The 55,290-nt window shown below is 71.4% G+C and carries 51 protein-coding genes and 9 pseudogenes (2 of these 60 cut by a window edge); 28 read left to right on the top strand and 32 right to left on the bottom strand.

All coding sequences use genetic code 11. The features are described 5' to 3' along the window. Positions 1 to 1,102 carry the 3' portion of a hypothetical protein gene (locus ACZ56L_RS10890; protein WP_471063214.1) on the top strand. The gene continues 161 nt to the left of window position 1, outside the view, so the window shows 1,102 of its 1,263 coding nt (coding positions 162-1,263); its start codon lies off the left edge, out of view; it ends in the stop codon at positions 1,100 to 1,102. 174 nt (positions 1,103 to 1,276) lie between these two features. Here the strand turns inward: ACZ56L_RS10890 and ACZ56L_RS10885 are convergent, their stop codons facing one another. From ACZ56L_RS10885 to ACZ56L_RS10875, 3 genes are all read right to left on the bottom strand, one after another. Further along, positions 1,277 to 2,359, bottom strand: a complete 1,083-nt coding sequence (locus ACZ56L_RS10885) for a chitinase (protein WP_471063213.1) — start codon at positions 2,357 to 2,359, stop codon at positions 1,277 to 1,279. Positions 2,360 to 2,579: 220 nt separating this feature from the next. Beyond that, positions 2,580 to 3,320, bottom strand: a complete 741-nt coding sequence (locus ACZ56L_RS10880; protein WP_471063211.1) for a hypothetical protein — start codon at positions 3,318 to 3,320, stop codon at positions 2,580 to 2,582. A 231-nt stretch (positions 3,321 to 3,551) separates the two neighbouring features. Further along, entirely contained in the window at positions 3,552 to 4,394 is an 843-nt protein-coding gene (locus tag ACZ56L_RS10875) for a MerR family transcriptional regulator (protein ID WP_471063209.1), read from the bottom strand. 128 nt (positions 4,395 to 4,522) lie between these two features. On the opposite strand from ACZ56L_RS10875, the gene ACZ56L_RS10870 reads away from it, so the two are divergent. Both ACZ56L_RS10870 and ACZ56L_RS10865 read left to right on the top strand, forming a co-directional pair. Next, positions 4,523 to 5,791 (top strand): erythromycin esterase family protein, encoded by a 1,269-nt coding sequence (locus tag ACZ56L_RS10870; RefSeq protein WP_471063207.1) that lies wholly within the window; start codon positions 4,523 to 4,525, stop codon positions 5,789 to 5,791. Between the two features lie 7 nt (positions 5,792 to 5,798). Further along, positions 5,799 to 6,155 (top strand): DUF427 domain-containing protein, encoded by a 357-nt coding sequence (locus tag ACZ56L_RS10865; RefSeq protein ID WP_468685633.1) that lies wholly within the window; start codon positions 5,799 to 5,801, stop codon positions 6,153 to 6,155. Positions 6,156 to 6,228: 73 nt separating this feature from the next. Here ACZ56L_RS10865 and ACZ56L_RS10860 read toward each other — a convergent pair whose 3' ends face one another. The 3 genes from ACZ56L_RS10860 to ACZ56L_RS10850 are packed head-to-tail and all read right to left on the bottom strand — an operon-like array spanning position 6,229 to position 9,524. Continuing rightward, positions 6,229 to 7,806: a sensor histidine kinase gene (locus tag ACZ56L_RS10860; protein WP_471063206.1), complete on the bottom strand. Its 1,578-nt coding sequence runs from the start codon at positions 7,804 to 7,806 to the stop codon at positions 6,229 to 6,231. Between the two features lie 33 nt (positions 7,807 to 7,839). Further along, positions 7,840 to 8,598, bottom strand: coding sequence for an ABC transporter permease (locus ACZ56L_RS10855; RefSeq protein WP_471063821.1), 759 nt, complete (start codon positions 8,596 to 8,598; stop codon positions 7,840 to 7,842). A gap of 5 nt (positions 8,599 to 8,603) precedes the next feature. Next, positions 8,604 to 9,524, bottom strand: a complete 921-nt coding sequence (locus ACZ56L_RS10850) for an ATP-binding cassette domain-containing protein (RefSeq protein WP_471063205.1) — start codon at positions 9,522 to 9,524, stop codon at positions 8,604 to 8,606. 140 nt (positions 9,525 to 9,664) lie between these two features. Between ACZ56L_RS10850 and ACZ56L_RS10845 the strand changes: the two genes are divergently transcribed. The 4 genes from ACZ56L_RS10845 to ACZ56L_RS10830 all read left to right on the top strand — a co-directional run bounded on the left by ACZ56L_RS10845 (position 9,665) and on the right by ACZ56L_RS10830 (position 13,371). Next, a complete protein-coding gene (locus ACZ56L_RS10845; RefSeq protein WP_471063204.1) occupies positions 9,665 to 10,318 on the top strand; it encodes a response regulator in 654 nt (217 codons plus the stop codon). A 158-nt stretch (positions 10,319 to 10,476) separates the two neighbouring features. Further along, positions 10,477 to 11,460: a D-alanyl-D-alanine carboxypeptidase family protein gene (locus ACZ56L_RS10840; RefSeq protein ID WP_471063202.1), complete on the top strand. Its 984-nt coding sequence runs from the start codon at positions 10,477 to 10,479 to the stop codon at positions 11,458 to 11,460. A gap of 121 nt (positions 11,461 to 11,581) precedes the next feature. After that, a complete protein-coding gene (locus ACZ56L_RS10835; protein WP_471063200.1) occupies positions 11,582 to 12,550 on the top strand; it encodes a pirin family protein in 969 nt (322 codons plus the stop codon). Positions 12,551 to 12,984: 434 nt separating this feature from the next. After that, the gene (locus ACZ56L_RS10830) at positions 12,985 to 13,371 is read left to right on the top strand and encodes a hypothetical protein (RefSeq protein ID WP_345220068.1); all 387 of its coding nucleotides are present in this window, start codon (positions 12,985 to 12,987) and stop codon (positions 13,369 to 13,371) included. On the opposite strand, the pseudogene ACZ56L_RS10825 reads toward ACZ56L_RS10830, so the two are convergent. After that, a pseudogene (locus tag ACZ56L_RS10825) lies at positions 13,320 to 13,682 on the bottom strand (transposase); the annotation flags it as partial. The gene ACZ56L_RS10830 and the pseudogene ACZ56L_RS10825 overlap by 52 nt on opposite strands. A gap of 20 nt (positions 13,683 to 13,702) precedes the next feature. Between ACZ56L_RS10825 and ACZ56L_RS10820 the strand changes: the two are divergent. Continuing rightward, a pseudogene (locus tag ACZ56L_RS10820) lies at positions 13,703 to 13,894 on the top strand (respiratory nitrate reductase subunit gamma); the annotation flags it as partial. 60 nt (positions 13,895 to 13,954) lie between these two features. Continuing rightward, positions 13,955 to 14,140 carry a hypothetical protein gene (locus ACZ56L_RS10815; RefSeq protein ID WP_345220031.1) on the top strand — a complete coding sequence of 62 codons (186 nt, stop codon included), beginning with the start codon at positions 13,955 to 13,957 and terminating at the stop codon, positions 14,138 to 14,140. Between the two features lie 93 nt (positions 14,141 to 14,233). On the opposite strand, the gene ACZ56L_RS10810 is transcribed toward ACZ56L_RS10815, so the two are convergent. The 4 genes from ACZ56L_RS10810 to efeO form a co-directional block, all read right to left on the bottom strand. Then, on the bottom strand, positions 14,234 to 15,148 hold the full coding sequence (locus tag ACZ56L_RS10810; protein WP_471063198.1) for a hypothetical protein: 915 nt from the start codon (positions 15,146 to 15,148) through the stop codon (positions 14,234 to 14,236). Positions 15,149 to 15,599: 451 nt separating this feature from the next. Continuing rightward, positions 15,600 to 16,529 (bottom strand): iron uptake transporter permease EfeU, encoded by a 930-nt coding sequence (gene efeU, locus ACZ56L_RS10805; protein ID WP_471063196.1) that lies wholly within the window; start codon positions 16,527 to 16,529, stop codon positions 15,600 to 15,602. A 16-nt stretch (positions 16,530 to 16,545) separates the two neighbouring features. After that, positions 16,546 to 17,805 carry an iron uptake transporter deferrochelatase/peroxidase subunit gene (gene efeB / locus ACZ56L_RS10800; protein WP_468685613.1) on the bottom strand — a complete coding sequence of 420 codons (1,260 nt, stop codon included), beginning with the start codon at positions 17,803 to 17,805 and terminating at the stop codon, positions 16,546 to 16,548. 22 nt (positions 17,806 to 17,827) lie between these two features. Beyond that, the gene (efeO, locus tag ACZ56L_RS10795) at positions 17,828 to 18,988 is read right to left on the bottom strand and encodes an iron uptake system protein EfeO (protein ID WP_345220027.1); all 1,161 of its coding nucleotides are present in this window, start codon (positions 18,986 to 18,988) and stop codon (positions 17,828 to 17,830) included. A 702-nt stretch (positions 18,989 to 19,690) separates the two neighbouring features. Here efeO and ACZ56L_RS10790 point away from each other — a divergent pair. Then, positions 19,691 to 20,398 (top strand): hypothetical protein, encoded by a 708-nt coding sequence (locus ACZ56L_RS10790; protein WP_471063193.1) that lies wholly within the window; start codon positions 19,691 to 19,693, stop codon positions 20,396 to 20,398. A gap of 142 nt (positions 20,399 to 20,540) precedes the next feature. On the opposite strand, the gene ACZ56L_RS10785 is transcribed toward ACZ56L_RS10790, so the two are convergent. Next, positions 20,541 to 20,675, bottom strand: a complete 135-nt coding sequence (locus ACZ56L_RS10785) for a hypothetical protein (protein ID WP_401764066.1) — start codon at positions 20,673 to 20,675, stop codon at positions 20,541 to 20,543. Positions 20,676 to 20,811: 136 nt separating this feature from the next. Between ACZ56L_RS10785 and ACZ56L_RS10780 the strand changes: the two genes are divergently transcribed. Beyond that, positions 20,812 to 20,934: a hypothetical protein gene (locus ACZ56L_RS10780; protein ID WP_401764069.1), complete on the top strand. Its 123-nt coding sequence runs from the start codon at positions 20,812 to 20,814 to the stop codon at positions 20,932 to 20,934. 64 nt (positions 20,935 to 20,998) lie between these two features. Here ACZ56L_RS10780 and ACZ56L_RS10775 read toward each other — a convergent pair whose 3' ends face one another. Further along, complete coding sequence (locus ACZ56L_RS10775; RefSeq protein ID WP_401764072.1) at positions 20,999 to 21,550, bottom strand: DUF1203 domain-containing protein; 552 nt, start codon at positions 21,548 to 21,550, stop codon at positions 20,999 to 21,001. Positions 21,551 to 22,115: 565 nt separating this feature from the next. Between ACZ56L_RS10775 and ACZ56L_RS10770 the strand changes: the two genes are divergently transcribed. From ACZ56L_RS10770 to ACZ56L_RS10750, 5 genes are all read left to right on the top strand, one after another. After that, positions 22,116 to 22,421, top strand: a complete 306-nt coding sequence (locus ACZ56L_RS10770) for a hypothetical protein (RefSeq protein ID WP_471063190.1) — start codon at positions 22,116 to 22,118, stop codon at positions 22,419 to 22,421. Between the two features lie 8 nt (positions 22,422 to 22,429). Continuing rightward, on the top strand, positions 22,430 to 22,771 hold the full coding sequence (locus ACZ56L_RS10765) for an ArsR/SmtB family transcription factor (protein ID WP_471063188.1): 342 nt from the start codon (positions 22,430 to 22,432) through the stop codon (positions 22,769 to 22,771). A gap of 3 nt (positions 22,772 to 22,774) precedes the next feature. Then, positions 22,775 to 23,284, top strand: coding sequence for an SRPBCC family protein (locus ACZ56L_RS10760; RefSeq protein WP_471063186.1), 510 nt, complete (start codon positions 22,775 to 22,777; stop codon positions 23,282 to 23,284). Beyond that, complete coding sequence (locus tag ACZ56L_RS10755) at positions 23,284 to 23,904, top strand: dihydrofolate reductase family protein (RefSeq protein ID WP_471063184.1); 621 nt, start codon at positions 23,284 to 23,286, stop codon at positions 23,902 to 23,904. Before ACZ56L_RS10760 ends, ACZ56L_RS10755 begins: the two co-directional genes overlap by 1 nt. A gap of 158 nt (positions 23,905 to 24,062) precedes the next feature. Continuing rightward, a complete protein-coding gene (locus ACZ56L_RS10750) occupies positions 24,063 to 24,629 on the top strand; it encodes a GNAT family N-acetyltransferase (protein WP_471063182.1) in 567 nt (188 codons plus the stop codon). Between the two features lie 327 nt (positions 24,630 to 24,956). Here ACZ56L_RS10750 and ACZ56L_RS10745 read toward each other — a convergent pair whose 3' ends face one another. Continuing rightward, positions 24,957 to 25,829 carry an LLM class flavin-dependent oxidoreductase gene (locus ACZ56L_RS10745; RefSeq protein ID WP_471063181.1) on the bottom strand — a complete coding sequence of 291 codons (873 nt, stop codon included), beginning with the start codon at positions 25,827 to 25,829 and terminating at the stop codon, positions 24,957 to 24,959. Positions 25,830 to 25,912: 83 nt separating this feature from the next. Between ACZ56L_RS10745 and ACZ56L_RS10740 the strand changes: the two are divergent. The 4 genes and pseudogenes from ACZ56L_RS10740 to ACZ56L_RS10725 all read left to right on the top strand — a co-directional run. Beyond that, positions 25,913 to 26,029 (top strand): annotated as a pseudogene (locus ACZ56L_RS10740) (HU family DNA-binding protein); the annotation flags it as partial. Continuing rightward, the gene (locus ACZ56L_RS10735; RefSeq protein ID WP_468685600.1) at positions 26,028 to 26,483 is read left to right on the top strand and encodes a SidA/IucD/PvdA family monooxygenase; all 456 of its coding nucleotides are present in this window, start codon (positions 26,028 to 26,030) and stop codon (positions 26,481 to 26,483) included. The pseudogene ACZ56L_RS10740 and the gene ACZ56L_RS10735, both read left to right, overlap by 2 nt. Positions 26,484 to 26,572: 89 nt before the next feature. Further along, on the top strand, positions 26,573 to 26,953 hold the full coding sequence (locus tag ACZ56L_RS10730) for a BlaI/MecI/CopY family transcriptional regulator (RefSeq protein WP_345220017.1): 381 nt from the start codon (positions 26,573 to 26,575) through the stop codon (positions 26,951 to 26,953). A gap of 7 nt (positions 26,954 to 26,960) precedes the next feature. After that, positions 26,961 to 27,896: a M56 family metallopeptidase gene (locus ACZ56L_RS10725; protein ID WP_401762961.1), complete on the top strand. Its 936-nt coding sequence runs from the start codon at positions 26,961 to 26,963 to the stop codon at positions 27,894 to 27,896. A 70-nt stretch (positions 27,897 to 27,966) separates the two neighbouring features. Here ACZ56L_RS10725 and ACZ56L_RS10720 read toward each other — a convergent pair. From ACZ56L_RS10720 to ACZ56L_RS10705, 4 genes and pseudogenes are all read right to left on the bottom strand, one after another. Further along, positions 27,967 to 28,262 (bottom strand): annotated as a pseudogene (locus tag ACZ56L_RS10720) (hypothetical protein); the annotation flags it as partial. Positions 28,263 to 28,316: 54 nt separating this feature from the next. Beyond that, positions 28,317 to 28,772 carry a tellurite resistance TerB family protein gene (locus ACZ56L_RS10715; protein ID WP_345220015.1) on the bottom strand — a complete coding sequence of 152 codons (456 nt, stop codon included), beginning with the start codon at positions 28,770 to 28,772 and terminating at the stop codon, positions 28,317 to 28,319. Positions 28,773 to 28,839: 67 nt separating this feature from the next. Continuing rightward, the gene (locus tag ACZ56L_RS10710; RefSeq protein ID WP_471063178.1) at positions 28,840 to 29,838 is read right to left on the bottom strand and encodes a sporulation protein; all 999 of its coding nucleotides are present in this window, start codon (positions 29,836 to 29,838) and stop codon (positions 28,840 to 28,842) included. 97 nt (positions 29,839 to 29,935) lie between these two features. Next, a complete protein-coding gene (locus ACZ56L_RS10705; protein ID WP_471063177.1) occupies positions 29,936 to 30,154 on the bottom strand; it encodes a hypothetical protein in 219 nt (72 codons plus the stop codon). Between the two features lie 288 nt (positions 30,155 to 30,442). On the opposite strand from ACZ56L_RS10705, the pseudogene ACZ56L_RS10700 reads away from it, so the two are divergent. Then, a pseudogene (locus ACZ56L_RS10700) lies at positions 30,443 to 30,582 on the top strand (CBS domain-containing protein); the annotation flags it as partial. A gap of 282 nt (positions 30,583 to 30,864) precedes the next feature. Here ACZ56L_RS10700 and ACZ56L_RS10695 read toward each other — a convergent pair. Continuing rightward, positions 30,865 to 31,560: a GntR family transcriptional regulator gene (locus ACZ56L_RS10695; protein WP_471063175.1), complete on the bottom strand. Its 696-nt coding sequence runs from the start codon at positions 31,558 to 31,560 to the stop codon at positions 30,865 to 30,867. A 67-nt stretch (positions 31,561 to 31,627) separates the two neighbouring features. On the opposite strand from ACZ56L_RS10695, the pseudogene ACZ56L_RS10690 reads away from it, so the two are divergent. Together ACZ56L_RS10690 and ACZ56L_RS10685 are read left to right on the top strand one after the other, a co-directional pair. Next, a pseudogene (locus tag ACZ56L_RS10690) lies at positions 31,628 to 32,137 on the top strand (transposase family protein); the annotation flags it as partial. A 539-nt stretch (positions 32,138 to 32,676) separates the two neighbouring features. Beyond that, entirely contained in the window at positions 32,677 to 33,174 is a 498-nt protein-coding gene (locus ACZ56L_RS10685; protein ID WP_468685587.1) for a hypothetical protein, read from the top strand. A 130-nt stretch (positions 33,175 to 33,304) separates the two neighbouring features. Here the strand turns inward: ACZ56L_RS10685 and ACZ56L_RS10680 are convergent, their stop codons facing one another. Together ACZ56L_RS10680 and ACZ56L_RS10675 are read right to left on the bottom strand one after the other, a co-directional pair. Continuing rightward, positions 33,305 to 33,526: a hypothetical protein gene (locus ACZ56L_RS10680; protein WP_401763007.1), complete on the bottom strand. Its 222-nt coding sequence runs from the start codon at positions 33,524 to 33,526 to the stop codon at positions 33,305 to 33,307. A gap of 61 nt (positions 33,527 to 33,587) precedes the next feature. After that, positions 33,588 to 33,935, bottom strand: a pseudogene (locus tag ACZ56L_RS10675) (transposase family protein); the annotation flags it as partial. Here ACZ56L_RS10675 and ACZ56L_RS10670 point away from each other — a divergent pair. Next, a pseudogene (locus ACZ56L_RS10670) lies at positions 33,936 to 34,115 on the top strand (hypothetical protein); the annotation flags it as partial. On the opposite strand, the pseudogene ACZ56L_RS10665 reads toward ACZ56L_RS10670, so the two are convergent. The 11 genes and pseudogenes from ACZ56L_RS10665 to ACZ56L_RS10615 all read right to left on the bottom strand — a co-directional run. After that, positions 34,070 to 34,284 (bottom strand): annotated as a pseudogene (locus tag ACZ56L_RS10665) (aldehyde dehydrogenase (NADP(+))); the annotation flags it as partial. The pseudogenes ACZ56L_RS10670 and ACZ56L_RS10665 overlap by 46 nt on opposite strands. A gap of 48 nt (positions 34,285 to 34,332) precedes the next feature. Continuing rightward, positions 34,333 to 35,148, bottom strand: coding sequence for a hypothetical protein (locus tag ACZ56L_RS10660; RefSeq protein WP_471063174.1), 816 nt, complete (start codon positions 35,146 to 35,148; stop codon positions 34,333 to 34,335). Then, positions 35,145 to 35,675, bottom strand: coding sequence for a SigE family RNA polymerase sigma factor (locus tag ACZ56L_RS10655; protein WP_345220008.1), 531 nt, complete (start codon positions 35,673 to 35,675; stop codon positions 35,145 to 35,147). Before ACZ56L_RS10655 ends, ACZ56L_RS10660 begins: the two co-directional genes overlap by 4 nt. Positions 35,676 to 35,810: 135 nt before the next feature. Beyond that, positions 35,811 to 36,809: an expansin EXLX1 family cellulose-binding protein gene (locus ACZ56L_RS10650; RefSeq protein ID WP_471063172.1), complete on the bottom strand. Its 999-nt coding sequence runs from the start codon at positions 36,807 to 36,809 to the stop codon at positions 35,811 to 35,813. A 209-nt stretch (positions 36,810 to 37,018) separates the two neighbouring features. Beyond that, on the bottom strand, positions 37,019 to 39,661 hold the full coding sequence (locus ACZ56L_RS10645) for an RICIN domain-containing protein (protein WP_471063819.1): 2,643 nt from the start codon (positions 39,659 to 39,661) through the stop codon (positions 37,019 to 37,021). 85 nt (positions 39,662 to 39,746) lie between these two features. Continuing rightward, positions 39,747 to 41,867: a beta-galactosidase gene (locus tag ACZ56L_RS10640; RefSeq protein ID WP_471063170.1), complete on the bottom strand. Its 2,121-nt coding sequence runs from the start codon at positions 41,865 to 41,867 to the stop codon at positions 39,747 to 39,749. 86 nt (positions 41,868 to 41,953) lie between these two features. Beyond that, entirely contained in the window at positions 41,954 to 43,708 is a 1,755-nt protein-coding gene (locus ACZ56L_RS10635) for a cellulase family glycosylhydrolase (protein WP_471063168.1), read from the bottom strand. Positions 43,709 to 43,758: 50 nt separating this feature from the next. Further along, entirely contained in the window at positions 43,759 to 45,279 is a 1,521-nt protein-coding gene (locus ACZ56L_RS10630; protein WP_471063166.1) for a glycoside hydrolase family 43 protein, read from the bottom strand. Positions 45,280 to 45,415: 136 nt separating this feature from the next. After that, entirely contained in the window at positions 45,416 to 46,381 is a 966-nt protein-coding gene (locus ACZ56L_RS10625; RefSeq protein ID WP_468685566.1) for a carbohydrate ABC transporter permease, read from the bottom strand. Next, positions 46,378 to 47,409, bottom strand: a complete 1,032-nt coding sequence (locus ACZ56L_RS10620) for an ABC transporter permease (RefSeq protein ID WP_471063163.1) — start codon at positions 47,407 to 47,409, stop codon at positions 46,378 to 46,380. The genes ACZ56L_RS10625 and ACZ56L_RS10620 overlap by 4 nt, the downstream gene beginning before the upstream one ends. Beyond that, a complete protein-coding gene (locus ACZ56L_RS10615; protein ID WP_471063161.1) occupies positions 47,406 to 49,082 on the bottom strand; it encodes an ABC transporter substrate-binding protein in 1,677 nt (558 codons plus the stop codon). Before ACZ56L_RS10615 ends, ACZ56L_RS10620 begins: the two co-directional genes overlap by 4 nt. 163 nt (positions 49,083 to 49,245) lie before the next feature. On the opposite strand from ACZ56L_RS10615, the gene ACZ56L_RS10610 reads away from it, so the two are divergent. From ACZ56L_RS10610 to yicI, 4 genes are all read left to right on the top strand, one after another. Further along, the gene (locus ACZ56L_RS10610; protein ID WP_471063159.1) at positions 49,246 to 52,134 is read left to right on the top strand and encodes a glycoside hydrolase family 3 C-terminal domain-containing protein; all 2,889 of its coding nucleotides are present in this window, start codon (positions 49,246 to 49,248) and stop codon (positions 52,132 to 52,134) included. Between the two features lie 162 nt (positions 52,135 to 52,296). Then, positions 52,297 to 53,280, top strand: coding sequence for an acetylxylan esterase (locus ACZ56L_RS10605; protein ID WP_345220001.1), 984 nt, complete (start codon positions 52,297 to 52,299; stop codon positions 53,278 to 53,280). A gap of 118 nt (positions 53,281 to 53,398) precedes the next feature. Further along, positions 53,399 to 54,823: a GH1 family beta-glucosidase gene (locus ACZ56L_RS10600; protein ID WP_468685549.1), complete on the top strand. Its 1,425-nt coding sequence runs from the start codon at positions 53,399 to 53,401 to the stop codon at positions 54,821 to 54,823. Beyond that, positions 54,820 to 55,290, top strand: the 5' end (the start) of a protein-coding gene (yicI, locus tag ACZ56L_RS10595; protein ID WP_471063156.1) for an alpha-xylosidase. Its footprint extends 1,812 nt past the window's final position; only the first 471 of its 2,283 coding nucleotides appear in the window; it begins with the start codon at positions 54,820 to 54,822; its stop codon lies beyond the right edge, outside the window. The genes ACZ56L_RS10600 and yicI overlap by 4 nt, the downstream gene beginning before the upstream one ends.

Genomic DNA, 55,290 nt, shown 5'->3' with positions numbered 1-55,290 from the left:
GGCGGCACGCGGCGCGGTGGTGTCCGCGACCCCCGTACTGGACCTGGACGCCGCCGAGGTCGTGGCCCGCCTGACGGCGAAGGGAATCGACGCGGGGCAGGTGCGCCACGGCGTGCGCGCCCACCGGATCGTGTACCGCACCGTCGACACCCGGGGCAGGCCCACCACCGCCAGTGAACTGGTGGCCCTGCCGAAGAGCGGCAAGCGCATCCTTCGGGTCGTGTCCTGGCTGCACGGCACCCAGGTGTACCGGGGAGAGGTGGCCTCGATGAACGACGCGGCCACCGACCGCTCCACGGCACTGCTCTTCGCCTCCACCGGCCGCGCGGTGTCCGCGCCGGACTACCTCGGGCTCGGCGAGGGCCCCGGCTTCCATCCGTACGGGCACCCGGAGGCCACCGTCAGCGCCTCGGTGGACGCGCTGCGGGCGGCGCGCGCGTTCACCCGCCGGGACGGCCGCGACCTCGACCGGCGCGTCCTCGTCAGCGGGTTCTCGCAGGGCGGGCCCGCCACCATGATGGTCGGGCGGGCCCTGCAACGGGGCGTCGACCCGTACTTCCGCCCGGGCGCCCTGGCCCCGATCGCCGGCCCGTTCGACCTGAGCGCCTTCGAGGCCGCGGCGGCCAACGACGAGGTCGAGAAGTCCTCGCTCTACCTGGCCTACTTCGCGACCGCCTGGAACCGCATGTACGGCCTGTACGACACACCGTCCCGGGCGTTCCGCGCACCGTACGACGAGCGGGTGGAATCGCTTTTCGACGGTCACCACCAGGTGGGGCAGATAGCGGCCGAGCTGCCGGCGACGTCGAAGGAACTCTTCACCGAGGAGTTCCTCCAGCAGGTGCGCCGGCCCACGGGTGTCCTGCGGCGCGGACTCACGGCACTGGACACCACCTGCGACTGGCGGCCCGACGTCCCGGTGCACCTCTTCCACGCCAAGGGCGACAAGGACGTCGCGTACGCGAACGCCCTGCACTGTCGAGGCCAGCTGATCGCCAACGGAGCCGACCACCGGCTCAGCGACGTCGGCGACGTCGACCACTCCACGACGGTTCTGAAGGCGTTGCCGCAGGTGGTACGCGAGTTCGACGCCGCCCGCTGAACCCGGGCCGGGTCCGGCCCCGTTTACCGGCTGTGCCCGAAACGCTCACCCCGCACGGGTGCGCACGGCGTCCCGCCGGACTGCGCCCGCCCCCATCCGGCCACGGGGCTGCGAAACGGGCCCGCCCCGGAGGGGGCGGACCCGTGTGACCTGCTGGTTTGACCATCCGGGCGATCAGCGGGATTGCAGCGCCTTGACGTTGTCGCCGAAGGTCCAGTTCCGGGAGCCGTCCCAGTTGAGGGACCAGGTCATCAGACCCTTGAGCTGGTTGTTGTAGGTGCGCCAGGCCTGGGAGACCAGCGAGGGGCTCATGTAGCCGCCGCCCGCGCCGGGTTGGGCGGGCAGGCCCGGGACCTGCTTGTCGTAGGGGACCTTGATGGTGGTGCCCTGGATGACCAGGCCCTTGTTCAGGCAGTCGGTCTGCTTGGTGAAGCCCTGGACGGTCCCGGCGGAGTAGGAGTCGCCGGAGCAGCCGTACATGTTGCCGTTGTAGTACTGCTGGTTGAGCCACCAGAGGCGGCCGTTGTCAGCGTACTTCTTGATGATCGGCAGGTACGCGCCCCAGATGGAGCCGTACGTGACGCTGCCGCCCGTGACGTAGGCGGTCTCCGGGGCCATCGTGAGGCCGAAGTTCGGGGGCATCTGGGCGAGGACGCCGTCGATGATGCGCACGAGGTTGGACTGGGAGGCGGAGAGCTTGGTGATCTGGCCGCTGCCCGTGAGGCCCGTCTCGATGTCGATGTCGATGCCGTCGAAGTTGTAGCGCTTGAGGATCGGGACGATCGTCGCGACGAACTTGTCCGCGACGGCCGAGGAGTTGAGGTCGATGCCCGCCGTCGCGCCGCCGATCGACATGAGCAGGGTCAGGCCGTTCGCCTTGGCCTGGCACATCTCGGCGGGGGTGGCCACCTTCACCGTCGAGTCCATGCCGTCCTCCCAGAGGACGGTTCCGTCGTTGCGGATCACGGGGAACGCGGCGTTGATGACGTTGTAGCCGTGCTGGGGTATCCGGGGGTCGGTGATCGGGGTCCAGCCGAAGGGCGGATGCACCCCGTTGGCCGCGCCGTCCCAGTTCTCCCAGTAACCCTGGAGGACCTTTCCGGCCGGCTTCGACTTCACCGGACAGGTGTCGGCGGCGGGCAGGGCGGGCGCGGTGGGGGCGGCCGGGGCCGGGGCGCCGGTGAGCGGGACGAGCGCGGCGGCTGCCAGGGCGGCCGTCAGCAGACGGCGGAGGGCGGTGCGGGCGCGGGGGGACATGCTGGACCTCCTGGGTGGGGACCGGGAGACGCAAGGGGGCCGAGGGGCGGCCTCTGGGGGGTGTGGTGCGCCCACACGCTAGGTAGGTCCAGACCAATCGTCAAGAGGTCTGGACCAGATTGGTACGGGGGCCGGTGCGGGCCCGCCGGGCCGGTGGGACGGGGGAGTTCCCCGGCGCGACGCCCCGTCGCGCCGAAGATCTCTCCCGTACTACGCCGAATCAGTGACGGTCCGCCGTTCCGGCCACCAGGTGGCCTGCCTGCGCGGACGCCCCGGGGAGGCCGGCCTGCGCACCCGAGCCCGGGAGGCTCTGTGCTCCCCGCGCCGCTCCCGCGCCCGGGAGGGCCGGGGCCTTCGGCAGCGGTGCCGGGCCGAGCACCGGCGTCGGCGGCACGACGTCCTTCACCGCCCCGACGCCCACCTCCAGGAAGACGGCCGTGGCCAGTTGGCCCAAGTGGACGACGAGCGTCCCGCCCACCTTCGTGTATCCGGCCGCGTCCCCCTTCAGCGCGGCCTCGACCAGTGCCTTCGTGTCGGCCTTGATCAGCTCCACCGCAGCCCTCATCGCCTCGCGCGACGCGGCCGCGGCCGCCGCCCGCTCCTGCGGGGTCGCCGCGCGGCCCGCGAAGTTGGCGGGCGAGCCGCCGGGGATGATCGCCAGCAGGTTGTCGAGGCTCTCGTCGGACTCCTTGTGGGCCTTGTCGAGCTTCTGCTTGTCCTTCTCCCCCTTGACCACCATCCCGGCCAGCTCGCTCGTCTCCTGGGTCGCGTCCCCGAACTTGCCGACCGTCTGGAACGTGGACGCGAGCTTCTCGTCCGGCGGCACGACGGGGGCGGACCCGGTCGACGCCGCTGCCGGTGCCATGCGTGCCTCGGGCGAGGCGACCGCGGCGGGAGCCAGCGTGAGGACCCCGCACAGGGCGACGGTGACGGTGGCGGAGAGGGGGGCGATGTGAACCATGGGGCGGATCCTTCCGGTGGTACGGCCAGGGGGCGGCCGATGCGTGCGTACGACGGGGGTCCGGGACGGGGCGCGGTTCGGGTGCGGCTACGGGTACGGCTCTGGTGCGGCCACGGGTACGGCTCGGGCGCAGTGCCCGGTACGGCTGGGGGTCGCGCCCCGCACCCGGCCCGTCGATCACATTCCGCCACCAGCCCATCGCCCGCAATCGCAGAACCGGCTGTCACCCCATCAGCCGCCCCCCTCCCCGGGGCCCCCGACGAGGTCCAGGTACGCGTCCAGCTCCCGCCCCGCCGCCAGCATCGCCCGGCTGCGGCGGTGCAGCCGGGCGTGCCACTCGGCCAGCACCCCGCCGAGCGCGTCCGCGTCGCCCGCACCGCGCAGCTGCTCGGTGAAGACCCGGATCCGGTCCAGCGGAAAACCGCCCCGCCGCAACTGCCGGGCGACGTACGCGTCCCGTACCGCCTCCGGCGGATAGCGGCGGTGCCCGGTGGCGGGATCGCGGCGCGGGCGCAGGATTCCGGCGGCCTCCCACTTGCGCAACGAGGCCGGATGCAGGCCGAGTTGCCAGGCCAGCGCGCCGACGGCCGGTTCCGCCCCGGTCCCGGCCCCGGCCCCGGTCCCCGTCCCCGTCCTGGCCCCGGCCCCGGGGTACGGCTGCGGCTCGGCCGTCGTCCGGGGGCACGGCTGCGGATCGCTCGTCCTCGCTGGGTACGTCACTGGGTACGCCTGCGGATCGGCCGTCAGCGCGCCCAGTGCGGCGGTCACCTCCGCCAGGGTGTCGCGCTCGCGCAGCAGCTCCGCGTGCGTCCCGTCGATCAGCCGGAAGAGCGTGCCCGTCTCGCCCCGGTGCGCGCACCGCAGGATCTCGGCGGCGACCCCGTGCCCGTACCCGGGACGCAGCGCGAGGAACGCGCGCAGGGCCTGGGCGTGGACGGGGGTGTAGCGCCGGTAACCGGAGGCGGTGCGCTCGGCCGGCGGGAGGATGCCCTCGTCCTCGTAGTTGCGTACGGCCTGGGTGGACAGCCCGTGCTCACGGGCCAGGTCGACGGGGCGCAGGGCGCGCGGGCTCATGATGACCCCCGTTTGAAGGTTTCAGTGGGTTCGGCCTTGCGCGTACCGCGCAAAGTCTCAACCGATACTTCAAGGATACGGTGGAAGGCAGAGCCCGCACCCCCGCCCCCCTCCCGAAGGGAACCTCCATGCCTTCTCCCCTTCACCCCCTCGGCCACCACTTCGACGACGACCCCGCCCAGCTCGCCGCCGCCGCCGACCAGTTGCTCGCCTCCCTGCCGCAGCCGCCCCTCCTCCTCGGGCTCGGCGAGCCCACCCACGGCGCCGAGCAGTTCCTGGAGCTCCGCAACGACCTCTTCCTGCACCTCGTGCGCCACCACGGCTACCGCGCCATCGCCATCGAGAGCGACTGCCTCGCCGCCGCCCTGGTGGACGACCACGTCACCACCGGCGCCGGTGACCTCGACGAGGTCCTGGCCACCGGCATCACCCACCGCTTCGGCGCCTTCGCCGCCAACCGCGATCTCGTCGTCCGCCTGCGCGAGCACAACGCCGGACGCCCGCCCGAGGAGCGGGTGCGCTTCCACGGTTTCGACGCGCCGCTCGACATCGGCGACACCCCCAGCCCCCGTGCCGCCCTCCTCGCCGCCCACGCCCACCTGGCCGCGCACCTCCCCGCCCACCGCGTTCCGCACACCGCCGACTCCCTGTCCGGGCTCCTCGGCGACGACGCCCCCTGGGAAGAGAGCGGAGCCCTGAAGGACCCGGCGCTCTCGATCGGCGGTACGCCCGGGGCCCGCGCCCTGCGGGCCGCCGCTGACGACGTACTCGCGGTGTACGAGACGGAACTCCCGGCCCTGCGACCGCTCGACCCCACCGCCTTCGACCGCGCGCACACCCGGGCCCGCACCGCGCGCGGACTCCTGCGGTACCACGCCGCCATGGCCTCCACCGCCCCCGACCGCATCGCCGTCATGCTCGGCGTCCGCGACGCGATGATGGCCGAGAACCTGCTCGCCCTCGCCGCCGCCCAGCGCAGCCCGAGCCTGGTCTTCGGCCACAACTCCCATCTCCAGCGCACCCGTTGCGGGATGGACTTCCTGGGCGAACAGCGCTGGTGGGGCGCGGGAGCCCTGGTCGCGGCCTCCGCGATCGGTGACCGTTACGCCTTCGTCGCCGCCGACTCCACCCCGGAGGCGGCCGCGGCCTGCGCCCCCTCCTGGGCCGACCCCGCCGACGCCGGACGCCCCGAGGGGGAGACCTTGCAGCACGCCCTCGCGGCCGCCGCCCCGGCCCGTGCCTTCTTCCCCGCCCGCGACCTGGTCCCCCGCGTACCGGCCCGGCGCGCCCCCGGCAGTTGGTGGTACGCCCCGCTCGACCCGGCGGACCTGCCCGCGATGGACGCCGTGGCCTTCGTCGGCCCGCTCCGGGAAGAAAACAGCCTCACCCTCGGCTGACATCCGTATGACGCCACTCACGCCACCCGGACGCAAGGGCCACCGCATCACCGTCGAGCAGGGCACGGCGCACGTCCGTGTCGTACGGGAAGGGCAGGTCCTGGCCGAGAGCCGCCGCCCGCTCCTGCTGCACGAGACGGGCCTGCCCGTCCGCTACTACCTCCCGCCCGAGGACGTCCGCACGGACCTCCTCACCCCGTCCGACACCTCCACCCACTGCCCCTTCAAGGGCGACGCGTCGTACTGGTCGGTGCCGGACGCGGCCGACCTGGTCTGGGCCTACCAGGACCCGAAGCCCGAAGTCGCCGCGATCAAGGGCCACTTGTGCTTCTACGACACGGAAGTCGTCGGCGCCGACGGCTGAGACGGCCGGGCCGGGACACGGGCAGAGGGTCCCCGATGCTTTCGGGGTCCCTTACGGGTACGGAGGCGCCCCCTCACGCCCGCCCCGGCAGGACGTCCTTGGCCACCAGCCGTGGACCCGCGAAGCAGAGCCGGTACACGTCGACCCGGTCCAGGACGTTGCCGTTCGAACGGTAGTACTCACAGCGCGTCGCGGGCGGCCGCGGCACCGCCCGCACACCGTCCGGCACGTACGCGTACTCCTGGTCGGGCAGCCGCCCGGCGAAGGAGTCGCGCGGCTGCCCCGTCCGCAGCTCCGCGAAGTCCGCGGGCCGCAGCACGCAGCCGGTGAGCTGGAGGGCGAGGGCCACGGCCGAGACCAGCGCGACGAGTCCGAGTGCGGCCGGCGCCGCCAACGCCAGGGCGAAGCGCCGCCGAGTGACCCGGCGGGCGGCGACCAGACCTGCCGCCGCCCCGGGCGGCTCGGGCTCGGGCCGCGGCTGCGGGCCGACGTCGTCGGGGAGCGTGGCCAGCACCTCGTAGTCCCCGCCCCCGGGCCCGGCGCGGAAGGTGCCGCCGACCAGCCGGACCCGCTCGCGCAGCCCGGTGAGGCCGTGGCCGCCGGGGAAGGGCGGTGCGGCGGGGGAGGGGACCGGGTTGCTCACCCGTACCGACGTACGGGACCGCCGGTGCTCGACGGATATCCGGACGGGGCTGCCCGGCGCGTGCTTGAGGGCGTTGGTCAGGGCCTCCTGGACGACCCGGTGCACCGTGCGGTCGACCACGGGCGCGAGGCCCGCCCCCGATCCGGTGCGGCGCAGCTCGACCGGCGCGCCGGACTCCTGTGCCCGGGCGACGAGTTGCTCGACGGACTCCGGCGGCGCGGCCTGGGACCGTACCGCGTGCGCATCCGGTTCGCGCAGCACGCCGATGGTGTCCCGCAGGTGATCGACCGCGTCGGCGACGGCCGCCCGCAGCTCGGCGAGGTCCGCGCGGTCGGCGCCGGTGAGCGTGGGGGACAGCTCCAGGGCCCCGGCACGCAGGGCGACGAGGCTGAGCTGGTGGCCCAGGGAGTCGTGCATGTCGGCGGCGATGCGGTTCCGCTCCCGCAGCCGGGCCTGCTCGGCGACCGCGCGCTGCCGCTCCTCCAGCGCCCTCGCCCGGTCCCAGCCGTCCCGCACCAGCGCCGCCCTGGCCCGCCGGTAGCGCCCGGTCAGCCACGGCAGCAGCAGGGCCGCGGGCACCATCGAGACGGTGTAGAACCAGTACACCGCGTCCACCCGCAGCACCGCGCACACCGCCAGGTCGAGGGCCAGGCAGCCCCCGAGCGCGGTCAGCGCCCGCCCGGCGGGAGTCGTCCCGGTGCCCAGGCGGAAGGCCACGACGGCCAGCGCCAACAGGTACGGGCTGCCCGCCGGGACCGGAGCGGCGAGCCCGAGCGCGCACACCGCGCCGACGAGGAGCACGGCGGTACGGGGACGGCTGCGGCTCACGGGCACCGCCACCGCGAGCACCAGCAGCGGCAGCGCGAGGTCCCGCACGGGGGAGGGCGCGGCGGCCCGCTCCCCGTACGCGAAGATCCCCGCGCCCGCGAGGACGGCCCAGAGGGCGGTGTCCAGGAGGAGCGCCTTCCGGCGGACGACGGGCCGCTGCCGCTTCAGTCGATCGAACACGGGATCAGTCTCGGCCATCGGCCCGCCGCTCCGTCAGGCGTCCCGGCGGCGCAGTACCGTCCGCCCCGCCAGGTGGGCCGCGACCGCCCAGCCGGCCACGATCAGCAGGCCGACCGGTGCGGGGTAGGGGGTGCCGCCGCCGCGCATGAAGTACGTTCCGGCGGTCTGCGGCAGCAGGTCGTTCACCGCCAGCAGGAACGGTCCGCCCAGCCCGGTGCACAGCACCGGAAGACCCGCGACCAGCACCACCAGCACGCTCATCGCCGCGGCGGCCGTCCGCAGCGCGAAGGCCACGCCCACGGCCAGCACCGCCAGCAGCGCGCAGTACATCCCCATGGCCAGGACCTGTCCCGCCGACTGCGCCGCGTCGAAGGTCGCCCGGCCGCCGAACGGCTGCCACGCGACGGCCAGGCCCACCACCCCGAAGACGATCCCGGCGGCGAGGGCCACCGCGGCGGCCACGGCCGACTTGGCGAGGTGCAGCCGGGCCCGCACCGGCACCCACAGCAGCGAGGCGCGGGCGCTGCCGGTGGCGTACTCGCTCGTCACGGTGGCCGCGGCGAGGATCAGGAGCGCGAACTGTCCCAGGGCGAGGGAGGAGACCGGCGCGTTGCCGAGTGGCTGGAGGGGGTGGGCGTTGATGCGGGCGATGGAGCCGTAGTAGAAGGTGAAGACGCCGGTGAGCACGAGTCCGGCGAGCAGGCAGGCCGCCGCCGTGCGGACGGACCACAGCTTGGCCCACTCGGAGCCGGCTGCCTGCGCCAGGGGGGCGACGCGTGGTGTGCCCGTCATCGTGTTCACGCTCCCGCCTTCGGCTCGCCGGTCGTCCCGTACTCCAGGCTCTGCGCGGTCAGTTCCATGTACACCTGCTCCAACGAGGGGATAAGGGTGCGAAGTTCGTGGACGCGTACGCCGAGGCGGTGGGCCAGGTCGCCGACGGCGGACGCGGTCGTGCCCCGTGCGACGAGCGCGGTGTCACCGGTCACGTCGGCGTCCCGCAACGCGCCTGCCAGACGCTGGAGTTCATCGGAGTCCGCCGTCCTCACGTGCACCGATGCGGAGGCCCCGCGGGCGAGGAGGGCGGCCATCGGGAGGTCCGCCAGCAGCCGCCCCCTGCCGATGACGACGAGCCGGTCGGCTGTCAGCTGCATCTCACTCATGAGATGACTGGAGAGGAACACGGTGCGTCCCTGGCCCGCCTGCTTCCTCACCAACTCCCTTACCCAGCGCACTCCTTCGGGGTCGAGACCGTTGACTGGTTCGTCCAGCACCAGCACTCTCGGGTCGCCGAGCAGCGCCCCCGCGATGCCGAGCCGCTGGTGCATGCCCAGCGAGAACGCCCCGACCCGCTTCCGTGCCACCGCGGCCAGGCCCACCGTCTCCAGCACCTCGTCCACGCGGCGGACGGGAATGCCGTTGCTGCGGGCCTGCGCGACCAGGTGGCCGCGTGCCGAACGCGCCGGATGCAGGGCCTTCGCGTCGAGCAGCGCGCCCACCTCGCGCAGGGGGTGGCGGAGCCGGGCGTACGGTCTGCCGTCGATCAGCGCGGTTCCGGCGGTGGGATGGTCCAGGCCGAGGATCATGCGCATGGTGGTGGACTTCCCCGCGCCGTTCGGGCCGAGGAACCCGGTCACGCGGCCCTCCTCGACGTCCAGCGTCAGATCGTCCACGGCGACGGTCCCGCCATGTCGTTTGGTCAGCCCTCGCAGGGTGATCACTGGGGTTCCTCCGGTGTCGTCGGTACTGCTTCGACGCTAGGTCCCGTACGGTCGCGACCGCATCGCCCTCAGGTCGGTGACCAGGACCTTTACTTTCGTCAGGGGTGCCGGGCGAAAGTGCCCGGGGCTACGATGCGCCGATGGTTGACGTACTGATCGCGGACGACGAGGCGATGGTCCGGGCCGGGGTCCGGGCGATCCTGGCCAGGGACCCGCTGATCGAGGTCGTCGCCGAGGCCGCCGACGGGGCCGGCGCCGTCGAGGCGGTGCGCGCGCACCGGCCGGCCGTGGCCCTGCTCGACATCCAGATGCCCGGCCTCGACGGAATCGCGGCGGCGGCCCGGATCCATCGCGAACGGCCCGGCACCGCGGTGATCATGCTGACGACCTTCGGCGAGGACGACTACATCGCCCGCGCCCTGCGCGGGGGCGCGGACGGCTTCCTGCTCAAGGCGGACGACCCGCGCGAACTCCTGCGGGGCGTGCACGCGGTGGCGGCGGGCGGCGCCTACCTCTCCCCGAGGGTCGCGGCCCGCGTCGTGGCGGGACTCCGCTCCGGCCGCCCCGCCCCGGCCCCGGGCTGCGCGCCGCCGGGCCTCACCGCCCGGGAGCGCGACGTCCTGGCCCTGGTCGGCGCCGGCCGCTCCAACGCGGAGATCGCCGCCCAACTCCACCTGGTGGAGGGCACGGTGAAGGCGCACGTGAGCGCCGTCCTCGCCAAGCTGGGCGTCCGCAACCGGGTGGAGGCGGCGATCGTCGCGTACGAGGCGGGCTGGACGGCAGGCCGGCAGTGACGGAACGTCGGCCAGAGAGCCGAATGCCCGCGGGAAGCGATCTGACCAGGGGAAACAGGATTCCGCCGTGGTGTGTCGGCCAGGGGCTTTCGGTCTCCCTCGCCCACATGGCGCAATCCAGGTCGGCCCGTACGACCGGTGTTCCCTACCGTGGCTGAATGACCGTCACCTCACTGGCTCCGCCCGCGTCCTGTCGGTTCGTCAGCCGCGCCGTCGTCGGCGGAGCCGCACTGCTGCTCCTGTCCGCGCAGACGGGATTACTGACAGCGTCGGCGTCGTCCACGACCGTTCCCGCGACCTCTTCGCGTGCCGTGCTGGCGAAGAAGGTGTCCGCCCGGGCCTGGATCGTCGCGGACGCCCGCACCGGTCAGGTGATCGCCGCCCACAACCCGCACGCGAAGCTGCCCCCGGCCAGCACCCTGAAGACCCTGTTCGCCCTGACCGCACTGCCCCGCGTGCCCGGCTCGGCCGTGCGCAAGGTCAGCAAGAAGGACCTGGCGGGGATGGGCAGGGGCAGCAGCGTGGTCGGCGTGAAGGCGGGGCGCACCTACCGCGCGGCGGACCTGTGGCGGGGCGCCTTCCTGCGCTCGGGCAACGACGCCGTGCACGTCCTGGCCGCGATGAACGGCGGCTGGAAGTCGAGCATCACCCAGATGCAGGCCAAGGCACGCGCCCTGGGCGCCCGTAACACGAAGGTCGTCACGGCCGACGGCTACGACGCGCCGGGCCAGTACTCGACGGCGTACGACCTGGCGCTCTTCGGCCGCGCCGGGCTGAGGAACAAGTCCTTCGCCGGGTTTGCCGCGACCGCGCGCGCCCGTTTCCCGGACAAGACCCGCGCGGACGGCAGCCACATCTCCTCGTACGCCATCCAGAACACCAACCGCCTGCTGACCGGAGCGAACGGCGTCGGCCGCTACCGGGGCATCGTGGGCATCAAGAACGGCTATACGAGCAAGGCCGGCAACACCCTGATCGCAGCCGCCACCCGCGGCAAGCACACCTTGATCGTCACCGTGCTCAATCCGCAGCAGGGCAACGGCCTCACCGTCTACCGCGAAGCCCGCGCGCTCCTGGACTGGGGCTTCGGGGCGGTGGGACGGGTGCGACCGCTGGGCAGCCTCAACCAGCCGGCGCGGTAGCGCGGCGACGGGCGGGGCGGGGCGGGGCCCGGGGCCCGGGGGCCGGGGCGTCCCGGGAGGACGGCCCCGTACCATCACCATCTCACCCGCCTGTCCACCGAAGGCCACCGAAGGGCACGTCATGAGCAACGTCGAGAAGGACCCCACGGAGATCGTGTGCGAGCCGGGGCCCGACGGCGCGGTCCCGAAGGTCGAGGTGCTGACCCCGCGGGACGTGCCCCTCGGAGGACCGCGGGCGATGACGGTGCGCCGGACCCTCCCGCAGCGCGCCCGTTCGCTCATCGGCGCGTGGTGCTTCGCCGACCACTACGGCCCCGACGACGTGGCCACGACCGGCGGCATGGACGTGGCGCCCCACCCCCACACCGGCCTCCAGACCGTCTCCTGGCTCTTCACCGGCGAGATCGAACACCGCGACAGCCTGGGCACGCACGCCTACGTGCGCCCCGGTGAGCTCAACCTCATGACGAGCGGCCGCGGCATCAGCCACTCCGAGGTCTCCACCCCGGCGACGACCACCCTGCACGGCGTCCAGCTCTGGGTGGCCCTCCCGGAGTCCGCCCGCGACACGGCCCCCGCCTTCCAGCACTACGCGCCCTCGCCGGTCCACGTCTCCGGGGCGGAGATCCGCGTGTTCCTGGGCACGCTGGCGGGCTCCACCTCGCCCGTCCCGACCTTCACCCCGCTGCTGGGCGCGGAGATCCTCCTCCCCCCGCGCGCCACCCTCGCGCTCCCCCTGGACCCGGCCTTCGAACACGGCCTCCTGGTCGACCGGGGCCCGGTCCGCCTCGCCGACACCCTCCTCGCCCCCGCGGCCCTCGGCCACCTCGCACAGGGCGCGACCACCCTGACCCTGACCAACGAGTCCGACACCACGGCCCGCACGATCCTGCTGGGCGGGACGCCGTTCGGCGAGCAGATCCTGATGTGGTGGAACTTCGTGGGCCGCACGACGGAGGACGTCGCACGGGCCCGCGCCGACTGGACGAACGGTGACAGGTTCGGCGAGGTGAAAGGCTACGACGGCCCCTCCCTGCCGGCTCCGGAACTGCCGAACATCCCGCTGAAACCGCGTGGGAACGTACGCTGACGTGCGCGAATGCGCTACCTGGTAGGAAGGCAGACAGGGATGACCCCGATGCCAGCAGCGACTGCTGGAGCCCAGGCGTCGGCTCGGCACCGACGGTCCCGAAGGGTCGGCTCTCGTGTCAGGGTGCCGCCTTGCGGGGGAGGGTCCAGCAGTCTGGATGCCGATCCAATGCCGACCTTTCTGGCGCGGGGTCAGGTCGTGATCGTGCAGGTCCAGCGCGATGCTGTACCGGCCTCTTGCGCCACCTGACAAAGCACTGCTGGGGCATGTCTGACAATGATCACGTCGGGGGGATTTCCCGGTGGAGCCAGCTGGCTGTCTGTGGGAGGGTCCTGCATGTGATCAGTCGGAATGGTGCCTGGGCCCGCGAGCTCGTACTCGCGGACGGAGTTCGCCCTGCGGACATTGTGCGTGTTCATCGCGAAGCACTTCACGTGCTGCGTTCGAGCATCGATGCAGCCCACATCGATGCGTACAGCGATGACGCCTGGCCGTCCGAAGTCCTGGACTCGTACGAGCGTGCCCTGTCACTGGCTCGGGAGGAGGTCGTGAGCGGTGCCCGCTCCAGGCGCTCCGATCCCGGGACGGGGATCGACCTTGATGTCCGAGACGACGGGCACTTCAAGATGCTGTCGGACCTGGCTCCCTACACGATCCACGCGGAAGGCTGGCGGGACGGTCGGCAGGTTTTCAGCGCCAGCGACTCGGGAACGTCCCTGTGGGTCGAGGTGACTCAGGAACAGGAAGCAGCCCTTCTGTCCCGATTGAGTCAGCTGGGAATCCCATCGGGTGTGCTGACCGTTCCGGTTCCTGGGCGCTGAGCGTCTGCCGACGCGGGTCCGCGGAGCCGGAGGATCAGCGGGGCGGGACGGAGTCCGGCCTGGCAGCGGTCCGCGAGCTCGTCGAAGCGGGTTGCTGTCGCGCGGAACTGCTTGAGTCGGCTGAAGCACCTTTCGGCGACGTTGCGGTGCTTGTGCGCTTCCGCGTCGAAGACGGGTGGTCGGCCGCCTCGGGAACCCCGACGGAGCCGGTTGACGACCTGGTCAGAGCGTTCAGGGATCGTAACGGCGATGCCGCGACGCCTGCACCAGGTGCGGATCGCCCGGGACGAATGCGCCTTGTCGCCGAGGACCCGTCGGCCGCCCCGAGCAGGCCCTGCTGGGCATGGCACTGTTCGCACTGTGGCCCTTCAGCCGGCTCGTCCACGCGTTCACCGCACCGGTCGGCTATCTGGTCCGCTCGTACATCGTCTACCGCTCGCGCGGCAGGCGGCCCCCCTTCCCGGCCGCCTCCCCACGGCCCCGAAAGCGCCCGGCGCCACCTCGCACCGGCTCGCGACGGTGAGGCGGCCGACGTCGTGGGAGGTCGTCGCGGGCAGCCCGGGACGCGCAGAACAGTCCGTCCATGCCCCGCGGTCCCCCCGGCACCGACCTGGAGAACCGCGTCCAGGACCTCACCGGGAACGGCGTCGCCGCGCTGCTGGACGCGGCCTGCGCCCATAGCCTCAAGACGGTGCTGCCTGCCTGTGGTCGGGCTGCTGCCGTCCACCGGCTCACCACCCCCACACCGCCCCAGGAGAGCGCTCGATGAAGGGTCCGGCTCGCCTCCTCCTCGTAAGTACTCACCACAGGGCTCGACACCCTGGTCGACCGGCTGGATCGGTTCGGCGACCTCGTCCCGGGTTCACAGCCCTCCGAGTCCTGGTGGATCGAGGCTGATGATGCGCTGGGGCTCTTCGTCCCGGTCGGCAGTGCGGGGCGAGACAGGGGGCGGTGGATGCTGCGGAGGCCTGGCGAACGGGTGCCAGTGGGGCAGCGCGCTCAGGCCACCCAGCGCAACGGTCACGAGCGCCTGGGCTTCCTCCGAAGCGGTTGCTGCTGCGCGGGCGGTGCGCGCTGCGGTCCTGCCCGCCTCGGTGACCGTCACAGCCGGGGGGCGGACGACGGGCCTGTTGAACGCAGGCAGGGCCGACAGAAGGGCGATGTAGAGCACGAGCAGCAGCCAGAGCTCGGACAAGAGGGCCGCCACGGCTCCCGCAGTCAGGGCCCCGGCCAGCAGGCGGCGCCTCCGGCGGTAGGCCCTTGCGCGTGCGTTCCTCCAGGCGGATGCATGCGGCGAGTCGGCGGAGATGCCCTCGGGAAGACCCCGTTCACGCAGCAGGCCGTCTGCGATCAGGCGCTCGTGCAGTGCCCGCCATGGCGGGACGGAGAGGTCATAGGGGCCGAAGGAGGTGGAGAGCCATCCGCGCCCCTTGCCCAGCAGGTCGAGCAGTACGACTTCCACCTCGTCACGCGGTTCCGGGTCGTCTACCCGGAACCTGTACCCGTCGTAACTCCTGCCCAGGAATGTCAGGCGCTGCTCGGCATGCATCCGCACCAAGGCCACGCCCAGGACATTGCCGGGGCCGAAACGATTTTCCATATAGGCGAGCTCGTACAAAGACAACCGTTGTGTCAACGGCCGGCCCGGACCCGCGCTTGCGGCCAGCGCACGCCACTCGCGTTCCTCGGCCGACCAGAAGCTCACCATCACGACCGCTGACAACACCGCCACACAGATCCCGGTTGCCACGCCGACCCACATATCGACCACGGCCACCTCGACCCCACCCCCGTCTCACTCCCCGGACGAAGCCCTCGTTCGGGGGCCAAGGATGAACTGCCCACTTCCGGCACCTCCCACGCTGCGACCCGTCGGTTCGGTCGGGAGCGGCCCGGTGGTGCCGCTCCCGGAGCGCTCTGGACACCGGGCCTGACCCGCACACCCATGTCGGCACGGACCGTCTGGGACGCTAGACCGGGCCGGGCGCGCGCGTGCCGGGATCTGGTGAGGCGCAGCCTGGCGTGACCCCTGTGGCCGATGTACGAGAGGCTGTTCTCGACGGTGTCAGGCGAGGCTGGAGATCTTCCAGTGGCTGACCTGTCGCACCGCCCGCAGGCGGCACAGCGCCCTCGGCCACCTCTCGCCCGCTGAGCTCGAACAGCAGCACCGACAAGAACGTGGAATCACGCTCGCCGCGAACCCCTGTGTCCACACTCCGGGGGACGCCTCACCGACGCCTGCGCCCGTCAGCGCGGTCACCGCCGCCAGAGCGGCCGGCAGCCGCCGACGTCCGTGCGTGCGCCTGGTCGTCCGTTGCCCTCTGCGTCCCCGTCGTCGCTGCCGTCACCGACGACCGGAACCCTGCCGGGGCGAAGAACAGCACGAGCATCGGGACCAGGTACAGCGCCCACACCGCGACCTGGAGGACCGTCGGGTCCGGCTGGAAGTTGAAGACGCCCTTCAGCAGGGTGCCGTACCAGCTGTCCGGCGGGACCTGCTCGCTGACGTCGAAGGCCTTGTCGGACAGGCCGCCGAGGAAGCGGGCCTCCTGGAGGTCGTGCACTCCGTACGCCAGCACGCCCGCCGCGACGACCAGCAGCATCGCGCCGGTCCAGGTGAAGAACTTCGCCAGGTCGATCCGTACCGCGCCCTTGTAGAACAGCCAGCCCAGCGCCACCGCCGTCGCCAGCCCGAGGGCCACGCCGATCACCGGGCCGTGGGTGCCGTCGCTCAGCGCCCGCACCGACGACCACACGAACAGCGCGGTCTCCAGCCCCTCCCGGCCCACCGCCAGGAACGCGGTCGCCACCAGGGCGCCCGTGCCCATGCGCAGGGCGGCGTCCAGTCTGCCGGTCAGCTCCGCCTTCAGGTGCCGGGCGGTGCGCCGCATCCAGAACACCATCCACGACACCAGGCCCACCGCGACGATCGACAGCGAACCGCCGAGCGCCTCCTGCGCCTCGAAGGTCAGCTCCTGCGACCCGTAGGTGAGGGCCGCGCCGAAGCCCAGCGCGAGCAGCACCGCGATGCCGATGCCGGTCCACACCGGCTTCAGGGCATCCCTGCGGCCGGTCTTCACCAGATAGGCGACCAGGATGCAGACGACGAGACTGGCTTCGAGCCCCTCGCGCAGGCCGGTCAGATAGTTCGCGAACACGTCGGTTCCCGTCCTCTCAGGATTCTCGGGGCTGCGTGAACAGCGCCCGGCCCCACCAGTCGTCCGCGTCCCGGACGCCCGGCGGGACGGCGAAGTGCGCCGAACCCACGTGCTGGATGTATTCGTTGAGCGCGTCGGAGCGCGCCAGAGTGCGCTGTACGGGAATGAAGGCGTCCCGCGCGTCGCGCTGGTAGGCGAGGAAGAACAGCCCCGCGTCCAGGCGGCCGAGCCCGTCCGTGCCGTCGGTGAAGGAGTAACCCCGGCGCAGCATCCGGGCTCCGGAGTGGGAGTCCGGGTGGGCGAGGCGCACGTGCGAGGTCGGCAGCATCGCCTTCAGCAGCGGCTCCTCGTGCTCCGTGGACCTGCCGACCGCGGCCCCCTCCCCCTTGTCGCGGCCGAATACGTCCTCCTGCTCCTGAAGGGAGGTGCGGTCCCAGGTCTCGATGTTCATCCGGATGCGGCGCGCGACCAGGTAGGAGCCGCCCGCCATCCATGTGCACCCGTCCTTGGCCGACGCCCACACGTGCTGGTCGAGCGAGGCGGCGTCGGTGCCCGCGACGTTGCGGGTGCCGTCCTTGAAGCCGAAGAGGTTGCGGGGGGTCTGCGTGTCCGGCGTCGTCGAGGACGTCTTGCCGAAGCCGAGCTGGGACCAGCGCACGGCGACCTTCCCGAAGCCGATCCTGGCGAGGTTGCGGATGGCGTGCACCGCGACCTGGGGGTCGTCGGAGCAGGCCTGCACGCACAGGTCGCCGCCGCTGCGCGCGGGATCGAGGTTGTCGCCGGGGAATGTGGGCAGGTCGACCAGGGCTGCCGGGCGCCGGTCCTTCAGCCCGAAGCGGCCGTCGAAGAGGGAGGGCCCGAAGCCGACCGTCAGCGTGAGCCGGGACGGCTTGAGGCCCAGGGCCTCGCCCGTGTCGTCCGGCGGGGCCTCCGGCAGACCGCCGTACGCCCCCTCGCCGACCGCGCGGCCCGCCGTCAGCCGGGCCGCCGCCGCCGTCCAGTCCTTCAGCAACTGGACGAGCTCCGCCCGGTCCCCGGTGGTCACGTCGAACGCGGCGAAGTGCAGCCGGTCGGGGACGGCGGTCGCGATGCCCGCTTGGTGCGGGCCGTGGAAGGGCACGGCCGCGCCGCCGGACGCGGCGGGCTCCGGGTCCTCGTCACGGCCGAGCACCACGGCTGCCCCGCCCGCCGCCGCGGCACCGAGCGCGAGCCCGGCCCCGCCCCAACCCAGTACCGAACGCCGGGACGGAGAGGGGGAGTTCACTTCGTCAGACACGGGGCCGCCCTCTTCTCCGGGGTTACTTGGTGACCGCTGCGGCGAGCTTCGACAGCGGCTCCGCGAGCGCGTTCACGCCGTCGGACAGCTCCTTGCGGTCCGCCTTCCCGACCTTGTCGTACGAGGTGAACTCGTACGAGGAGGCGTCCGGGCGGTGCTTGTCGAGCAGCTTGTTCAGCGCGGCGAACTGCTTGTCCAGGGTGTCCGTCAGCTTCGGGTCGCCCTTGGCGGAGATCGGCCGCAGCAGCGTGTACGCCTTCTGCGCGCCCTCTACGTTCGCCTTGAAGTCCACCAGGTCGGTGTGGCTGTACCGCTCCTCCTCGCCCGTCACCTTGCCGGTGGCGACCTCGTCCAGGAGTTCCTTGGCACCGTTGGCCATGGAGGAGGGGGTGATCTCGGCGGTGCCGACCTTCTTCACCCAGGTGTCCAGGTCCCTCATCAGGGTGTCGGCGAGCTGCTTCTCCTCGTCGCCGATCTTCTTGTCCTGCCACAGCGCTTTCTCCAGGCGGTGCCAGCCCGTCCACGGCTTGCCCGACTCCTCGACGCCGTCCTCGCGCAGGTCGACCATCGGGTCGATGTCGCCGAACGACTCCGCGACCGGCTCGGTGCGCTCCCAGCCGATGCGCGAGGGCGCGTACGCCTTCTTCGCGGCCTCCAGGTCGCCCGCCTTCACCGCGTCCGCGAACACCCGCGCCTTGGGGAGGGTCTGCTCGGCCTGCTCACGCACATAGGTGCGGTACGCGGCGACAGCGGTGTCCTTCTCGGGGCTGCGCCGGGCGGCCGTGGCGCCATCGCCGCCGCTGGCGGTGACCTTCTGCCGGATTCCGTCGCCCTTCATGCCCGGCTTGCAGGCGATCTCGTACGCACCGGCCTTGATCTCGGCGGTGAGGTCGGCCTTGGTGCCCGGGCCGATGTTCTCGCGTTCGGTGACGATGCGGTCGTCGGGGAACAGGACGTAGACCTCGGTGACCTTGGAGCCCTTGTTCTCCACGGCCAGCTCGACCTTCCCGGCGGGGAACTCCTTCTTCGACACCTCGCACGAGTCGTCCTTGGCGACGACCCGGATCACGCCGTCGCCTTCCCCGCCGCCTTCGGCGCCCTTGCTCTTCTGAGTGCAGCCGGTCGCGGCGAGGACGGTCGCGGCGGCGGCCACGGCCAGGAGGGAGAGACGTACGGGACGCATAACGGGACTCCACGCGGGGTGAAAGGTCTACGAGGCCCACAGGTCTACTGAGGCTCACCTAAGTTACGCTCCCCTTACTCCGGACATCACCACCCAGGCAGTGATTCAGCTCTCACTCCCGGCCCGCGAATACGGGACGGTCACGGGAGCCCCATGGGCCTCCCGGTGCGTGGTCAAGAAAGAGTCAAGCGGCGCGTGCGGCCCTCCGCCGCCCGAGAACGCGACGGCCCCGACGGCCCGCCGCGAGCCGTGCCCCGGCCCGCGGTGCGGCTCCAGCCCCGACCCGGCTCCGGCGGGAACCGCGCCGCACACCCTCCGCCCGCCCTCCGCTCGTCCTTCGCCCGCCCTCGGCCCATGAGCGGTCACGGCGCATCCAGCCCACCGCCGACGGACGCGTCCTGGTGGGCCGCATGTCGAATGCCACCGCAGCACCCGGGCGGTGGCATTTCCCCGGCGAATCCGTCGAACTGGTGGTGCGGCGCGACGGACGTGAGCCGACGGGCCCGGGCGCGGCGATCGGCGTGCTGGTCACCGCGCGGGCCTGGGAGCTCCCGGCCGCCGGCGCTTCCCTGCGCGAGCGCTGGGCGGCGGCCGCTCCCGATCCCCTCAACCACGACCTGGGCTGGTCGGCGCGTTTCCATCCCGAGCACGGGCGCACCGTGCTGCTGATGCACGACAACGACATCTCCCCCTGCACAGCCAGTGGGGGATGCCGAACTGCTGTTCCGGGCGGGCGGCTACTGGCGGGACGGCACCGCCTGGTACCGGCCGGCCCAGATCTGGGACCCGGTCGCGCAGCGGCACGAACGGCACCGGGCTCGCGCGGCTGCCACCGTCACCGCCGCCGACATGCTCGGCGGCCGCGCCGATGCCTCCCGCGCGTACGTCGGCAAGGTCACCGCCTTTGACCCCGAGGCCCCGGCACCGGACAACTGGCTCGACCACCTGGCCCTGGGGGCCGAGCGCCGCCAGGAGCGGGACGAGGCGCAGCCCGACGGGGCCGCCGCCCCTGGAGCGGTGCGTGGTCGACGTCTCCAGCATCGAGCTGACCGGAGCCCAGTTGCTGGGGGGCCGAAGATGGCGGAGCTCGGCGGCAACACCGCCTCGACGCTGCGCGCCTGCATCTCGCGCGGCAACAGTGAAGTCCCCCAGCCGCAGACCGCCGTCGGCGGCCGCGACCAGTGGTCGCGCGCGGTCGCCGAGGACTGGGTCGAGGCCCGCCAACGCTCCCACGAGGGCATCAGGGCAACCATGTCCGCCGGCGACCGTGACAACCTCTCGCCCGGCGCGGCCGAGGTGCGCGACCGGTTCGCCGCCGATTCGCTCGCCCGGGACGTCGCCGTCAGTCTCGACCGGATCCCGCCCACCGACGTCCTCGGGCCCGGCGTCGAGGGCACGGTCCCTGAGTGACTCCACCGAGGCCATCGGCCTGCACGCGCGCGTCGAGGCCCGGATGAAGGGGGAGCGGGGCAGCGACTGGTGGCACCTGGGCCTCACCGTCCCGGTGGCGAAGATGCTCGACTTGTCCGTCGAGTGCCATAGGTACAGGCGGTCAGCCATGCAGGGTCTTCCGTTCCCGGCCGGCACCGGCCTGCACGACGCGCGCCCAGTCGGCGAGTCGGGTGGCCAGGCGGTGGGTGTCGCCTGTTGTTGAACGGTTCGGACCCTGGCACCATGTCGTGGTCATGGCGAGAAGACTTCCTTTTCCGGTCCCGGTCCTCACCGTCGACACCCCCCTGCGGACAGACCGCCCCGTAACTTCCAGCTGGGTCGTTTGGGGCGACGAGCAGGTTTTCCCCGGCGAAGCGTTCTCTTCTCTGAGCGTGAACGCGAACGAGGTCGGGGCCGACGAGGTCGTCGGCGCACGTCTGACAACCTTCCAGAAAGGGAGGGATCCTGGCTCCTTCTACCTGGTGGCCTACGGAACCGCGATCTCGTACGGGTAGGTCAAGTAGGCGGACAAGGCGATGGAGGTCAGGACCGGGGCATGGAGTTCGGGAAGAGCTACGACTACCGGGCGGCGTTCTTCTGCTGGCTGCTGCCGGACCGCTCCTCGGCGGAGGGCCGTCGCAGCTCGAAGTGGAAGCATCCGTATTCCAGTGCCCTGACGTGTACGAGCACCACCTCCGGATCGTTGAACGCATCGTCGAAGGCTGCATCGAAGCCAGTCGTGGCGTCGGTGGGGATCTCCAGAAGGCGGCCACCTGCGATGTGGCCCCGGGCGTCATAGCGGCGCACGGTACGCAGGGCGCCCGGCCGGGCAAAGGGGTAGTCCTCGCCGGGGATGAACCCGCCGCAGTCATCGGCGTGGATGAAGACGGGGCCCTGTTCGTCGTACGCACCCGGATCTGCACCCTTCGCGGCGGCCCAGCGACGCAATGGAGCGTACGAGACGAGGGCGATCCGCTCACCGAGCGTGATGGGGCGCAGGCAGCAGCGCAGCGGGGAGCCCACGTCGTCGCCGGTCGCGGTGTACGGGGCGCAGGGACGGCCCGCATCGTCGACAACCCGCAGTTCCTTCATGACAGCTGGGTCAACGGGGAGCACGGTGTATTTGGTCATGTGCCCATGCTGGATCGACGGATGGGCGGTTGCTGGCAGGAAACCGACGTCACGTTGGTGCGCGCCCACGCAGACGGCGGGCCGCAAACGTCACACCCGCTGAACGCAGTTCGCCTACGATCGCCAATCCCTTGGAATCGATCACCTGGGCCGCGGCTTACGCCGACTACTTCCCTGGGGCATCCTCTGCGGCGGGCCGGCGCTCCGAAGGGGGACGCCTCCGGCCGCAGCGAGCGCCGCCGCAGGCGTGGGGTGTCGGGTATGCCGGCTGACGGCCCTCCCCGGCCGGGTCAGCGGGCTCGGCAAGGCGACGGGACACGGGCAAAGAGGGCCTCTGACGGTTTATGCCCGGGGGTCGGCTGGCCGCCGGAACGGTGCAGCATACAAGAAGGTGGAAGGCGGGCCCCAGGGTGCCGTCCGCGCGCGGGGGCAGTACCTGGTGGCGCGTCCTCCCCGGGCCAGTGCTCAGGTGCCGTCCACGCGCACAGGGGGAGCCCCGCTTCCGGTGGTCATCAGAACTGGCCTTGCAGGTGCGTGTGCGGGTGAGGTCTGAGGGGCGCCGTCGATGCCGTACGTGCTGGACGCCGTCGGTCCAGTGCGCTGGGGAGAGGTTTTCGGGGGGCGGGCCGGCCATGAAGTGGGCGAGGTCGCGGTGGTGGGCGTAGTCGCCGTCACGGGTGGTTTCGCGGAGTCGGGCGAGGGCCGTGGCCGCTTGGTCCCGGTCGTCTTGGGCGGTGTGGTGGAAGGCGAGGGTGAGGTCCAGGACGAGGTCGGCGTACGTCGTGAAGCCCCGGTCGGGTTCGGGCACATGCGTCCAGACCGCTGGCATCTCAGCCCCGAGCGCTTGACGCATGCCGATATGGGAATATGATTTTGTCCATGTCACGAGCAGCGACGACATCGGACGTCTTCAACGCCATCGCCGAGCCTCAGCGCCGGGAAATCCTGGTGCTGCTGCGGGCGGGTGAGCTTTCGGTGACGGAGGTGGCTCAGGGGTTGGGGACGACCCAGCCGGGGGCGTCCAAACACCTGCGGGTGCTCCGGGAGGTCGGGCTGGTGCGCGACCGCAAGGCGGGCAAGCAGCGCCTGTACGGCCTTGACGCCGGCGGGCTGCGGTCCGTCCATGAGTGGACCGGCGGTTTCGAGCAGTTCTGGAACGAGAGCTTCGACCGACTGGACGCCTACGTGCAGGACCTGAAGCAGACACGGAAAGCGGAGTAGCCGATGAGCACGAGAGAACGAGGAACGCCGACGCGGTCGGCGACAGCCGACCGGGAGACTGTCATCTCCCGGATCATCGACGCCCCACGGGAGCTGGTGTTCGAGGCGTTCACCGATGTCCGGCACCTGTCGCGGTGGTGGGGGCCGGAAGGGTTCACCACCACCACGCAGGCATTCGAGTTTCGCGTCGGCGGCGAGTGGGACTTCGTGATGCACGGACCGGACGGGACGGACTACCAGGAGTGGATCACCTGGACCGAGATCGTCCCGTCGGAACGGATCGCGATGCTCCACGGTGAGACCCGCGACGACCCGAACGCCTTCGAGTCGGTCCTGACGTTCGAGGCCGACAGCACGGCGACCCGGATCGAGATGCACACCGTGTTCCCCACCAAGAAGCAGCGTGACGAGGCGGTCGGGAAGTACCACGCGATCGAGGCCGGCCGGCAGACCCTGAGCAACCTCGCTGCTTATGTCACCGAGAACATTCAGAAGGGAGCTGAGGACGGCTGATGGCCGGGAAGGTGTTCTTCAGCGTGTCGATGTCGCTGGACGGTTTCATAGCGCCCGATTCTCCCGAGGAGCTGATGGGGCAGCAGTGGATGGAACTGCAGCGGTGGGTATTTCCGCAGCGGTTCTTCCGGGAAAACCTGAAGCTCGGCGAAGGCGGCGAGGAGGGGCGCGACAACGACATCGTGCGGGAGGCATTCGAGCGCACCGGCGCGAGTGTGATGGGCAAGCGCATGTTCGACGCCGGCGAGAAGATGTGGCCGGAAGAGGCGCCGTTCCACACCTCGGTCTTCGTGGTGACGCACGAGAAGCGTGCCCCCTGGAAGCGGCCGGGCGGGACCACCTTCCACTTCGTCAACGATGGCATCGGGGCCGCGCTCGACCGGGCCCGCGAGGCCGCCGGCGACCGCGACGTCCGCATCGCGGGCGGCGGCGCGACGATCCTGGAGTACATGAACGCGGGCCTGGTCGACGAGTTCTCGATCGCACTGTCACCGGTGCTGTTCGGCTCCGGAATCCGCCTGTTCGAGGGCGTGGACGCGGGCCGCGTGGCCCTGGAGGCGGTCCGCACGGAGCCCTCCCCGAAGGTGACGCACCTGACCTACACCGTCCGTGCGCGGTAACGGTCCCGAACTCGGCGCTCTCCCGCGGACAAGCCGGTTCACCCTGGCGGCGGCCGGCGACGCGTGCTCCTCTACGGGCGGGGAGTTGGCCCAGGGCGAATCGATGCCGAGCGCACGAGTGGCCAACTGAAGCACTCAACGAGACCTGGGGTGATGGGGTGAGCGACGGTCCCGTGATACTGCGTCCAGTGGTCGAGGAGGACTTGTCGGTGCTTGAGCGGTTCCTGACAGATCCGGAGGCGACCGGGCCGTTCCAATGGCTGGGCTGGTCGGATCCGGGGCGCTGGCGACGCCGCTGGGCGCAGGACGGCCTGCTGAACGATGACGGCGGCCAGCTGATGGTGACGACTGGCACCGACCGGCACGGTTTCGTGGCATGGCGGAAGGTCATGACCTCGCGGAGTTCGTACTGCTGGAACATCGGAGCCCAGTTGCTGCCGGACGGCCGGGGACGTGGTGTCGGCACGCAGGCTCAGCGGTTGCTGGTGCGCTATCTGTTCGCGCACACTCCTGTGGTCAGACTCGAGGCGGACACCGAGACGGAGAACATCGCCGAGCAGCGCGCACTGGAGAAGTCCGGCTTCACCCGTGAGGGCGTGCTGCGCAGCACCGTGTTCCGGGACGGGCAGTGGCGCGACGTGGTGCGCTACAGCGTGCTCCGCGCCGAAATCGCCTCGGATGAGGCTCTGGAAGAACCCCGCACCACAGGCGGGCAACTGGCCTGAACCGGGGCCGGCCGAGCACCCCAGAGGCGAGGCGCCGCCGGTGACAGCAACCCCGGTGAGGTAGCGCCACCGGGCGACGACCTGCTGTCCGGCACCCAGAGGCCGGTGGGGTCGCTCACTCAGCGGAGTGTGCCGCAGGGGGAACTGCCCGAGCCCTGCAGGGCGGTGCGGTACGAGGCACCGAGCCGCAGTGATCAGCGGCGAGGCCCGTATGCCCAGGGGTGTGGTGCGGACGGTCGTGCTGCCCGGTCGGGCCCGTGGCAGTCCTCGGCGAAGCCGGTGCGGAGCGAGGAGAGCCCGTTGGCCTGTGTGTCGGCGCAGGGCGGGTCAGCGCCGGGCGGTCTCCAGGACCGCTTCCAGCTGCCGCAGCGGCTCGGCGCCGACGAACCGGAGGACGACGGTGTCGGCGCCCGACTCCCGCAGCGCGTCGATCCGTGCCGCGGCCCCGGCGGCGTCGCCGGAGACGGTGAAGACCTCCTCCTGCGGGCGGCCCAGCCAGGTGCCGTGCCCCTCGGTGTGCGGGTGCAGGGTCCGCGCGACCTCCTCGGGGTCGTCGCCGACGCAGGCGAACGCGAACACGTTCAGCGTGTGGTCGTCCCCCGCGCCGCCCTTGGCCAGCAGCGCCCGGATGTGCTCCAGGTCCCGCGGCCCGTGGCCCTCGGCGATCAGCGTGCCGTCCGCGACCCGCCCGGACAGCTCCAGCGAGCGCGGCCGTACCACCCCCGCCACCAGCGGCGGCGGCTCGGCGGGCGGATGCACCAGCTCGATGCCGTCGATCCGCACCTCCCGCCCCTCCACCGTGACCCGCTCCCCGTGCAGCAGCGCCCGCACCGCGGTGACCGTCTCCTCCAGCAGGGCCAGCGGAGAGCGCGGCGCCACCCCGGCCTGCTCCATCCACTCCCGTACGCCATGACCGATCCCGGCCACCAGGCGGCCGGGGAATACCCGTGCCAGCGTGGCCAGTTCCATCGCCAGCAGGGCCGGGCTGCGCAACGGCGCCGGGGCAATCCCGATGCCCACCCGCAGCCGCTCACTCGCGCCCAGCGCCACGGCCGCCGCCGACACCCCGCCGTTCCAGCGCAGGTCCTCCACCACCCACAGGTCGTCCGCGCCGAGCGCCTCGGCCCGCCGCGCGAAGGCGGGCAACTCCTCGGGCAGCCAGTCGCGGTCGTACATCACACCGATCCGGAGATTCGTCATGCGACGGAACCTACGGCCCGACCGGAGAGGCGATCAACGGCTTTGCCGGTACGGGGCCGGCTGCCGACGAAGCCCTGGAAGCGGTGCTGGACACTCTGGTCCGGCGCGTCCTGAACGGCGACACCGCCTCCGTGACCGGGTTCGGCAGGCTCCAGGCGGTCCACGCCCCCGCGCGCCGCGCACGCAATCCGCAGACCGGTGAACGAGTCCTGGGCCCTGCAGGCAGAAGGATCGTGTTCCGCCCGGGCGCAGCGTTCACCGCGACGGCTCGCGGTGAACGCCCGTTCCCGAGGCCGTGCGCGGCGCCGTGCGCAAGAGCCCGAAGAGCGCGCAACGCCCGGCCCGCGTCGCGGGACCACACATGGCGCTCCTCCTCTCCTCGCAGCCAGCGCCGAGACCCTCGCCGAGATCCACAACCACCTCTACGAGACCACCGTCGGGCGGCCGGTCGACGCCGAACCGGTCGAGATCATCCCCGGCACGGCGATCGGATCCGCCACCGCCGACACGGCAGGGGCCGTCGAATTGCACTGCCGCCACACCGGCACCGACACGGTGAGGACGATCCGAACGGACGCGGTGGTGCTCGCCACCGGATGCCGCGCGGCCCGGCCCGCAGCCCTCGACCCGATCGCCGACCTGAGCGATCAGTGAATCTACAAGACTGTAGAGAAGCTGTGGGTGCTGGATACGATGAACGGCCCCTTCGAATTGTTCGGGGTGTTCCGACGGAGGGAGACGGGGTGGGAGGGCAAGGGCGTGCTCGGCGTGGTCAGGGTGAGCTGGAGGCGCAGGTGCTCGGTGCGCTGCGTGCGGCTGAGGGCCCTGTGGACACCGCTTGGGTGCAGGAGCGGGTGGGTGGCGATCTGGCGTACACGACCGTAATCACGATCTTGACGCGGCTGCTGGCCAAGGGAGCGGTGGTCCGGGAGAAGTCCGGGCGGGCGTTCGTGTGGTCCCCGGTCGCCGATGAGGCGGATCTGGCGGCGTTGCGGATGCGACGGCTGCTGGATCAGGAGAGGGACCGGGAGGCGGTGCTGGCGAGTTTTGTGACGTCGCTTCCTGCGGGGGACGAGCGGTTGCTGCGGGAGCTGCTGGAATGCGCCCGAGATCCGGAGGACTGACGCGGTCATGGGGGTTTTCGTCTTTCTGCCGCTGGTGTTGCCGTTGACGGCGTGGCCGGTGGCGAGGCTCGCTGAGCAGCGTCTGCATCCGCGGACCGCCACGGTGCTGCTGTCGGTGGTGGCCGGGGTGCTGGCGGTGTGCAGCATGGTGTGCCTGGCGCTGTTGATGGTGGTGGGGACCGCACAGCTGCCGGGCAATCCACTGCCCGATGGCTGGTCGGATGAGGAGGTGCGTGAGGCGGTCCCGTACGACGAGGTTGCCGGCCTCCTGGCCATCCCGGCGCTGGGAGCCGTGGTGGCAGCGTGCTGCCGCACGCTGTGGGTGCATCTGCGGGTGCGGCGCCGGGCGGAAAGAGCTGTGGCCGGCCTGCCGACGTCTGTGGTCGTGCTGCCGGACGCCGGACCGTACGCCTACGCGCTTCCTGGCCGACGGGGCAGGGCGGGCCGGGTGGTGGTGTCGACGTCGATGCTCTCGTGCCTGGAAAGCGCTGAGAGGCGGGCCCTGTTCGCACACGAGCGCGCCCACCTCGCGGGCCGGCACCACCGTTTTCTACTTGCCGTGCAGTTGGCGGCCCGGGCCAACCCGTTCCTTCGGCCGCTGCGCACCGCGGTGACCTTCACGGCGGAGCGCTGGGCGGACGAGGAAGCGGCCAGCACGATCGGCAGCCGCTGGGTGACAGCCCGCGCGATCGGCAAGGCGGCCCTGGTCTCCCAGGGCGCTCCCGCGGTGACGCCGGCCCACTTCGCGCAGGCGGGACCGGTGCCCCGGCGGGTGGGCGCGCTGCTGGAGCCGGCCCCGGCGGTGCGCAGGTGGCCGTCGGTGTTCACCGCGGTGGGCCTGGCGGCGTGGACTGCCGCGGCGGGCACCACCCTTTCGGCGCTGTCATCGGCGAACGCGACGGTGACGCTGTTCTTCGTGCTCAAGGCCGCCACCCCGCTGTAGTCAGGAGCAAAGACGCCTCGGCCGCCCGGCCGGATGCCGGGCGGCCGAGGCGGGTCGCGTTTGTGGGTCGGCGGCGGCCCTTGAGGCGTTCGACGGCGGCGACGCCTGCTGCGGCGAACGCGATCCGGACGGCCAGTTCGATCCAGTCGATGCCTTGGTGTCGGAGACGCCCACGCCGGCGGCGATCGCGGTGCCGGCCAGGGCGGCGACGATTCCGACACCGATGGTCCACGGGATGCCGGTGCGCTGGCGGCCGGGCAGGGGCGGCCGGCCGAGCACTCCGACGATGGCGCCGATGATGATGGCGGTGATGATGCCGGAGACCTCCGTGCTGTCCCTTCCTCGAAGCGCTCCGCTGCTTCTGATGCCCGCCCGCCCCGTCCTCGCGCACGGTGCACACCGACGGGAGGGGTGCCTGCCCTACAGGTCGAATTCGTGGGGCGGCAGGCCGAGGGTGAAACACGCCTCGCGGACCACGGCCTGCTCGGACTTGTCGAAGTCGCCGTCGGCGCCGCCGATGACGATGCCGATCTGGACAACGGCGCGGGCCTCGGCGGCCTTCTTCTTGGCCTTGGCGATCTCCTGCAGCACGCTGACCTTGCCGAAGTCGAAGTCGGCCGTCAGCTTGGCCAGGTTGTCCTCGAAGCGGCGCCGCAGGTCATCGGCGTCGAAGTTGCCCAGCACCTCGTTAGTGGCGATCAGCTGCGCCACGCGCCGGCGCTCGGCCGGGTCGATGGTGCCGTCGGCGGCCGCCACGAGCGCGCACATCGCCATGGACGCGTCCCGGAACGCGCCGGACTTCAGGTCGTTCTTCTTCGCCGTCAGCTGGGTCTGCATCGTCGATGCCGATTCCCGGATGCGGTCCCACAGGGCCACGGGGTAACTCCTTCGTTGAGCGGTGTGCGGGCCGGGGCAGCCCGGCCCGCGCCTGTAAGGGGGTGGGTCAGGCCTCGTCGTCGCCCTCGTCGTCGCCCTCGAAGAAGTCACCGACCTCGTCGACGACTTCGGCGGCGACGAGGCCGCCGGCCACGCCGACAGCAAGGCCCGCAGCGCCCGCGGCGACGGCCGTTCCCATGCCGGGCCCGGAACGGTGACCGCCGTGGCCGTCGTGAGAGTAATGGGCGCCGTGCGGGTCTGCGTGCCCGTAGGGTGCGGGGGCGCTGTGGTGGCCGTGGCTGGCGACCATCTGGCGGAGCCAGGCGTCGACGACGGTGTTCCAGTCGCGCTGGTCGACACCGTCGTGGCTGACGACGTGCCGGTTGACGACATCATGGCCCGAAGAGAAGAGCCCGCCGGGCTTGTCGGCCTCCAGAACGACTTCCATTCCGCCGGGGTGGGCCAGGAAGGTGACCTCCAGCTCCCGCATGGCGTACGCGTACTGCGGGGCGGGTGCGAGTTCGATCTCCTGGTAGAACGGCAGCTGCTGGCCGGTGCCGCGGATGTGGCCGTACTCCAGGTCGGCCGTCTTGAAGCCGAAGCCGAGCTGGCCGAGGGCTTCGAGGACCGCCTCCTGCACGGGCAGCGGGGCAACGGCGAGCGGGTCGAGGTCGCCCTTGTCCTTCGCGCCAGCCACCGCCAGCTCCGTGCGTACGCCGAGCACGATGCCCAGCGCCTGCCCGTACAGCTCCGTGATCGGCGTCTCCCACGGCAGCGCCAGGCCGAACGGCACACTGCGCTGCTCACCGGCGGCCAGGCGGAAGCCGCCGCCGACGGTGAACCGGCCGAAGGCCGCCACGCCCTCGGTCTCTCCGCCGTCGTGTTCTGCCTCCACCCGGGCGACCAGTTCCAGGGTGATCTGCTCGATGTCGAAGGCGGCGCTGCCGCCCTTCAGATGCACCTGGCCGGTCAGGCTGGAGCCGGGCCGAACCGCACCCGGGTCGAGGACCGTGTCCACGGTGGGGCCGCCCACGCCGAGCGAGCCGAGCAACTTCTTGAACACCATCGCGGCGTTCACTCCTTCATGTACGGGATCTGCCGGCGCGGCGCCGCGGAACCTCTGCTCGAGGCACGGACGGCACCGCGCGGCCAGAGGATGGTGACTACTTCGCCGAGTCCAGCGCGGCCAGCGCCTGGGCCCAACGGACGTACTTCAGCTCGGCGAGCTCGGCGACGGTGGTGACACCGAACGCCTCCTCCAGCAGCTCGCCGTCACGGTCGGACACCCCCTTCAGTGCCGCGACGGGGGCGGCGAGGATCTCGGACAGCGGCTTGTCCGCCCACGCCTTGTCCAGCACCTTGTCCAGATCGATCGAAGCCACGTATGCCCTCCCAGGCCAACAGCGAGTCAAACCAGCGGTGCGCGGCCGTGCGGCCACCGCCGAAAGCGGCGGCTGCATGTGTGCACCCAGGGGCGGCAGGAAGTATCCCAATCGCCCCCCGTATTTTCTACACGACTGTAGAAGCATAGGGCCGGGCCGGCGAGTCACGAGACACTCCGGAGCCATGAGGGCGTTAAAAGTCCGGAAACATACCGTGACCAGCAGTCCCTCAGGCGGCTTTACCGTTCCTTCACTATGGGTGAGGGAAACTCCCCTCTCCCCTGAAGCACCCCGCTCGACGACGCCCTCACCGTCATGCGGGCAGCCGGCACCCATCTCGCCGCCGTCACCGGCGATAAAGGCGCCGTCATCGGGTTCGTGCCATGGAAGACGTCCTGTCCGAGCCGGTCGGCCCCATGGCCGTTTGATCGCCGCCGCCCCCCGAAGCCGGCCCTTGACGCCGAGGTGTCATCGACGGGCTGGGGCGGGCCGGGTTAGAACGGCTGCGGGCTCGTGCGACCGCACGCCTCTGCCCTGCCACCGCGGCATCATCGCCGACAATCCCGTGCCGCCGAATGCCCACGTCGAGGGCCTCACCAGCCAGCCCGACCTATGGGGCGGCCCAGTCATCGACGAACGCCGCACACTCATCGCCCGCCTTCAACCCGCTGTCCCCGCGCCCTGAGCCACAGCGACTGCTTCCAGCACCGTCAACTCGCGCGCCGAAGGCATCCATAGCCGTTCGGCCCGCGAGTTGACGTTTTCGTCCATGGGCCATGAGGGCGCTGCGTGTTCTGGTCAGCTGGGCTGCGGGACGCTGTCACGAGTTTCCCGGGGCACCGCAGTCGCCAGGAAGCTGAGCGCTGGGATGCCGACGGGGTTGGTAGCGGTGCGGGTAATGCGCAGCAGCGGGACGCCTTTGGCCAGGTGGAGCCGGTCGGCTTCGGCGGGGGGTGGGCCTGTGGGCGCTGACGGCTTCGGCAATCCGGGTGCCGCGGGCGAGGGTGGCGGAGAGGAAGCTGGTGGCGAGCCGGTGCGGGGTGTGGGTGGCGGCGTCGCCCATGAGCCGCTCGCGGACGAGGACTTCCTGGGGCCCGCCGTCGGGAGGCGGAGGAGGGCGGCGATGTCACGGAGGGCGGGCGCCCGGGCGATGGTGGGGGTTCGAGAGCGGCCCACGGTTGTGCGGAGGCGTCGAAGCAGTAGCCGCGTTCGTCGCGGTGGACTTGGCGGCCGCGGGTCGGGCCCCGGTGGGGAGGCCAGGTGCGGACGACGGTTCCGCGGCGGCGGACGACGTCGACGAGCCCTTCGGCTTCGAGTGGGGCCAGGGCCTCGCGTGCGGTCCGCTTGGCGACGTTGTACTGAGCCTTTTCCAACCTGGCATGACTTACTGCGAGTTGGTTGCCCATGAAGAAAGATGAAGTTCCTGGTGGACGGTGTCTCGACCAAGATCTACCGTGCCGCCAGGAGCTTCGCGTGCTTGTCTGCCCGTCCTCGGTCAACCTGTCCACCCGCACTCTGCGGTACCTGACCGGCCAGCTCCGTCTTCGCGGGCGGGCGATCGGTGCCCGATGGCGGCGGCTGACGGCAGGCCGGCAGGCCCTCCTGGCCCCGGCCCGCCCGCGGTGCGGTGACACCTACGCCCAGCTCGCCGCTGGATTCGGCATCGGCATCGGCATTGCGACTGTCTACCGTTGCGTAAGCGAGGCCGTCCATGCTCTGGCCGAGCTCGCTCGGAGCGTCGCCGAGGCAATGAGGACAGCGAGTGCGAAGGCGTTCGTCATCCTGGACGGCACGCTGCCGCCGATCGACCGGATCGCCGCCGACACCCCGTACTGCTCCGGGAAGCACAAGCGCCACGGCATGAACGTGCAGGTCCTCACTGATCCGTTCGGAAGGCTGCTGTGGACCTCGCCCGCTTTGTCCGGCTCCACGCACGACCTGACGGCTACCCGTACGCACGGGATCCTCGACGCCCTGGCGGAAGGCGAGCCAGACCCGGATCGCCACACCGTGGCTGACCATCGCCACCGTCCGCGCACCACTGCGGGTCCTCGGCGACCCCGTGGGGCACCCTTTCCGCCGCATTGTGCGAGGGTGACGGCGGGATTCAGGTCAGTCACGGCCGACATGCCCGCGGTGTCTGCCCGTCCCTCGATGCACAGCCGGGGCGGACCATCTGTTGCTCACGGTTGATATGGGATTAGATTGGCTCAACAGCCTTGTGAATGAACCGAGTTCAGGTGCGTGGGAGTCCCGCGTCCTTCCTGAGCCAGAGGGAGCAGTGGATGAGCGGAGCGGCCCCGACCCCGCCGGGATCCGGAGTACCTCCCACCTCCCCGCCAGGTCGACCCCCCGTACCCGCTCCGGACCCCGGTCGTCCCGACGGAGATCCGCACCCCGCCCCGTCGCGACGACGTCTCACCGAATGGGCGGCACTGGTTTCCGCCGTCACCGCGGTTCTCGGCCTCCTCCTGGGATTCTTCGGCCTTCCCACGGTGGTGAACTCCCCCACCGCCAGAACCGTGACCGTCAAGGAGACGGTCACGGTCACGGCGCCTGCGCCGACCAGGGCCGGTGGGCAGGGCGCCGGGTCGACTGCGGGGACGGCGGACACGGGTGCGCCTTCGGCCCCCGTCGAGCCCATCCGCCAAAAGAACATTCACATGACCATCCGGTACTACCTGTCGTTCTCCTTGGATCCCGTCAAACCCCGCGAAGGAGAGGGTGACTTCAACTTCTTCGCTCTCGGTGACGGAGAAATCAACTCGAGCGGAGGCACAGTGGTGCGGCTGGACCCCGGTCAGCAGGGTTCATTGGACGTCTGCACTTCCGACACCCGGTACGTCAGCAGGCTGGAGGTCGCCGAACTGACCCCGGGCACTCAGCTCTGCGTCGTCAACAAGGGGAACGTGGCACTCATCGAGATACGCGGGCTTCCCGACGCCGCGGCTCCCAGTTCGTACCTCACCTTCGACGCCACCATCTGGCGGCAGGCCGTCCGTCCTGAACCGACAGGCTGAGCGCCCTTTCGTCCGGTCGGGGCTCAGTGAGCCTCCGCCAGCCTGAGGGCGCAGGTCAAAGGGCTGGTGCGACCGGCCTCTGGGGTATTTGTGCTGATCGTGAGCGGGAGTCCACGGAGAAGATCATCCGTCAGCGGTTGATTTCGAGGTTCGTCAAGACGGTCAGGGCACGCAGGAGGCGGGTGGCGCGGGCGGAATTGGTGCGGAGCTTGGTGATGGCCCGCCAGTTCCTGAGGTGGACGAAGCCGTGCTCGACCGGTACGAGTCCGATGGCGAGGACACGGTTGGCCTCCTTCTCGCCTCGATCGAGCAGGTGGGTACGAGTGGCGATGCAGCGGCGGGTGATCAGCAAACTCTCGCGGGAGTGCGAAGGCGTGGGTTGTATTCCGCGAAAGGGCCAAGGGCGGCCAACACAATGGCTTGAGCTGCCGGTGGGTGATGAGGCAGCAGGTCAGATCGAGGAAAACTTCGTGGATGTCTGCTCGGCGTTCCCGATGGGCGCGGAGTCGTCGGAAGCCGTGTAGTCAGGCGAAGGTCCGCTCCACCACCCACTGGTAGACACCAAGTCCGGTGCCGTGGCGGGTGCTTCGGTGTGCGACGGCTGCGAGGGCTGCGACGGCTGCGACGATGCCGCGGGCCCGGACCTGGTCGCGGTAGATGTCGTGGTCGTAGCCATGGTCGGCGAACAGCGCGTCCGGCCTGCGCGGTTGGGGGTCGAGGCGTCCGCGGACGGGCGGAATGGCGTCCAGCAGCGGCATGAGATCGCAGAGGGATTGCCCAATGCCGACATTGGTGCCCGCATCCATCCGGGCGCGGGCACCGTCAAGGACCACGTCAGCTCGATCCTCACCGAGCCGCGGGTCTCCAGCCGCGTCCAGGCGGCCCCGCTCGCCGAGTGGGAGGCGGAGTGGACGGCGACGACGCCGAGCGGAACCTTGTAGCGGCTCAGATCGGGGACGGGCGGGGTCGCGGAGGCGTCCGGGTGGCTGATGATGACGTCGAGGAAGGAACCCTCGTCGACGACGTTGCGAAGGACCTCAACTGACAGCATGTACCCGTGAGTTCACCGTTCAGCCGGGGTGCGCCCAGGGCGGTCTCGGCGTCGGCGGACGCCGCCTTCCCCGGTCGAGGGACGTATGTGCCCCGGGCGGCCGGCGGTCACGGCGCCGGTGCGAACCCTCCCCGGACCGAGACGGGGCCGTCCGAGGACCGGGCGTCGACGCGGTAGCTGTCGGCCGAGGCGTCGCGTGTGCCAGGGGCGTGGTTGTACTGGGCGGCGAAGGTGTGCTGCCAGGCCGGAACGGTGCGACCGGGTTTGAGGGTCCAGCGGTAGAGCAGTCCGCCGCCGGACTGCCGCACGGTGACGGTGAAGTCGTCGCTCGGCAGCGTGCGCCAGTTCCCGGTGTCCCGCACGCCGCCGGTCAAAGCGATGCGGAGTTCCACGGTGAGGGAGGTGAGCGGCTGGGTGGTGGTGAGAAGCAGGTTGCTCTGGGCCCAGTAGCGGGTGCTGTGGGAATCCACCGTGCCGTTCGACGACAGGGGGCCGCTCTGTGTGCGGGGGGCCGCCGACGAGGGGGGCGGGCCGGTGGGATGCGAACCGGTGGGGGGACGGGTGACGGGGGGAGCGGTGGCGGTGGAGTCGCGGGGAGGTGAGGGGGGCGGCGGAGTGGGGGTGGGGGCAGGGGTGGGGGAGACGGTGGTGGGAGAAGGAGGAGGGGCGGCCGGAGCGGTGGGGGCGCCGGGCGGCGGTGAGGTCTGGACGATCCCGGCGACGGCGAGCGTGCCGGTCGCCAGGATGCCGGCGGCGGCGAAGCCGGTGAGGGCGGCCTTGGGCCATGACCTCGCGATCGCCGGGGCGCGGTGCCGGACGGCGGGGCCGGACGCGCCGCGTTCCACCCGGGCCAGGATCTTCGCGCGGTCGGGCTGGTGGGCCTCGGCGGCCTCGCGCAGCCGCCGGTTGATGTCGTCGTTCACCGGTTCCTCCTCCCTGCCGTCAGTTCCCCGGCTGCTCGTGCGCCGAGCGTCCGTTCCAGCTCCGCCATCCCCTTGGAGGTCTGGCTCTTCACCGTACCGACCGATATGCCCAGTGCTGCCGCGGTGTCCTTCTCCGACAGGTCGAAGGCGTGCCGCAGCACCACGCATGCCCGCTTGCGGAACGGCAGCCGGTCGAGCGCTGCGCGTACGTCCAGCACGGACGCCACGTCAGGGCTCTCGGTCCGCTCCGGACTGCGGGACCAGAACAGGGCGACCCGGCGTCTTTCGCGCACCGCGCTGCGGATGCGTGCGCGCGCCATGTTGGCCACCACGCCACGGGCGTACGCCAACGGGTGATCGGCCTGACGGAGCCGGCCCCAGTGCTGCCAGAGGGCGACCAGCGCGTCCGCGGCGAGGTCGTCGGCCGCGTCCGTCTCGCCGGTGAGGAGATGGGCGAAACGGGCCAGTTCGGCGTAGTGGCGTTCGAAGAAGTCGTGGAACTCCGCGGACGCGTCGTCGAGGAGCATCTCCCTCGGTCGCCCTCTCCCTGCGTTTTGTGTGAAAAATACCGGCTTGAGCGTAACAACGGTCGCCCTCGGAGCTCCCCGGGACGGGCTCCGGGGACACGGCCGTGACCTCGAAGACCTTGGACGGGGGCACGGTCAGTGCCGGGCGAACTGGACGCGGGCCGGCTGGACGACGTCCGGTTTCACCGCGATCCCGTCGACGACCAGCCGCTGCCCGTAGATGTCGGTGATCCTGATCGACCCGCCGCATCCGCTGCCGCCGGGCGAGAGGAAGTAGTTGTACGCGGAGCGGGGCAGCCGCCGCCAGCCGCCCGCCGTACGGAATTCGAGCGTGGCCACCGGGTTGCGGTGACCGATCACCTGGACGGCACACCAGTGGGGGCTGGAACCCGTCTTGTACCGGAGGGACATCGGCCCGGCGGTGGCGGGGCTGAGCAGCTCCCAGGTGATCGGGATGCGGCCCACTTCGAGGTCGGCGAGTTCGGCGAAGGCCTGCCGGCTGAGATCGAGCTGTCCGGGCGCGCAGGGCAGCGGGCACTCGTTGACGATCCGTACCGTCAGGGAGGCTCCGCCTGCGGCGCGAATCCGGACGTACGCCCCGCAGGCCCTGGCCGACTCGTAGTCGGTGTGGTTCATCGCCGCGACCATGAGGTCGGGGGCCGGGCCGTACAGGCAGGCGCCGTTCCCGTCGGCCGCGTCGTAGGCGGTCGCGACGCCCCGGTAGCCGACCTCGGGCTTGATCCGTCCGGCCAGGGAACCGGTGGCGGCCACGGACCCGGCGGCGGCCGGGGGTGCGGCGGACGTCTTGCGTGGGCCGGGCCCGGTTGACGGCGTCGGGGTCGCGGTGGGCGGCGGAGTCGACGGGTCGGTGGACGGAGGCTTCGTCGGTACGTTCGTGGGGTCGGCCGTCATGGCCGGGGAACCGGTCAGGGGCGGGACGGTCACCGGGGCGACTGCGGCGGAGTCACCGGCGGGGTGCCCGGAGCCGTTCCCGTTCCCGGGGAGGAACGTGAGGAGCAGGCAGCCCAGAAGGGCGAGGGTGCCCAGAACCAGCGGAACGCCGAGGTCCGGTTTGCGTCCGTGTCTGCGCCGTGGCGGGGGAGTGCCGTGCTGCGTGGTCGTCCTCGGGCCCATCCGTGTGGTCCATCCGTTCGGTTCTTACGTGTCGGCTCTTACGTGTCGGCGTGGTGTTCTTCAGTGGCCGCCGGAGGCGGAAAGGTTGCCGCTTCGGCGCGGGGAGCGCAGAAATCACCGCGGGTTCCGCGGCTGCGGCAGTCGACCGGGACCGGAGCGGAACGGCGCGCGGCGTGCCGTTCCGCTCCTGGCCCCGCAGGGGGACGCGGTCAGGAGAGGTCGCCGTACACCACGCCGCGGCCGTAGCTGCCCACGTAGACCCGGCCGTACATGTCGGGGTCGCCGGAGATGACGCTGATGGAGCTGCCGCCGAACTGGTTGCGGTCGTCGTTGATCCGGACCCAGGCGCTGCCGCCGTCGTCGGACCGGAACAGCCCGGTGACGCCCTTCACCGTGCCGCTGAGGTACAGCGCCTGGTGGCGGGCCCCCGGGGCCGGCTTGCCGAAGCCGATGCCCGACGCCTTCTGCACGCCGCTCAGCCTGGTGAAGCCCGCCCCGCCGTCGGTGGAGTGCAGGAGACCGCCGCCCCCGGCACTGATCCACAGGTCACCGGCGGCGCCCGGGGCGGCCTTGAGGGGGCCGTTGCCCAGGCCGGTGGCCCGGCCGCCGAAGCTCCGGCCGCCGTCGGTGCTGGCGTACAGAGTGCCGCCGCTCAGGGCGTAGAAGGTGTGCGCGGCCGTACGGTCGGCCACCACGACCGTGTCCGCGGGAAGCCCCGTGACCGCCCTCCAGGTCGCGCCCCGGTCGGTCGAGTAGTGCGGGCGCTGCCCCTCGGCGGTCCAGATCAGGGTGGACCCGTCCGCCGCGACCGCCACGCTGCCGCCGCCCGCACCCTTCACCGGTACCCCGGCGAACGGGGCCCAGTGGGCTCCGCCGTCGGTCGAGTACGCGCCGTGCTGTTCGTGGCCGAGACCGACCCGCGCCATGAACGCGGGCTTCGACTGGGCGAAGTCGATGCCGGTGGTGTTGGTGAACAACGGTCCCGACAAAGCCTTGGCGGGAACCTTGGTCAGGTCCTCGTGCCGGAAGCCGCTGACATCGCCGAGCGCGCTGATCAGTGGCTGGCCGGGCGGCTTCATCAGCCCGAGGGTCGCGGTCTCCTCCACACCCTTGGCCGGAACCGTCCAGTGGGTCCTGCCGCCCCGGTCCGCCGCGGTCACGTCCTTGCTGCCCCAGATCCCCGACCCGGTGCCGTACAGCACGTGCCCGGAGTCGAAGGGGTCGATGGCCAATGCACCCATCCAGTGGCCGATGCCCTTGCCGACGTACGGCGCCGCGGAGTTGTCCCGCACCGAGGTGGCGCCGAGCGCCTTCCAGGAGGCACCGCCGTCGTTCGACCGGTACAGCTCGTCCGAGGGCCACCAACGGCCCAGCGTGGTGACCATCACCGTGGACGGGCGCCGCGGATCGACGGCCAGCCCGGCGAACCCGTAGTTGCCGCTGGACGGCGAGATGTTCTTCCACGCCCCGGTGGCCGGCGTGTGCTTCCACACCGAACCGCCCGTCACCCCGTTCGGGCCGGGCGTGTTGGTGTACGTCAGGTACAGCGAACCGTCACCGGAGAGCACCCCGTGGTGCGGCAACTCCCCCTTGGGCCGCCCCGGTACGGGCTGCCAGGTGCCGCCGTCGTCGGTGGAGCGGTACAGGGAGGTGCCCTTGTCGGCCACCCCGACGTAGAGGGTCTTGCTGCCGGACGGGCCGAAGGTCACGAAGGACAGGCCCACCCCGCTGCTCGCACCGTCCTTGACGGGGAAGCTCGCGACCCGGCTCCAGGTCACACCGAAGTCGGTGCTGCGCCAGAGCCCGTTCTTGCGGGTGCCCAGGTACAGCTTGCTGTGGTCGGAGGGGTCCACCACCAGCCGCTCGCCCATGGACCGGCCGTCCTCGTTCCCGCCCAGTTTGAACGGCAGGTTGGTGCGCTGGAACGTCCGGCCCTGGTCGGTGGAGCGCAGGATCGCGCCGTTGCCCGCCCAGCCGTTGGTGTAGTGGCCGCTCGCGAGGTACACGCGGTTCGGGTCGACGGGATCGGTCGCCAGGCTCTCGATGCCCAGCAGGTTCCAGTCGTCCCCGCCGATCCAGTCGGTCATCGAGGTCCACCGGCCCGCGGCCGCCTCCCAGCGGTAGGCGCCGCCGATGTCGGTCCGGGCGTACAGCAGGTCCTTGCGGGTGGGGTGGAAGACCAGCCCGGTGACGAATCCGCCGCCGACGATCTGCGCGTTGTTCCAGGTGTAGCCGCCCTGGGAAGCGGAGTCCTTCACCAGCTTCCACTGCTGGTTGGCGGTGTTCCGGTCGGTGAACTGGATGAGCGGCGCGCCCTCGTTGCGGGAGCCGCCCCGTACGTCCAGCACCAGGCCGGTCCTGCGGGAGACGAACTTCACCGCCCCGTCGCCCACTTCCTCCAGCTTCCACTGCTGCGCGGCGGAATCACGGTCGGTCTGCTGCTCCACGGCGGCACTCGCGTGGGTGGCATCGCCGTGTACGCCCAGGACCTTGCGGCTGGTGCGGTTCTCCAGCTCGTAGTAGCCGTCGCCCACCGACCGCAGCCGCCACTGCTGGCTTGCGGCACCGGCGACGCGGCCCGCCTGCCGTATCCGGACGCCGTCCGCGGTGGCTGCCCCGGACACGTCCAGCACCTTGTCGCTGCGTACGGAGACCAGGGCGTAGTACGCGCCGGGGTCCACCGCTGCGGCGTCCGCGTCGTCCTGCACGAAGAGCAGGTAGGGACCGAGCACACCGGTCACGCCCAGCGCCAGGCCCAAGGCCGTCCTGCGCCGGCGGTGGCGTCCACGGGCACGCCGCTCGGGAGCGGCCGCGTGGGCACGCCGCCGTCCGCCGTCGGCGCGGGGGTCCATCTCGTTCATGGGGGATCCTTGCTTCGTTCCGGGGGTCGCCTCCTCGTTGCCGCCGCCGCCGAAAAGGTTGCCGCCCGGTTCGGACTCATCGCCGCGTGCGGAATGCCCGTACGTCCCAGGCGCCGAGGGACACCAGCTCACCTGCGGCAACGGCCGTGCCGTCGAGGGCGTCGACCAGGTGCGCGGGCGCCGGGACGTCGTCCGGCTCCCAGCTCCAGTTGTGCACGACGTGGACGCGCCGTCCGTCCGGGGCGGTACCGGTCGCCACCGTGACGGACTCGGGCAGCCCGTCCCAGCCGCTGACGGGGGCGGGCGCCAGCCAGGCGGCCAGCGACCGGGCCAGGCCACGCCCCGGCACCGTACCGACGCAGGTCACCCGGCCCGCGCCGTGCGGGCGGGTGGTGACGGCGGGCCAGCGGCCGAAGTGCGGGTGGTCGTACCCGGCCAGCACCGTCGCGTCGGTGACGGTGAGGCCCTCCACCCAGTGGGTCGCGGTCGCGTCGGCGTCGAGGCGCAGGGTGCCGCCGGGCGCGGCGTGCAGCCCCAGTGCGCCGGAGAGGTTGCTGAACTCGTCGTACGACACCCCGGCGGCGGCCGTCAGCCGGGCGGGGGCCGGTTCGTGGCGGGCCCGCGCCTCGTGGTCCGCGTAACCGGTGCGGGGGCCGAGGACGAGGTGGCCGCCGGCGGCGGCGTACGCCTCGAACCAGTCGAGCAGGGAGTCCTCGGCCAGGTATAGGCCGGGGACGACCAGTACGGGGTGGAGTGCGGCGGCCACTTCGGGCGCCGGGCCGTCCCGTTCGCCCCGGGCGTCGTGCAGTTGGCGGGCGTGCAGGATGCGCACCTGGCGGCCGGACTCGAACGCGCCCCGGTAGAAGGGGTCGAAGATGCGCTGGTACGAGGCGGCGTCCGGACGGCCGTCCGCGGTCGCCAGCGGCGGGTACTTCTCCATCAGCCACTGGCTGGGCGCCGAGTGCACCATCGCGATGTCGGCGTCGGGTGTGATCCCGGCGAAGAGTTCGCCCGCTTTCTCGAACTCGGCGCCCAGTGCCGCGAGTTCGCTGTACACCCGGCCCGGCCGCCCGCTGTGCGGCAGCACTCCGCCCCAGTGCGTCTCGGTGCCGAAGTGCAGGGTGTGCCAGTGCCAGTACTCGATCATCCGCGCGCCGCGCGAGACGAGCGCCCACGCGGCCTGCCGCCACTGTCCGTCGTAGCCGGGGCGGTTGTCCGAAGTGCCGCTGACGGCCTGCGCGTTGGTCTCGGTGACCAGGAAGGGTTCCTGGCGGGAGGAGAAGATCCGGTCGGCGCTGCGGTACAGGGCCCACACACCGCTGGTCTTCCACTGCTGCTCGTGGGCGAGGGGGGTGGGGTCGGGCAGGGCGAGGGCGTCCTGGAGGTCGTAGTAGGGGTTGCCCGCGGTGACGTCCAGGGCGTCGGTGAGTTCGTCGTCCTCCAGCGCGGGGTGGGCGTAGGCGAGGCAGGTGGTGACGAACTGGTCCGGGCGGGCGTACTCGCGGGCGATGTCCGCCTGTCGGCCGATGAACTCGGTGGTCTGGCGCGCCTGGAACGCCCGCCAGGCGACGTCGTACTGCGGCTGCTGGTTGCCGTCGGGCTTCCACAGGTCGGCCCAGGTGGACAGGCGGTGCGACCAGTAGACCAGGCCCCACTCGCGGTTGAGGGCCTCCACGTCGCCGTACTTCTGGCGCAGGTGGTCGGTGAACCGCTGGAAGACGCCGTGGTTGTGCGGCAGGCGCAGACCGGGCTCGTTGTCGACCTGGAAGCCGATGACGGCCGGGTGGGCGGCATGGCGGGTGAGGATCGCCCTGGTGATGCGTTCGGCGTGGAAGCGGAAGGCGGGGTGGGTGAAGTCGGCCTCCTGACGGGCGCCCCAGCCGGTGGGCCGCCCGGTGGTGTGCTCGACGGCGATCTCCGGGTACTGGCGGGCCAGCCAGGGCGGCACGGCGTAGGTGGGGGTGCCGAGGACGACGGAGATGCCGCGGGCGTGCGCCCCGTCGAGGACCGGGGTGAGCCAGTCGAGCGCGAAGCGGCCGTTCTCCGGCTCCCAGGTGGACCAGACCGACTCACCGACCCGGATGACGGTGAACTTCGCCTCCGCCATCAGGTCGAGGTCTTCCTCGAGCCGGTCGTGGGGCTGGTACTCGGGGTAGTAGGCGGCGCCGAACAGGACGCGCGGGGGCAGCGGGAACACGTCGGACGCACCTCGGAATCGGCGGGGTGAGGGCCCCGGCTGCCGGGGGAGCGGCAGCCGGGGCGTACGGGGGGGAGGGCGCGGGGTCAGGTGACGGTGCCGGTGACCGTGCTGCCGGTCCTGGTCACCTGGTAGGTGACGGTGGCGCCGCTGTAGAAGTGGAAGACCAGCGTGGCCGTCTGCCCCTCGCGGAGCGACGTGTTGAACGCCGGGGTCAGGACGATCGTGCTCTTCGGGTAGTCCGGCGAGAACGCCTGGTTGAACTCCTGGTACGGGGTCCAGTCGGTCGGGCCCGCGTTGCTGCCGTCCGCGTAGGTGGCGTGCATGGTGGCCAGTTGGTCGCCCCGGTACTGGGCGGGGACGGCGAACGCCTCGGTGGTGCCGGTCGTGTTCGTCAGCACCGGGCGGCCGGTGGTGACCACCTCGACGGTCCAGGGCCGACCGGCGGAGAACCGGGCCTGCACCGTGGCGTTGACCCCGTATCCCCGGTCACCGGCCAGTCGGGTCAGCAGTTCTGCCGTGAGGGTGAGCCGGTCGCCGGAGAGGGTGTAGTCCCGGCCCTGGACCAGCTTGCCGGAGCCGTGCCACAGGCCCCGGAACTTCAGGCCGTTGCGGTTCAGGGTGAGCGAACGGGCGGGGACGGCGCCCGACTTCGGCAGGTACACCCTGTCGAAGGAGGTGCTGCCCGAGCGGGTGGTCCAGCTCGACTTGATCAGGGCGAACAGGGCGGGGTCGCGCCACTTCAGCGTCTCCCGGTTCAGCAGGTTGAACGCGTCCCACAGGGCGGTGGTGATGCCGAGGGTGCGCATCTTGTGCCCGAGGTGCTCGAAGTACTTCAGCGCCTCGCCCCGCTCGACGCTCTCGGGGTGGAAGTGGTTCGGCCAGCTGAGCAGGCCGAACTCGCCGAGGTACACCGGGATGCCCCGGGCGAGGAGGGTGTCGCGCACCCGGTCGAAGGAGGTCTCCAGGTCTTTCTGGGCGGTCTCGTCGTAGCGGGTGCCGCCCGCGATGTTCACGCTGAACGGGTACCAGCTGTAGTAGTGCACGGTGGCGATCAGGTGCGGGTCCTTCAGCGCGCGGATGGTGGTGACGAGGTCGTCCAGGGGCTTCTGGTTGGCGGAGGTGTTCCAGGAGGGCAGGACCAGCACACGGTCGCCGTTGCGGCTGCCCGAGGCGCGGACGATCGAGTGGAAGGAGGTGTTGAGCTCGTGCAGGAACCGGGTGATCTGCTCCTGGGAGGCGTCCGCGAACTGCGGCTCGTTGATGCTCTCGAAGAGCACGCTGCGCGGGGCGTCACGGAACTGCCGGGCGATCTGGGTCCACAGCGAGTTGTAGCGGGCGACGACCTGATCGTGCTCGGTGGACATCTTCTTGATCCACTGCCACGAGTCGTGGTGCACGTTGAGCACCACGTACAGGCCCTCGGCGACCGCGAAGTCCACGACCTGCTGGACCCGCTTCATCCAGGTGGCGTCGACGGCGTAGGGGGCGGTGGCGGACTGGTGGTCGGTCCAGGTCACGGGGATGCGGACGCTGCGGAAGCCCTCGGAGCGGATCTTCGCGAAGTGCGCTCTGGTGGTCAGCGGGTTGCCCCAGGACGTCTCGTCCGGGATGGCGTCCAGGGTGTTGCCCAGGTTCCAGCCGGGCTGCATCGCCGCGTTGACGTCCTTGGCCTGGTACGGCACGGCGACGGCGGGCCGCGGCGGCTTCTTGCCCTCGTCCGGCCCGGCCGCCGCCGTACCGGCGGACAGGCCCAGCACGACCGCCAGCGCCAGCAGCACGGCCAGCAGGCGGCCGGGACCGTGGCTCCGGTGGTACGAGGATCGTCGTAGGTCGTTCACGGTGTTCCTTTCGGTCGGTGGTGCGCCGTGGTGCGGGGGAGCCGACTGGCTCAGCCGTCGAGCGGCTCGTAGTCGAACCAGTCGAAGTGGACGGTGCCGGAGGCGGCGTACATGCCGATCACCCGGCCGGTGAAGCCGCCGGCGACCTCGGTGGAGAGGTACCGGCCGTCCAGGGAGGCGAGTTCGGTGTACGCGCCGCCCGGGAACTCGACGCCGAGGGCCAGCCGGTCGGGACCGGTCCGCGGGCCCTGCGGAGGCTGGGGCACGACGTCGAGGCCGAGCACCACCGGCCCGGCGGGCACCGGGGCGGAGGCGACCTCGGTGCGCAGGGAGCCGATCCGGGCGAGGACCCTCACTTCGCCGTCGGCCGCCTCGATCTCGTAGTGGTGCTGCTCGTCCAGCCGTACGGCCAGCCCGCCGCGTCCTCGGCCGGGGTCCACGAGGGTGCGCACCCGGCAGGAGAAGTGCTGCTGGCGGCGGCCGACGAAGGTCACGTCGGGCGCGTCGAGGGACTCCCCCGCGGCGCGCAGGGTCAGGTGACCGGGGCGCTCCTCGGTGGTGCACAGCCGCTCCGGGCGGGCGCGCAGCGACAGCCAGTGGAAGGGGAGCGAGGCGTCGTCGAAGTCGTCCCTCCCGGTGGTGGCGGGAACGGGGTGCAACGGCCAGGCGGGGGCGGGCAGCTCGCCGGTGACCTCCCCGATTACCGGCCAGCCGTCGACCCATTCCACCGGGGCGAGGAAGGTCTCGCGGCCCAGTACGTGCCAGCCGGGGGTGCCGCCGCGCGGCCGAACCGCGAGCAGCACCATCCACCAGGACCCGTCGGGCGCCTGGACCAGGTCCGCGTGACCGGTGTTCTGGATGGGGCGACTGGTGCCGCGGTGGGTGAGGACGGGGTTGTCCGGGCAGGGCTCGAACGGGCCCGAGGGGTGACGTCCACGGGCGATCGAGACGGCGTGTCCGCGCTCGGTCCCGCCCTCGGCGATCATCAAGTACCAGAACTCGCCGATCCGGTACAGGTGCGGCGCCTCGGGGGCCTGGGCGCCCGGGCTGCCGGACCAGAGGGGACGCGGCCCGTTCAGCACCTTCCCGTTGTACGGGTCCAGACGGACCTGCGAGACCCCGGCGACCGTGCACCAGCAGGCGCCGTCCTCGTCCCAGGCGAGATCGGGGTCGATGCCCGGCACGTCCGGCAGCCGCACCGGGTCCGACCAGGGGCCCGCCGGGTCGGTGGCGGTGAGGAGCATGTTGCCCTCGTCGTTCACGTTGGTGACGACCAGCCAGAAGCGGCCGTCGTGGAAGCGCAGGGTGGGGGCGTAGATTCCGCCGGAGGACGGCCGGTCGTACGGCAGGCGCAACTGGGCGGGCCGGTCGAGGGCATTGCCGATCTGCTTCCAGTGCACCAGGTCGCGGCTGTGGAAGACAGGGATGCCGGGGAAGTACTCGAAGCTGGAGCAGACGAGGTAGTAGTCGTCGCCCCGGCGGCAGATGCTGGGGTCGGGGTGGAAACCGGGGAGCACCGGGTTGGCGAGGGTGAGGGCGGGGGCGCCGTCCGGGCGGTGGTGGTCGGACACGTGAGGGGGTCTTCCTGTGGGAACGGGGAGTGAGGAGTGTTCGGCATGTCGAACATGGTTCGGAATGGATCCCGGGCCGCCCCGAAGAGACAGGCGGGGGCATGGGGCCGTTACGGCAACAGCACCGCGGACGTGCTCAGCCCTTGATGGCGCCGGTGAGGACACCGGTGCGCAGGTGCTTCTGGACGAAGGGGTAGACGACCAGCAGCGGTATCAGCGTCAGGACCACCACCGCCATCTGCAACGACAGCGGAGCGGTCTGCATCTGGGTGCCGCCGAAGCCGCCGTCGACCGAACCGGGCATTCCGTTGCCCCTGTTCACATAGGTGAGCAGCACGTACTGCAACGGCCACTTCGCGCTGTCCGTCGGCATGTAGATCATGACGTTGAAGAAGGAGTTCCAGTAGCCGACCCCGTAGAAGAGCGCGATCACGGCGGTCACGGCACGCGAGGTGGGCAGGACCACGGACCACAGGATGCGCCACTCGCCGGCGCCGTCCATCCGGGCCGCGTCGATGAGTTCGGAGGAGGTCGACTGGTAGAAGGCGCGCAGGACGAGGATGTTGAAGACCGAGACCGCGCTCGGCAGCACCAGCGCCCACCACTGGCCGTAGCCGCCGAGCCCGGTGACGACCAGGAAGGTCGGAATCAGTCCGCCGCCGACGAACATGGTGACGATCAGCAGCATCAGGACGAAACGGTGGCCGAGCGACCTGGAGCGGGAGAGCCCGTAAGCACAGGTGATGGAGACCGCCATGGAGAAGGCCGTGCCGACGAGGGTGATGCCGAGGCTGACGATCAGCGCGTTCAGCACGGTCGAGTCGCTCAGCATCTGCCGGTACGCCTCGGCGGTCAGTCCGTCCGGCCAGATCACCAGACCGCCGGCCCGGTTGATCGAACCGGCGTCGGAGAAGCTGGTCAGGACGATGATCCAGAGCGGGACGACGACGAGGGCGAGCACTCCGCCGAGAGTGAGGCCCTTGGCTGCCTGGCCGACCCCGGTGGGCGGTTCTTCCCAGGGCGGGCGGTTCGAACCGGCCTTGGCACGGGGGGACCCGAGTGCTGTGCGCCGGGTGGTGGCGGGGATGGGGGTGTCGGTCATTTTCGGTACAACCCGTCTTCGCCGAAGGCGTGGGCCAGCTTGTTGGCGCCCCAGATGAGCAGGAGCGAGATCGCGCTCTTGAAGAGGCCGGCCGCCGCGCCGTAGCTGTAGTCGCCGGTGGAGATGCCGTAGTAGAAGGAGAAGGTGTCCAGGACGTCCGCCGCGTCGTGGCCGACCGCCTCGCGCTGGATGAGGAACTGCTCGAAGCCGACCGTGAGCGCATTGCCCAGCCGCAGCACCAGCATCAGGACGATCACTCCGCGCAGCCCGGGCAGCGTGATGTGCCACATCCGCCGGAAGCGGCCCGCCCCGTCCGCCGCCGCCGCCTCGTAGAGGTCGGTGTTGATCGCGCTGAGGGCGGCGAGGAAGACGATGATCCCCCAGCCGGCCTCCTTCCAGACCGCCTGCGAGGTGACCAGCAGCGCGAAGGTGTCCGGGTTGGTCATGATGTCCCAGGTCCCGAAGTCGTGCCGGCGCAGGAACTGGTTGATCGCGCCGGCGCCGCCGAGCATCTGCTGGAAGATCGTGATTGCCAGCACCCAGGAGAAGAAGTGCGGCAGATAGACCACGGACTGGAAGAAGTTGCGGATTCTCAGGCTGAGCACGGAGTTGAGGAGCAGGGCCAGCGCTATCGGCACGGGGAAGAACAGGATCAGCTGGACGAAGCTCAGATAGAGCGTGTTCTGCAGGGCCTGCCAGAACTGGACGTCGGAGAGGAGCCTGTCGAACTGCTCGAACCCGACCCACGGGCTGTTCCACACGCCGTTCAGCGGGTCGTACTCCTGGAAGGCGGTGAAGACGCCGAAGAGCGGGGCGTAGTTGAAGACCAGGAGCAGGACGACGGCCGGCACCGTCATGAGCAGCAGGCTGCGGTCCCGGCGCAGGCGGATGCGCCAGTTGCGCCGGTCCGCCTTCCTGCCCCCGGGGTCCCCGGGCCTCCCGGGCTCCCCGGGGTCCTCGGGCAGCGGGGGCTGCTGCGGGGCGTCCGGGCCGGGGGTGCGGGCGGCGGGGGCGTGTGCCGTGCTCACAGGCCCGTCCCGTACTTCTCCAGGACGTTGCTGGTCATCCACTCCTTGAGGCGCTTGCCCTGCCCGGACTTCCAGGAGTCGACGACCGTCCGCACCTCGGACACCGTCTTCTTGCCGTGGCTGCAGTCCTTGATGGTGTCCGCCACGGGCTGGGCGGCCTCCGCTGTCGCCATCGCCTGCGGCAGGCTGATGTTCATGCCCCAGAACGGCGGCTTGACGAGCGTGTGGACGTTGGCCTTCTCCCAGTCCGTGACGTCCTTGACCAACTGGTCGTTGCCCGGGGCGCTGATCACTGCCGCGGGGGTCGCGAGGCCGGAGTAGGTGCCGGTCTGGGCGAATTTCTTGCCGTCCTCCGTGTAGACCGGCACCCCGTTCTCACGGGTGTGGTGGACGCCCTCGACCCCGAACTGGACCATCGTGTACTCGGCCGATCCGTACGGGGCGGCCAAGTAGTTCGCGACCGCGAGGAGTTCCTCGATCTGGGCCGGTTTCAGATTGGCGTTGAGGTAGCTGATCATGCTGGAGGCGGGGCCCATTTCCAGTCTGGGCCTGCCCTTGCCGTCGGCGGTGAAGACGTTGAAGGCACCGCGCCGGTACTGGGGGTTGGCGGCGGTGCCGGACTGGTGGTCGGCGAGGACCCAGGCGCCCTTGCCGTCTCCCTTGATGAGCGTCTTGCCGCTGTAGAAACGGGTGTTGGCGGCGGCGTTGTCGCCCGCCAGGGCGTCCGGATGCATACAGCCGGACTTGGCCAGCCGGTAGTGCCAGTCGAGTGCCTCCAGGAACTCCTGGGTCTCGTAGAGGTGGCTGAGCTTGCCGTCCTCGACCTTCCACTTCGTGGGAGCGCCCCAGAAGGTGTACACGTACGTCCAGATGTCGTCGAAGGCCCAGACGCCCCGCTTGGCGTCGGTGAGCTCCTTGCCGAGGCGCATCAGGTCGTCCGCGGACTTGACCTGGTCAGCGGTGATGCCCTTGGCCTCCAGGACGTCCCGGCGGTAGAAGGTGGCGCCGACCTCGTAGTTGCTGGCGTGTCCGGGGATGCCGTGGAGCTTGTCGTTCCAGACACCCGTCTGCCAGGCGCCGGTGGGCAGGGCCGCCAGGTTGGGGTACTTCTTGACCTTGTCGCCCGCCAGGTACGGAGTCAGGTCGGCCAGTTGGGAACCGGCCAGCTGTCCGGTGGCGAAGTTGGGGTTCCACCAGGCCGGCAGCAGTATCCAGTCCGGCAGCTTCTTGGCGGCGGTCATGGTGGGGACGATGGTGTTGTAGGTGTTGCCGTCCGCCGGCTTGACCTGGAGGTCCAGCCCCAGCGCCTTGGTCATGGCCTGGAAGTAGGAGTTGCCGGCCGGCGGGTTGGTGCCCCACAGCGGGGTGACGGCCGTGTAGCTGCCGCCCTTGCCCGGTACGCCCTGGACCGTGACGGGAGGCTTGGCCGGGTAGGTGAGGTAGCCGGGGTGCGTGGCCACGTCCCTGCCCCCGGCCGCCGGCGCGATCTCCGGTTTCACGGCGGTGCGCTCCACGTACGTCGGCAGTGCCGCCCTCATGCCTTCCTTCGTGTTCGCACCGCCGCGCTGTGCCCCTCCGCCCCCTCCGCAGGCGGTGAGCAGGGGGGACATCGCGGCGGTTCCCGCGGCAGCGGCGGCGGTGAGCAGACGCCTGCGGCTCATCTGGTGGCTCATGACGGTGGGGCCCCTTCCGGCAACAGCGCGTCGAAGCGCTTCACTTGGCAGCGGAAAGTAGCCGAGTTCATTCGGGCGAAACAAGAGGAAGAGCAGAACGAAACTTTCTCTTCCCTTCTCGTTGACAGGTTCTCGGCGGGAGTGAGAACGTCGATGCGCTTCGATGAAGGCCCGTCAAGGCCCACCCGCCCAAGGGGAGTTGCACGTGAGTTCCGTGCCCGAGTCCGCAACCGATCAGCCTGTTTTCCGCGACCCCGGCCACCCGTTGCGCAAGCGCGTCGACGATCTGCTCTCGCGGCTCACACCCGACGAGCGGCTCGCGATGCTGCACCAGCACGTGCCGGCCGTTCCCCGCCTGGGAGTCCAGGGATTCCGTACCGGCAGTGAGGCTCTGCACGGAGTCTCCTGGATCGGAGAGGCCACCGTCTTCCCGCAGGCCGTCGGCCTCGGCGCCACCTGGGACGAGGACCTGGTGCGCAAGGTCGGCGAGGCCGTCTCGGTCGAACTGCGCGCCTTCCACCACCACCGCACCCCCGACACCGGCCAGGGCCCCCACAGCCTCCAGGCCTGGGCGCCGGTCCTCAACCTGCTGCGCGACCCGCGCTGGGGCCGCAACGAGGAGGGCTACTCCGAGGACCCGGTGCACACCGCCCGCATCGGCGAGGCGTACTGCCGCGGCATGACCGGCGATCACCCGGACTACCTGCGCACCGCCCCCGTCCTCAAGCACTTCCTCGCCTACAACAACGAGGACGACCGCTGCACCACCTCCTCCGGGCTGCGCCCGCGCGTCCTGCACGAGTACGACCTGGCAGCCTTCCGCCCCGTCGTCGCCTCGGGCGCCGCGACCGGTGCCATGGCCGCGTACAACCTGGTCAACGGCCGCCCCTGTCACGTCACTCCGCTCATCGAGAGCGAGCTGCGCCGCTGGGCCGAGCCCACCGGTCACCAGCTGTTCGTGGTCAGCGACGCCGAGGCGCCGTCCAACCTGGTCGACCCGGAGCACTACTTCGACGACCACGCCGTCTCCCACGCCGCCGCCCTCAAGGCCGGGATCGACAACTTCACCGACCACGGCGAGGACAGCCACATCCCCCTCGGCAGGCTCCGCGAAGCCCTGGAGCGCGGCCTGATCGACCAGGGCGACATCGACCGCGCCGTCCGCCGCCAGCTCGAACTCCGATTCCGACTGGGCGAGTTCGACCCCGGACTCGACCCGTACGCGGCCATCGGCCCGGAGGTGGTCGACTGCGCCGAGCACCGCGCCCTGGCCCGCGAGGCCGCCACCGAGTCCGTCGTACTCCTCAAGAACGACGGCCTGCTCCCGCTGGACGCCCGGCCCGGCCCCCGGATCGCCGTCATCGGCCCGCTCGCCGACACCCTCTACGAGGACTGGTACAGCGGCACCCTGCCCCACCGGGTGAGCATCGCCGACGGCCTCACCGCGGCACTGGCCGCCCGGGGCGGCGAGGTCGTGCACGTGGAGGGCGCCGACCGCGTCGCACTGCGCTCGACCACCACCGGAGAACTCCTCGGCAAGACTCCCTTCGACGTCAACGAATGGGGCGACGACGTTCTCACCCTGCGGGCCGCCGACACCGGACTCCACCTCAGCCTCAAGGAGGACGGCGCCCTCGTCGCCGACCAGGAGATCCTCAAGACCTGGTTCGTCAACGAGACCTTCCGCCTCGAACCAGCGGACGGGGGAAGGGTGTTGCTGCGTTCCGTGATCTCCGGCCGGTACGCCGCCGTCGACCCCGAGGACGGTCGTACCACGGTCATCGCCGACACCCCGGACACCGCCGAGCAGTGGGAGAGGGAACTGCTGCACGACGGCCTCGCCGCGGCGCGCGCCGCCGCGCAGTCCGCCGACGCCGCCGTCGTCGTCCTCGGCAACCACCCGATGGTCAACGGCCGCGAGACCGAGGACCGCACCGGCATCGCCCTGCCCGCCACCCAGGAGCACCTGCTCCGCGAAGTCGCCGCCGTCCGCCCGGAAACCGTGCTGACCGTCATGAGCAGCTACCCGTACGCCGTCGACTGGGCCGACCAGCACCTGCCCGCCGTGCTGTGGACCTCCCACGGCGGCCAGGAGACCGGCCACGCGCTGGCCGCCGTACTCCTCGGCGACGCCGACCCCGCCGGCCGCCTTCCGCAGACCTGGTACCGGGGCGACGACGAACTGCCCGCACGCCTCGACTACGACATCATCAAGGCGGGCTGGACCTACCAGTACCACCGCACCGCGCCCCTCTATCCTTTCGGCCACGGACTGTCCTACACCGACTTCGGCTACGGCGACCTGCGCCTTTCGCGGTCGTCGATCGACCAGGACGGCACGGTCGACGTCACGGTCACGGTGACCAACGGCAGTTCACGCCCCGGCAGCGACGTCGTCCAGCTCTACGTCCGGGCGCTGGACGCCCGCTACGAGGCGCCCCGGCTGCGGCTCGCCGACTTCCGCAAGCTCCGGCTCGATCCCGGCGAGAGCCGCGAGCTGACCTTCCGGACACCGGCCGAGCGGCTCGCCCACTGGGACGTCGCCACCGGTGCCTTCACCGTCGACCCCGGCGGTTACGAGATCCTCGTCGCCCGCTCCGCCGGCCACTGCGTCCTCACCGCACCCTTCATGGTGACCGGAAGGGACCCCGAACCCCGGGTGGTCGTCGAACGGCGCACCCTGACAGCCGATTTCGACGACCACACGGCCATCGCCCTCGTGGACGCCGCCCCCACGCACGGCGACGCGGTCACCCCCGCCGACCCCGGACGGCCCGCGACCCTGCTCTTTCGCGGCACCGACCTCTCCGGGGCGGTCCGCGTCGAGGTGGAGGTCGCACGCGAGGACACCGGAACGGACGAGGCGCGGCTCGAACTCCGGGCGTCGGAGAAGCGGTTGGCCGCGGTCGACGTGCCGGTCACCGGCGACCGCCACAGGTGGACCACCGTGACCGCCGAACTCGCCGAACCAGCCGTCGGCGTCCACGACCTGCACCTGACCCTGCACGGTGAGTTCCGCCTCCGAGCCTTCCGCTTCTCCGGGTCCTGCTGAGGCCCACCCCCGTCAGGAGCAGCGGTCCGCCCTCGCACGGAGGCGGGCCGCCTGCCCGCCCGCGACGGCACCCGGACCGCCAGGTGCGATCCTCGGCGCCGATCGCCTGCCCGTACCACGGCGCCCCGCCGCCCCGCCGTCCACGACAACCGGAGGCCAACCATGCCGCTCACCGATCTCGGGCTCGATGAGCTCACCCGATACCGACCGGAGCTGTCCGTCCCCGAGGACTTCGACGACTTCTGGCGGCGCACCCTCGAAGAGGCCCGCCGGCACGGCGGCGCGGTCAAGGCCGAGGGGGTCGCCTCCGCACACCTGCTGAGCAACGTCGAGGTCGACGACGTGCGCTTCCCCGGCTGGAACGGCGAGCCGGTGGCCGCCTGGCTGCTGCGCCCGCGCGGCGCGGAAGGACCGCTGCCGGTCGTCGTCACCTACATCGGATACAGCGGCGGCCGCGGCCTGCCCACGGAACACCTGCTCTGGGCGTCCGCGGGTTTCGCCCAACTCGTCGTGGACAGCCGGGGGATGGGCCACGACACCCCGGACCGGACCGTGGGCGACGGCACCCAGTGGTCCGAAGGGTTCATGACCCGCGGCATCGACCACCCCGGCCACTACTACTACCGACGGCTGATCACCGACTGCGTGCGCGCCGTGGACGCCGTCTCCCAGCTGCCCGCCCTCGACGAGGGCCGGATCGTGCTGACCGGCGGCAGCCAGGGCGGCGGACTGGCCCTCGCGGTCGCGGGCCTCGTCGGCGCCCGCGCGGCGGCGCTGATGACGGACGTCCCGTTCCTGTGCCACTACCGCCGGGCCGTGAACATCACCGGGGAGGCCCCGTACTCGGAGATCGCCAAGTACCTGCGCTGGCACAGCCGCCACCGTGTGGAGCGGACCTTCGCCACCCTCGACTACTTCGACGGCGTCCACTTCGCCACTCGGGCCACCGCGCCCGCCCTGTTCAGCGTCGGTCTGATGGACCCGATCTGCCCGCCCTCCACGGTCTACGCCGCCTTCAACCACTACGCGGGCGAGGACCGCACCATGACCGTGTGGCCGTTCGCCGACCACGGCGGCGGCTACGGCTCCAACCCAGCCGTCCAGCTCGCCTGGCTGCACGAACGCGGCACGGCCCCGAGGCTCTGACCGCCGCGGCCGGACCGTCCCTCCGACTGCCCCGCATCGCGGCGGAGGAGTGACGCACTCCACGCAAGCCGACGCCCCGCGCGCCGCCGCCCCCCGACCCGCCCACGAGGTACTCCGTATGCACCCTCCGGACTTCCCGGAACTGCCCGCAGGATTCCGCTTCGGCGCCGCCACCGCCGCTTACCAGATCGAGGGCGCCCATGACGCGGACGGCCGGGGCCCGAGCATCTGGGACACCTTCAGCCACACCCCCGGCCGCACCCTCAACGGCGCCACCGGCGACACGGCCTGTGACCACTACCACCGCTACCGCGAGGACGTGGGACTGCTGCGCGACCTCGGCGTCGACAGCTACCGCTTCTCGCTGTCCTGGCCCCGCCTGATCCCCGCGGGCACCGGCCCGGCCAACCCCCGGGGCCTCGACTTCTACGACCGCCTCATCGACGAACTGCTGGCCGCCGGCATCGCGCCCGCCGTCACCCTCTACCACTGGGACCTGCCGCAGGCCCTGGAGACCCCGCCCCCAGGCAGCACTGCCACCGGTGGCGGCTGGCGGGTGCGCGAGACCGCCGAGGCATTCGCCGAGTACGCCGCCCTCGCCGCCGCGCGCTACGGGGACCGCGTCGAGCGCTGGATCACCCTCAACGAGCCGTACTGCTCGGCCTTCGTCGGGCACGCCGAAGGACGCCACGCTCCCGGCGCCCAGGAGGGCCGCGGCGCGCTGGCCGCCGCCCACCACCTCCTGCTCGCCCACGGCCTCGCCGTACAGGCGCTGCGCAGCGCGGGCGCCCAGGAGGTCGGCATCACCCTCAACATCGACCGCATCCACGCCGCCTCCGACCGCCCGGAGGACCTCGCCGCCGTACGCCGCGCCGAAGTCCTGCACAACGAGACCTGGACCGAACCGCTCCTCGGCGGGCGCTACCCCCGTGGCCAGCACGAAACCTGGGGGGCGCTCGCCGACGGCGCCTGGCGCCGGCCCGGCGACCTGCGACTGATCGGCGCCCCGCTGGACTTCCTCGGCGTCAACTTCTACCGGCCGGTCACCGTCGCCGCGGCAGCCCACCGCACACCCGACCCCGGCCTCCGCGACGCCGTTGACATCGGTGTCACCGAACTCGACCCGTACGGCACCCGGCACACCACCATGGGCTGGCCCGTGGTGCCGCGCGCACTCACCGAACTGCTCCGCGACCTCCACGCCCGCTACCCACGCCTCCCACCGGTGTGGATCACCGAGAACGGCTCGGCCGAGGACGACACCGTCGCTCCCGACGGCCTCGTCCACGACACCGACCGGATCGCCTACCTGGCCGACCACCTCGCCGCCGTCGCCGACGCGGTCGCACAGGGCGTGGACGTACGCGGCTACCACGTGTGGTCCCTGCTGGACAACTTCGAGTGGGCGCGCGGCTACGACCAGCGCTTCGGCCTGGTCCACATCGACCACGACACCCTGAACCGCACGCCCAAGGACAGCTACCGCTGGTACCAGGGCATGATCACCGCGCACCGAGCGCGGACGGAGGAACCTGCCCGATGAAGTTCACCGACGGCTACTGGCTGATGCGTCCCGGCGTGGTGGCGCGCTACGCCGCAGAGGTCGCCGACATCCGGGCCGACGAGCACCGGATGACCCTCTACGCCCCCGTGAAGCACGTGCGCGGCCGGGGCGACACCCTCAACAGCCCGCTGCTCACGGTCGAGTGCTGGTCGCCCGCCGAGGGCGTGATCGGGGTGCGCACCACCCACCACGCCGGTACGCCGGACCCAGGGCCCCACTTCGCGCTGCCCGGCGCGGAGCCGGGCGCGGGAAAGGTGCGCAGGGACGGTGCGGTGACCGAACTCTCCGCCGGCGAACTCACCCTGCGGGTGGACGCCTCCCAGCCGTGGAACCTGGAGTTCACCGCCGAAGGCCGGACCTTGACCACGGTGGGGGAGCGCGGCACCGGCTTCGTCACCGACGCAGCGGGAAGCCACCACATGCTTGGCCAACTCTCGCTCGGAGTG

It is taken from the genome of Streptomyces sp. NPDC039736 (assembly GCF_055596485.1).
Note: the sequence above shows the minus strand (reverse complement) of the source record. Positions and strands in the feature narration are given on the sequence as shown.

Excerpts from the sequence above, each read along its gene's own strand:
- ACZ56L_RS10755 (WP_471063184.1), top strand. The coding sequence starts at position 23,284 with ATGGCCGGGAAGGTGTTCTTCAGCGTGTCGATGTCGCTGGACGGTTTC.
- efeO (WP_345220027.1), bottom strand. The coding sequence starts at position 18,988 with ATGCGTCCCGTACGTCTCTCCCTCCTGGCCGTGGCCGCCGCCGCGACC.
- ACZ56L_RS10655 (WP_345220008.1), bottom strand. The coding sequence starts at position 35,675 with ATGCTCCTCGACGACGCGTCCGCGGAGTTCCACGACTTCTTCGAACGC.
- ACZ56L_RS10885 (WP_471063213.1), bottom strand. The coding sequence starts at position 2,359 with ATGTCCCCCCGCGCCCGCACCGCCCTCCGCCGTCTGCTGACGGCCGCC.
- ACZ56L_RS10765 (WP_471063188.1), top strand. The coding sequence starts at position 22,430 with ATGTCACGAGCAGCGACGACATCGGACGTCTTCAACGCCATCGCCGAG.
- ACZ56L_RS10865 (WP_468685633.1), top strand. The coding sequence starts at position 5,799 with ATGACGCCACTCACGCCACCCGGACGCAAGGGCCACCGCATCACCGTC.
- ACZ56L_RS10775 (WP_401764072.1), bottom strand. The coding sequence starts at position 21,550 with ATGACCAAATACACCGTGCTCCCCGTTGACCCAGCTGTCATGAAGGAA.
- ACZ56L_RS10610 (WP_471063159.1), top strand. The coding sequence starts at position 49,246 with ATGAAGGCCCGTCAAGGCCCACCCGCCCAAGGGGAGTTGCACGTGAGT.
- ACZ56L_RS10760 (WP_471063186.1), top strand. The coding sequence starts at position 22,775 with ATGAGCACGAGAGAACGAGGAACGCCGACGCGGTCGGCGACAGCCGAC.
- ACZ56L_RS10845 (WP_471063204.1), top strand. The coding sequence starts at position 9,665 with ATGGTTGACGTACTGATCGCGGACGACGAGGCGATGGTCCGGGCCGGG.
- ACZ56L_RS10815 (WP_345220031.1), top strand. The coding sequence starts at position 13,955 with ATGCCCCGCGGTCCCCCCGGCACCGACCTGGAGAACCGCGTCCAGGAC.
- ACZ56L_RS10650 (WP_471063172.1), bottom strand. The coding sequence starts at position 36,809 with ATGGGCCCGAGGACGACCACGCAGCACGGCACTCCCCCGCCACGGCGC.
- ACZ56L_RS10625 (WP_468685566.1), bottom strand. The coding sequence starts at position 46,381 with ATGACCGACACCCCCATCCCCGCCACCACCCGGCGCACAGCACTCGGG.
- ACZ56L_RS10835 (WP_471063200.1), top strand. The coding sequence starts at position 11,582 with ATGAGCAACGTCGAGAAGGACCCCACGGAGATCGTGTGCGAGCCGGGG.
- ACZ56L_RS10710 (WP_471063178.1), bottom strand. The coding sequence starts at position 29,838 with ATGGTGTTCAAGAAGTTGCTCGGCTCGCTCGGCGTGGGCGGCCCCACC.
- ACZ56L_RS10770 (WP_471063190.1), top strand. The coding sequence starts at position 22,116 with ATGCCGTACGTGCTGGACGCCGTCGGTCCAGTGCGCTGGGGAGAGGTT.
- ACZ56L_RS10615 (WP_471063161.1), bottom strand. The coding sequence starts at position 49,082 with ATGAGCCACCAGATGAGCCGCAGGCGTCTGCTCACCGCCGCCGCTGCC.
- ACZ56L_RS10725 (WP_401762961.1), top strand. The coding sequence starts at position 26,961 with ATGGGGGTTTTCGTCTTTCTGCCGCTGGTGTTGCCGTTGACGGCGTGG.
- ACZ56L_RS10875 (WP_471063209.1), bottom strand. The coding sequence starts at position 4,394 with ATGAGCCCGCGCGCCCTGCGCCCCGTCGACCTGGCCCGTGAGCACGGG.
- ACZ56L_RS10870 (WP_471063207.1), top strand. The coding sequence starts at position 4,523 with ATGCCTTCTCCCCTTCACCCCCTCGGCCACCACTTCGACGACGACCCC.
- ACZ56L_RS10695 (WP_471063175.1), bottom strand. The coding sequence starts at position 31,560 with ATGGGCAACCAACTCGCAGTAAGTCATGCCAGGTTGGAAAAGGCTCAG.
- ACZ56L_RS10645 (WP_471063819.1), bottom strand. The coding sequence starts at position 39,661 with ATGGACCCCCGCGCCGACGGCGGACGGCGGCGTGCCCACGCGGCCGCT.
- ACZ56L_RS10880 (WP_471063211.1), bottom strand. The coding sequence starts at position 3,320 with ATGGTTCACATCGCCCCCCTCTCCGCCACCGTCACCGTCGCCCTGTGC.
- ACZ56L_RS10605 (WP_345220001.1), top strand. The coding sequence starts at position 52,297 with ATGCCGCTCACCGATCTCGGGCTCGATGAGCTCACCCGATACCGACCG.
- ACZ56L_RS10840 (WP_471063202.1), top strand. The coding sequence starts at position 10,477 with ATGACCGTCACCTCACTGGCTCCGCCCGCGTCCTGTCGGTTCGTCAGC.
- ACZ56L_RS10600 (WP_468685549.1), top strand. The coding sequence starts at position 53,399 with ATGCACCCTCCGGACTTCCCGGAACTGCCCGCAGGATTCCGCTTCGGC.
- ACZ56L_RS10855 (WP_471063821.1), bottom strand. The coding sequence starts at position 8,598 with ATGACGGGCACACCACGCGTCGCCCCCCTGGCGCAGGCAGCCGGCTCC.
- ACZ56L_RS10745 (WP_471063181.1), bottom strand. The coding sequence starts at position 25,829 with ATGACGAATCTCCGGATCGGTGTGATGTACGACCGCGACTGGCTGCCC.
- ACZ56L_RS10785 (WP_401764066.1), bottom strand. The coding sequence starts at position 20,675 with ATGACCACGACATGGTGCCAGGGTCCGAACCGTTCAACAACAGGCGAC.